General features: G+C 66.1%; 41 protein-coding genes. 19 read left to right on the plus strand and 22 right to left on the minus strand.

All coding sequences use genetic code 11. From position 1 onward, the window contains the following. From infB to B8446_RS14625, 4 genes are all read left to right on the plus strand, one after another. The coding region (gene infB / locus B8446_RS14610; protein WP_048850891.1) for a translation initiation factor IF-2 at window positions 1-2,318 on the plus strand (2,318 nt) is incomplete at its 5' end. Next, window positions 2,315-2,749, plus strand: a complete 435-nt coding sequence (gene rbfA / locus B8446_RS14615; RefSeq protein WP_048850893.1) for a 30S ribosome-binding factor RbfA — start codon at window positions 2,315-2,317, stop codon at window positions 2,747-2,749. The genes infB and rbfA, both read left to right, overlap by 4 nt. Window positions 2,750-2,964: 215 nt before the next feature. Next, window positions 2,965-3,885, plus strand: a complete 921-nt coding sequence (locus tag B8446_RS14620; RefSeq protein WP_048850895.1) for a sulfotransferase family 2 domain-containing protein — start codon at window positions 2,965-2,967, stop codon at window positions 3,883-3,885. A gap of 155 nt (window positions 3,886-4,040) precedes the next feature. Beyond that, entirely contained in the window at window positions 4,041-5,408 is a 1,368-nt protein-coding gene (locus B8446_RS14625; protein WP_241767811.1) for a carbohydrate porin, read from the plus strand. Here the strand turns inward: B8446_RS14625 and B8446_RS16155 are convergent. Further along, window positions 5,386-6,414, minus strand: a complete 1,029-nt coding sequence (locus B8446_RS16155; protein ID WP_158507604.1) for an AAA family ATPase — start codon at window positions 6,412-6,414, stop codon at window positions 5,386-5,388. The genes B8446_RS14625 and B8446_RS16155 overlap by 23 nt on opposite strands. Between B8446_RS16155 and truB the strand changes: the two genes are divergently transcribed. The 5 genes from truB to B8446_RS14665 all read left to right on the plus strand — a co-directional run bounded on the left by truB (window position 6,404) and on the right by B8446_RS14665 (window position 13,453). Then, complete coding sequence (gene truB / locus B8446_RS14640; RefSeq protein WP_048850900.1) at window positions 6,404-7,321, plus strand: tRNA pseudouridine(55) synthase TruB; 918 nt, start codon at window positions 6,404-6,406, stop codon at window positions 7,319-7,321. The genes B8446_RS16155 and truB overlap by 11 nt on opposite strands. A 25-nt stretch (window positions 7,322-7,346) precedes the next feature. Then, window positions 7,347-7,616 carry a 30S ribosomal protein S15 gene (gene rpsO / locus B8446_RS14645; protein WP_048850902.1) on the plus strand — a complete coding sequence of 90 codons (270 nt, stop codon included), beginning with the start codon at window positions 7,347-7,349 and terminating at the stop codon, window positions 7,614-7,616. Between the two features lie 302 nt (window positions 7,617-7,918). Further along, window positions 7,919-10,066, plus strand: a complete 2,148-nt coding sequence (pnp, locus tag B8446_RS14655; protein ID WP_048850960.1) for a polyribonucleotide nucleotidyltransferase — start codon at window positions 7,919-7,921, stop codon at window positions 10,064-10,066. A 97-nt stretch (window positions 10,067-10,163) separates the two neighbouring features. Next, entirely contained in the window at window positions 10,164-11,582 is a 1,419-nt protein-coding gene (locus tag B8446_RS14660) for an NAD(P)H-dependent flavin oxidoreductase (protein ID WP_048850906.1), read from the plus strand. Between the two features lie 23 nt (window positions 11,583-11,605). Next, window positions 11,606-13,453, plus strand: coding sequence for an FUSC family protein (locus B8446_RS14665; protein ID WP_048850908.1), 1,848 nt, complete (start codon window positions 11,606-11,608; stop codon window positions 13,451-13,453). 3 nt (window positions 13,454-13,456) lie between these two features. Here the strand turns inward: B8446_RS14665 and B8446_RS14670 are convergent, their stop codons facing one another. The 9 genes from B8446_RS14670 to B8446_RS14710 form a co-directional block, all read right to left on the minus strand. Continuing rightward, the gene (locus tag B8446_RS14670; protein ID WP_048850910.1) at window positions 13,457-13,876 is read right to left on the minus strand and encodes a DUF1489 family protein; all 420 of its coding nucleotides are present in this window, start codon (window positions 13,874-13,876) and stop codon (window positions 13,457-13,459) included. Between the two features lie 15 nt (window positions 13,877-13,891). Continuing rightward, complete coding sequence (locus B8446_RS14675) at window positions 13,892-14,998, minus strand: nucleoside hydrolase (RefSeq protein ID WP_048850911.1); 1,107 nt, start codon at window positions 14,996-14,998, stop codon at window positions 13,892-13,894. 84 nt (window positions 14,999-15,082) lie between these two features. Beyond that, window positions 15,083-16,696, minus strand: a complete 1,614-nt coding sequence (locus tag B8446_RS14680; protein WP_048850914.1) for a dihydroxyacetone kinase subunit DhaK — start codon at window positions 16,694-16,696, stop codon at window positions 15,083-15,085. A 100-nt stretch (window positions 16,697-16,796) separates the two neighbouring features. Further along, window positions 16,797-17,759 carry an alpha/beta hydrolase gene (locus B8446_RS14685; RefSeq protein ID WP_084712377.1) on the minus strand — a complete coding sequence of 321 codons (963 nt, stop codon included), beginning with the start codon at window positions 17,757-17,759 and terminating at the stop codon, window positions 16,797-16,799. Beyond that, window positions 17,756-18,202 (minus strand): SdpI family protein, encoded by a 447-nt coding sequence (locus B8446_RS14690; protein WP_158507605.1) that lies wholly within the window; start codon window positions 18,200-18,202, stop codon window positions 17,756-17,758. The genes B8446_RS14685 and B8446_RS14690 overlap by 4 nt, the downstream gene beginning before the upstream one ends. Window positions 18,203-18,417: 215 nt before the next feature. Beyond that, window positions 18,418-18,714 (minus strand): metalloregulator ArsR/SmtB family transcription factor, encoded by a 297-nt coding sequence (locus tag B8446_RS14695; RefSeq protein WP_048850919.1) that lies wholly within the window; start codon window positions 18,712-18,714, stop codon window positions 18,418-18,420. A 244-nt stretch (window positions 18,715-18,958) separates the two neighbouring features. Next, window positions 18,959-20,122, minus strand: a complete 1,164-nt coding sequence (gene hemW / locus B8446_RS14700) for a radical SAM family heme chaperone HemW (protein WP_048850922.1) — start codon at window positions 20,120-20,122, stop codon at window positions 18,959-18,961. Beyond that, window positions 20,119-22,131 (minus strand): potassium transporter Kup, encoded by a 2,013-nt coding sequence (locus B8446_RS14705; RefSeq protein WP_048850923.1) that lies wholly within the window; start codon window positions 22,129-22,131, stop codon window positions 20,119-20,121. Before B8446_RS14705 ends, hemW begins: the two co-directional genes overlap by 4 nt. Before the next feature lie 142 nt (window positions 22,132-22,273). Beyond that, window positions 22,274-22,978, minus strand: a complete 705-nt coding sequence (locus B8446_RS14710; RefSeq protein ID WP_048850969.1) for a YggS family pyridoxal phosphate-dependent enzyme — start codon at window positions 22,976-22,978, stop codon at window positions 22,274-22,276. Between the two features lie 132 nt (window positions 22,979-23,110). On the opposite strand from B8446_RS14710, the gene B8446_RS14715 reads away from it, so the two are divergent. The 4 genes from B8446_RS14715 to B8446_RS14730 all read left to right on the plus strand — a co-directional run bounded on the left by B8446_RS14715 (window position 23,111) and on the right by B8446_RS14730 (window position 28,299). Further along, a complete protein-coding gene (locus B8446_RS14715; protein WP_048850925.1) occupies window positions 23,111-24,415 on the plus strand; it encodes an RsmB/NOP family class I SAM-dependent RNA methyltransferase in 1,305 nt (434 codons plus the stop codon). Window positions 24,416-24,522: 107 nt separating this feature from the next. Continuing rightward, entirely contained in the window at window positions 24,523-25,203 is a 681-nt protein-coding gene (gene rpe, locus B8446_RS14720) for a ribulose-phosphate 3-epimerase (protein ID WP_048850927.1), read from the plus strand. Between the two features lie 72 nt (window positions 25,204-25,275). Beyond that, complete coding sequence (locus tag B8446_RS14725; protein WP_048850929.1) at window positions 25,276-27,168, plus strand: heparinase II/III domain-containing protein; 1,893 nt, start codon at window positions 25,276-25,278, stop codon at window positions 27,166-27,168. A 9-nt stretch (window positions 27,169-27,177) separates the two neighbouring features. Further along, window positions 27,178-28,299: a glycosyltransferase family 4 protein gene (locus tag B8446_RS14730; protein WP_048850931.1), complete on the plus strand. Its 1,122-nt coding sequence runs from the start codon at window positions 27,178-27,180 to the stop codon at window positions 28,297-28,299. Here the strand turns inward: B8446_RS14730 and B8446_RS14735 are convergent. From B8446_RS14735 to B8446_RS14775, 9 genes are all read right to left on the minus strand, one after another. Then, entirely contained in the window at window positions 28,294-28,911 is a 618-nt protein-coding gene (locus B8446_RS14735; RefSeq protein ID WP_048850933.1) for a response regulator transcription factor, read from the minus strand. The genes B8446_RS14730 and B8446_RS14735 overlap by 6 nt on opposite strands. Then, complete coding sequence (locus B8446_RS14740) at window positions 28,908-30,011, minus strand: sensor histidine kinase (protein WP_158507606.1); 1,104 nt, start codon at window positions 30,009-30,011, stop codon at window positions 28,908-28,910. The genes B8446_RS14735 and B8446_RS14740 overlap by 4 nt, the downstream gene beginning before the upstream one ends. After that, window positions 29,981-30,517 carry a hypothetical protein gene (locus B8446_RS14745; protein ID WP_048850937.1) on the minus strand — a complete coding sequence of 179 codons (537 nt, stop codon included), beginning with the start codon at window positions 30,515-30,517 and terminating at the stop codon, window positions 29,981-29,983. Before B8446_RS14745 ends, B8446_RS14740 begins: the two co-directional genes overlap by 31 nt. Further along, window positions 30,514-31,050 (minus strand): hypothetical protein, encoded by a 537-nt coding sequence (locus B8446_RS14750; RefSeq protein ID WP_048850939.1) that lies wholly within the window; start codon window positions 31,048-31,050, stop codon window positions 30,514-30,516. The genes B8446_RS14745 and B8446_RS14750 overlap by 4 nt, the downstream gene beginning before the upstream one ends. A gap of 280 nt (window positions 31,051-31,330) precedes the next feature. Next, complete coding sequence (tyrS, locus tag B8446_RS14755; RefSeq protein WP_048850941.1) at window positions 31,331-32,593, minus strand: tyrosine--tRNA ligase; 1,263 nt, start codon at window positions 32,591-32,593, stop codon at window positions 31,331-31,333. Window positions 32,594-32,712: 119 nt separating this feature from the next. After that, entirely contained in the window at window positions 32,713-34,068 is a 1,356-nt protein-coding gene (locus tag B8446_RS14760) for a hypothetical protein (protein ID WP_048850942.1), read from the minus strand. After that, window positions 34,068-34,952, minus strand: coding sequence for an ABC transporter ATP-binding protein (locus B8446_RS14765; protein ID WP_048850944.1), 885 nt, complete (start codon window positions 34,950-34,952; stop codon window positions 34,068-34,070). The genes B8446_RS14760 and B8446_RS14765 overlap by 1 nt, the downstream gene beginning before the upstream one ends. Then, the gene (locus B8446_RS14770) at window positions 34,939-35,568 is read right to left on the minus strand and encodes a Crp/Fnr family transcriptional regulator (protein ID WP_158507607.1); all 630 of its coding nucleotides are present in this window, start codon (window positions 35,566-35,568) and stop codon (window positions 34,939-34,941) included. Before B8446_RS14770 ends, B8446_RS14765 begins: the two co-directional genes overlap by 14 nt. A gap of 234 nt (window positions 35,569-35,802) precedes the next feature. Then, window positions 35,803-36,618 carry an alpha/beta hydrolase gene (locus B8446_RS14775; RefSeq protein WP_084712378.1) on the minus strand — a complete coding sequence of 272 codons (816 nt, stop codon included), beginning with the start codon at window positions 36,616-36,618 and terminating at the stop codon, window positions 35,803-35,805. A 411-nt stretch (window positions 36,619-37,029) separates the two neighbouring features. Between B8446_RS14775 and B8446_RS14780 the strand changes: the two genes are divergently transcribed. The 5 genes from B8446_RS14780 (at window position 37,030) to B8446_RS14800 (ending at window position 41,553) form a co-directional block, all read left to right on the plus strand. Next, entirely contained in the window at window positions 37,030-38,160 is a 1,131-nt protein-coding gene (locus tag B8446_RS14780; protein ID WP_048850947.1) for a cysteine desulfurase family protein, read from the plus strand. Further along, window positions 38,157-39,293, plus strand: a complete 1,137-nt coding sequence (locus B8446_RS14785) for a cysteine desulfurase family protein (protein ID WP_048850949.1) — start codon at window positions 38,157-38,159, stop codon at window positions 39,291-39,293. Before B8446_RS14780 ends, B8446_RS14785 begins: the two co-directional genes overlap by 4 nt. Before the next feature lie 43 nt (window positions 39,294-39,336). Beyond that, entirely contained in the window at window positions 39,337-39,651 is a 315-nt protein-coding gene (locus B8446_RS14790; RefSeq protein WP_048850951.1) for a ferredoxin family 2Fe-2S iron-sulfur cluster binding protein, read from the plus strand. A gap of 157 nt (window positions 39,652-39,808) precedes the next feature. After that, a complete protein-coding gene (mnmA, locus tag B8446_RS14795; protein ID WP_048850953.1) occupies window positions 39,809-40,897 on the plus strand; it encodes a tRNA 2-thiouridine(34) synthase MnmA in 1,089 nt (362 codons plus the stop codon). Further along, the gene (locus B8446_RS14800) at window positions 40,894-41,553 is read left to right on the plus strand and encodes a glutathione S-transferase family protein (protein ID WP_048850954.1); all 660 of its coding nucleotides are present in this window, start codon (window positions 40,894-40,896) and stop codon (window positions 41,551-41,553) included. Before mnmA ends, B8446_RS14800 begins: the two co-directional genes overlap by 4 nt. Window positions 41,554-41,729: 176 nt before the next feature. Here B8446_RS14800 and B8446_RS16350 read toward each other — a convergent pair whose 3' ends face one another. The 3 genes from B8446_RS16350 to B8446_RS14810 form a co-directional block, all read right to left on the minus strand. Then, window positions 41,730-41,906, minus strand: a complete 177-nt coding sequence (locus B8446_RS16350; RefSeq protein ID WP_158507608.1) for a hypothetical protein — start codon at window positions 41,904-41,906, stop codon at window positions 41,730-41,732. A gap of 76 nt (window positions 41,907-41,982) precedes the next feature. Next, window positions 41,983-42,699 carry a YfdX family protein gene (locus B8446_RS14805; protein WP_048850956.1) on the minus strand — a complete coding sequence of 239 codons (717 nt, stop codon included), beginning with the start codon at window positions 42,697-42,699 and terminating at the stop codon, window positions 41,983-41,985. Window positions 42,700-42,784: 85 nt separating this feature from the next. Next, complete coding sequence (locus B8446_RS14810; RefSeq protein WP_084712380.1) at window positions 42,785-43,462, minus strand: arylesterase; 678 nt, start codon at window positions 43,460-43,462, stop codon at window positions 42,785-42,787. Between B8446_RS14810 and B8446_RS14815 the strand changes: the two genes are divergently transcribed. After that, a complete protein-coding gene (locus B8446_RS14815) occupies window positions 43,461-44,210 on the plus strand; it encodes an ABC transporter ATP-binding protein (protein WP_084712381.1) in 750 nt (249 codons plus the stop codon). The two genes, B8446_RS14810 and B8446_RS14815, sit on opposite strands and share 2 nt — an antisense overlap. Window positions 44,211-44,317 lie beyond the last annotated feature (107 nt).

Genomic DNA, 44,317 nt, shown 5'->3' on the forward strand with positions numbered 1-44,317 from the left:
GGGCTGCCGAGCAGCAGGAAGCGCAGGCAGCCGCCGCCGCGCGCGCCGATGCAGAGGCCCAGGCCGAAGCAGAGCAGCGGTCCGTGACCGAAGCGCGCGAGGCAGAGCGTCGCGCCCGCATCGAGCAGGAAGAAGCAGCACGTCGTGCGCCGCTCGATTCCAAGGAAGTGCGCCCCGGTTCGGTGCAACTCGCGGCCCCGATGGAGCGGCTGCGTCCGCTTGCGGAACGCGCGATCATGCCGGCCAAGCCGATCACCCCGCGCCCGGCACCGTCTGCGCCGCGTGCCGCCGGCGAGACGCTTCACCTGCGTACTCCGGGTGCGGGTGAGGAGGATCGTCGCGGTCCGGCTCGTCGTCCGGCTGCCACACCGCCGCGTCGTGCGCCGGGTGCGGCGCCGAAGCGTAGCGGAGGTGACAACCGTCGGTCCGGTCGTATCGACGTGCGTGCCGCGATCGAGGGTGATGACGACAAGACGCGTAGCCTCGCGTCCGTCCGTCGCCAGCGTGAGCGTGATCGCCGTCAGGCGGAGCTGGAGCGTCTGCGCTCGGATCAGGTCCGCGTGGTCCGTGATGTCACGCTGCCGGAATCCATCACGGTTGCCGAACTGGCCAACCGTATGGCGGCGCGTCAGGGTGAAGTGATCAAGGCGCTCATGAAGATGGGCGTCATGGCGACCGCGACCCAGTCGATCGATGCCGACACCGCCGAACTGGTGGTCGAGGAATTCGGTCATCGCGTCCGTCGCGTGTCCGAAAGCGATGTCGAGATCGGCATCGAAGGGCACGAGGACACCGACACCGAACTGCTGCCGCGTCCGCCGGTGGTGACGGTGATGGGGCATGTCGATCACGGCAAGACGTCACTTCTGGACGCATTGCGCACCACGGACGTGGTGGCGGGCGAGGCCGGCGGGATCACCCAGCATATCGGCGCCTATCAGGTGACGCTGGAATCCGGTTCGAAGATCACCTTCATCGACACCCCGGGCCACGAGGCGTTCACCGCCATGCGTGCACGCGGTGCTTCGGTGACGGATGTCGTCGTACTGGTCGTTGCAGCCGATGATGGTGTGATGCCGCAGACGATCGAGGCGATCAAACACGCCAAGGCCGCCAATGCGCCGATCATCGTTGCCATCAACAAGATCGACAAGCCGGGCGCCAACCCCGATCGCGTGCGTCAGGAGCTGCTGAGCCACGAAATCGTGGTCGAGCAGATGGGCGGGGACGTTCAGGATATCGAGGTCTCTGCGCTCAAGCGCACCGGGCTCGAGAAGCTGGAGGAAGCGATCCTGCTGCAGGCCGAGATCCTCGACCTGCGTGCCAATCCGGATCGCGTGGCGGAAGGACCGGTGATCGAAAGCCGTCTCGACCGTGGCCGTGGTCCGGTTGCCACCGTCCTCATTCAGAAGGGCACACTGCGTCGCGGTGACATCATCGTGGCTGGCGCCGAATGGGGCCGTGTCCGCGCCATGAACGACGATCGTGGCCGTCAGGTGAAGGAGGCTGGGCCTTCGACACCGGTTGAGGTGCTCGGCATCACTGGAATTCCCGGTGCCGGCGAGCCGTTCGTCGTCGTCGAGAACGAGAATCGTGCACGCGAGATCTCGGAGTTCCGTCAGCGTAAGATCCGCGAACGCCAGATGGCGGGGCAGACGGCCGCGCGTGGCACGCTCGACCAGATGCTCGCCCGCATTCAGGCCGGCGAGCAGAAGGAAGTTGCGGTCCTCATCAAGGCCGACGTGCAGGGCTCGGCAGAGGCTTTGGCCGCGACGGTCGAGAAGCAGTCGCACGAGGAAGTTCGTGTCCGCGTGCTGAATGCGACGGTCGGCCAGATCACCGAATCCGACATCCAGCTTGCCAAGGCGTCGAATGCGGTCATCGTGGCATTCAACGTCCGTGCGACGAGCCAGGCACGGGAGATGGCCCAGCGTGACGGTGTGGACATCCGCTACTACTCGATCATCTACCAGGTGGCCGATGATGTGGAGCAACTCGTCCGTGGCAAGATCGCGCCGAAGCATCGCGAGAAGTTCCTCGGCTACGCCGAGATTCGCCAGGTCTTCAACATCACGAAGGTCGGTAAGGTCGCGGGTTGTTACGTCACCGAAGGTCACGTCAAGCGTGGTTGTGGCGTGCGTCTGCTGCGCGACAACGTCGTGATCCACGAGGGCGATCTCAGCCAGCTGAAGCGCTTCAAGGACGACGTCAAGGAAGTGGCGCGCGGGTATGAGTGCGGTCTGTCGTTTGCAGGCTACAACGACATCCGCGAAGGCGACGTGGTCGAGTGCTACGAGATGGAACTGGTGCCTGCATGAGCACGCGCCGTTCCAGTCGTACGGAGTTGAAAGGACCGGCGGGTCATCTCGCCGGTTCTTCTGCTTCTGGCCCGAGCCAGCGCCAGCTTCGCGTTGCGGAGGAAGTCCGCCGCGCACTGGCGGAGCAGTTCGCCCGGACGGAGTTCCGTGATCCGGAACTGCATGATGTGCGGATAACCGTGACGGAAGTCCGGATTTCACCTGATTTCAAACACGCGACCGCGTTTGTCTGCCGTCTCGGCCGCAGCGACGTGGAGCAAGTGTTGCCTGCGCTCAAACGCGTCGCTCCCTTCCTTCGTACGGGTCTCTCCAAGACGCTGCGCACGCGCGTCGTCCCGGAAATCCATTTCCAGCCCGATACCGCTCCGGACGCCGCCATGGAGATGGATAATCTGCTGCGCTCACCCGAAGTGAGCCGCGATCTCGATTGATCGCAAGGTGCTCGGGCGCCTGTCGTCAGCGACAAGAGAGTGACGACAGGTAACTGCGGTTTCCGGGCGTTTGTCGTGCCTGTACTGAGAATCTACATTTTCCAGCCGTTGTGCCGGGAATGCCGTAACGTGGCCTCGCGGCGTCATGGGTTTCGTTACGACCTGACACCGTAAGAGGATTGTGGGCAAGGAACGCCTGATGATCCGATGGCGCCATGTTCAACGACACATGGAATTACGCACTCGGCAAAAGCCGAGGCGTAGCGGTGCGGGTCCGGCGCGGCATGCGCGCGACGCGCAAACCGGTGCCGGATCCGATCTGGACCGAGCGGCAGCGGCGCGGGGACCCGATTACCTGGTGGATCGGGCCGCAGATCCAGTTTCTTCATCTCGAAAAGACGGGCGGCACGGCGCTCAGCGTCCATATGTCGCGCCGGTTTCATCCGGCGCAGATTGCGCCCGATCTTGCAGGGATGCAGGCGGCTGCAGGTTCTGTATCAACGAATGACCGGTTTCCGGATCTGACGACGGAGACGCGGTGGACAGCCCGGCAGACGCGTCTGCTGTGCGGCCATTACGATCTGCCGGCGCTGCGGGAGATATCGGGCGACCTGCCGAAGTATCGGGTGACGGTGCTGAGGGAGCCTCGTGCCCGTCTGCTGTCTCTTTACAACTACTGGCGGGCAATTACGAACAGCACGGTGCCCGAGATCCGGATCGCACAGACTCATGATCTGCGGGCGTTTTTGGCGCATCCCGATCCGATCATCCGCAATGCAATCGACAATCTCTACGTTCGGCGACTGACAGGGCTCTACGCGGACGCAGGCTCGGATCCGTTCCGGACGAATCCGGATGCGGCGCTGTCGCATGCGCTGAAAAGCCTCGGCCATTTCGATCGCGTCGGCGTGTCCGAAGACATGGACAGCCTGGGCCGCCACATCGCGCATGACCTGGACGTCAAAGGGCTGGGCAAGGTGCCGCGCCTCAACGCGCTGGCATCGATGATGGCAAAGGGACACCCGGGCATTCAGGCCGTCGAGCCGGCGCCGATCGCACCGGAGGCCGAGGCATTGCTGGCGTTCCACACCTGCTTCGACAGGATTGTCTATGATGCGGTGCGGCAGGCGTCCTGATCGACCTTGCCAACCGGCCATGACATCTCACGGGGTCGTGTGTTGATCGATCCGCGCGCCGACATCATTACGATGCCATTGTGTTTATCGTATTATGTCGGCGTTTTTCGCCCGGGTCCGCCGCCCGCCTGATCCTCCGGATATGTGCTCTGCTTGTGCTGGCGAGTATCTCGAGACCGGCCCTCGCGCAGTTTCAGGGGCCGATCTCACAGACCAGCCCGACCTTTGCGCTGGATACGCCCACTGCCTATGAGAACACGCCGTTTACGCCCAACGTCGAGCATGCGTTCGGGACGTGGGGCGGATCCTTGCCATGGCTCAAGGCGCATGGCGTCGGCGTGGTTCTGGACTACACGAGCGAAAGTACCATCATTCTGGATGGGAAGCATGGGTCGGACGCGTCCTACCTGCATCAGATCGGCCTGCAGATCGATCTCGACTGGGAGCGCCTGATCGGCCTGCGGGGCTTTCGCACGCACGCCGTGTTCGTCAATCGCGCAGGCCACAGCATGGCGTCGGACTATCGCGACTATTCGGTCTACGGCTTGCAGGAAATCTATGGCGGCGGCGGCAATGTCGGCGTGCACATGGTCTATTTCTATGCGACGCAGGATCTGTGGGGCGGACGTGTTCAGCTCGCGGCAGGCAAGCTGCCGGTTTCAATCGATTTTTCCGCGTCGCCGCTGTTCTGCACGTTCGTGGACAAGTCCATCTGCGGCAATCCGAAATCACTGACCCGTGGCGCGAACGGGTTCTCGACCTACCCCTATTCGTCCTATGGCGGTCGTGCGCGGATCTGGCCGGTCAAGGGCTTTTACGTTCAGACCGGGCTCTACGGCACCAATGCTGGCGTGAACACCAATCGCTGGGACCGGACGGGCTTCGAGTTCGGCCTGTGCCAGTATCAGGGGATCTACATCCCGACTGAAATCGGCATCATCCCCAGCTTCGGGCCCCACAAGCTCGTGGGCCATTACAAGATCGGCGTCGGGCACGACAGCGCGCCGTACGCCGACGAGCTGTACGATGCCACCGGCGGATATGCCGAGGTCGACGGGCGCTCGGCCCGCATGGACCACGGCAAGGTGCAGCTCTGGGTCGAAGCGGACCAGATGATCATGCGAAACGGTTGGGGTCCGCTGCACGGTCTCTATCTGATGACCGGGCTGGTCCATAATACGAACCGGGATTCCGTCTATAACAACGAATACTATGCGGGCCTGATCGAGCGCGGCCTGTTCCACTCCCGGCCCGAGGACACATTCGGCATCGCCATGAGCCATCTGGAGGCCAGCGGCGATCTCGTGCAGGCACAGAGGATCGCCCAGAGTCTCGGCCTGCCCCTGCCGGGCAGCGCGACCGCGCCGCAGGGCAGCGAGAGCATGGCGGAAGCGACCTACATCTTCCACGTCTATCGAGGCACGTCGATCCAGCCGGACTACCAGCACATCTTCCGTCCGAATCTCGAGCGGCGGAATCCGGACATCGACGCGCTGGGCATCAAGCTCCATTCGGTGTTCTGACCTGGGGCTTGCCGGGTGCGCAGACCTTCAGGGGCACAGCCGGCCTCGCACTCTGGCGCACAACATTGGCGCACGCGGCCAGCGCACCCCCGGAAATCGCGACGGTCTGGTCAACGCGGCAAATTGCCGCGCCACGGACGGGGCAGGGGCGCCTCAGCCGTCGAACAGCATCGCCATGAACGCGTCGGGATCGCGATAGAATTCCCGGATGACGATGAAATGGTCGGTCTGCCGAAACGCCCGCTCGGTGATCCCCTGCGGCGTCAGATGCAGGACCGTTGCTCCCGGCATAGGCCATCAGGAGCGGGGCGTGTGTTGCGATCACGAACTGTGCGTCACCGCGATCGGCGGCAGCCCGCATGATCCGAAGGAATTCCATCTGACGCGCGGGTGAGAGTGCCGCTTCTGGCTCGTCGAAGATGTAGATGCCTCGTCCCGAGATCCGATTGCGGAAGATCTCCAGATATCCCTCGCCGTGGGATCGCTCCGTGCCCGACCGCCCGTCGAACATGTCAAGACACCGCGGGTCGTAGCGGGCGAGCTCGTCGATCTGGGCGATGAAACCTGCAAACCCGTCGGCGCGCGTGAAGAGTCCCGTCGTGATCTTTGGAAGCCAGCTTGGACGCAGGGCGTCGGCCAACGGATTCGGCTCCTGGTCGCCGATTGCATGCTTTCTGTTCCCGCCGAGGAGTGCGAAGTCGCACAGGGCTGCGTTCGCCTCGATGATCGTGGATTTTCCGCTGCCGTTCGGACCGACGAGAATGGTCACCGGATGGGTGAAGTCGATCTGGAAATCCGACGTGTTCAGGGCCGGAACATTGAACGGATGGATCGCAGGGTCCCTGACCCGTTCCGGCAGCAGACGGATGCTCTTCAGGAACGGGGCCTTGAGACGGCTGGGGTCGCGCGCGCGGTGCCAGGGGTTACGTTGCCTCGGGAAGGCGGGGTAAGGGAGCGCAGCATAAGCGAGACTGCCGGGACTTGGGGAGCGGGAAATGGGGCGCAAACGGGGAGCCGAGATCGACGGCTGGCTGATCGTCGACAAGGCGCTCGGCATGGGTTCGACCGACGTCGTTGCGAAAAGCCGCCGTCTGTTCGATGCCCGCAAGGTCGGCCATGCCGGCACGCTCGATCCCCTGGCGACCGGTGTGCTCCCGATCGCGTTCGGGCGGGCGACCAAGGCCATTCCCTACATCATGGATGCGACCAAGGAATACCGCTTCACGCTGGCGTTCGGCGAACAGCGCGATACCGATGACGGCGAGGGTGTTGCGATCGCAACGTCCGATGTGCGCCCGACGGATGCGCAGATCACGGCCGCCCTGCCGGCTCTGACCGGCGATGTCCTTCAGGTGCCCCCGGTCTATTCCGCGCTGAAGGTCGGCGGCAAACGCGCCTATGATCTGGCGCGCGCGGGAACACCGCCGGACCTGCCGCCGCGCCCGGCCCGGATTGACGCGATCACGCTGGTCGAGCGGCCCGATGCCGATACGGCCGTGTTCACGGTCCGCTCCGGCAAGGGCGTCTACATGCGCGCGCTGGCCCGCGATATCGCGCTCGCATGCGGCAGCGTCGGATACATCGCGGTGCTGCGACGGACCAAATGCGGCCCCTTCGGGGAGGCCTGCGCGATTGCGCTGGACAAGATCAGCCAAAATGTGGACAACGCGCCTGCTTCTCCGGCGCTTCTGCAGCCGGTCGCGACCGCGCTGGCCGACATCCCGGCGCTGGCCCTGACCGATGACGAGGCAAGGGCGCTGTCCTATGGCCAGACACTCGATGTCCGTGCCGTTCTGGACCGCCTGCCGGCGCTGGACGATCCGGATGGAATCGTCCGCGCGATGATCGGGGAGCGCGCACTGGGCATATGCCGCGTCGAGAACGGGCGATTGCGATCGGTGCGTCTGTTCTGAATTTTCATGAGAGTGGAGAACCACGATGTCGATTACGGCTGAGCGCCGCACGGCGCTGATCGGTGAATATCAGACGGCGGCCGCCGATACCGGCTCGCCCGAGGTCCAGGTCGCGCTGCTGACCGAGCGGATCGTCAACCTGACCGACCACCTGAAGACCCATGCGAAGGACTACCATTCGCGTCGCGGTCTGCTGATGCTGGTCGGCCGTCGCCGGTCCATGCTCGACTATCTCAAGCGCAAGGACCAGGGTCGCTACCAGACCCTGATCGAGCGCCTCGGCCTGCGCCGCTGATCATGTCCTGCCCGGGCGTCGCCAAGGCGCTTCGGGCAGGGTATGAATGACCGGCGCCCGGATCGTCGGGCGCCGGACCACTTGGCCGCCACGATCGGCCGGGAGATCAGGGATGCGCCGCCGGCGTTTCAGGCCACATGGTGTCCGGTCGGGTTTGAACCCGGCCATCGCTCCATGCCGTCCGAAATGCCGCCTCATGCAGCATTCCCCCAGCTTCTGCGTCGCCTGATGCAGGAGAAGGGATATTTTCCCGGACTGTCGCACGTCGTTACGGATCGGCGGCCCGCACGGGAAATATCATGATGTTCAATTACTACCGCAAGGAAATCGAGTGGGCCGGTCGTCCGCTCGTGCTCGAGACCGGCAAGATCGCCCGCCAGGCCGATGGTGCCGTCGTCGCGACCTACGGCGACACGGTCGTGCTCTGCACGGCGGTTGGCGCGAAATCGGTCAAGCCGGGCCAGGATTTCTTCCCGCTGACCATCAACTACCAGGAAAAGGCGTTCGCCGCCGGCAAGATTCCGGGCGGGTTCTTCAAGCGTGAAGGCCGTCCGTCGGAAGCCGAGATCCTGAACGCGCGTCTGATCGATCGTCCGATCCGTCCGCTGTTCCCGGATAATTTCCGCAACGAGGTCCAGGTCGTCACGACCGTCCTGAGCCACGACATGGAAAACGATCCGGCGATCGTGGCCCTGATCGGCGCATCGGCGGCCCTGACGCTGTCGGGTATTCCGTTCTTCGGCCCGGTCGGCGCATGCCGCATCGGCCAGATCGGCGGCAAGCTGGTCGTCAACCCGACGATCGCCGAGATGAAGGACAGCGCGCTCGACCTCGTCGTCGCCGGTACCCATGAAGGCGTGCTGATGGTCGAATCCGAGGCGCAGGAGCTGACGGAAGAGACGATGCTGGAAGCCGTGACCCTGGGTCATGTGTCGTTCCAGCCGGTGATCGATGCGATCATCGACCTCGCCGAGCGCGCGGCCAAGGCGCCCTGGACGCTGCCGACGCCGAGCAAGGACGAGATCGCCCTGCGCAAGCGCGTGGACAAGCTCGGCACCAAGCTCATCGCCGACGCCTACAAGGAGAAGGTCAAGCAGGCCCGCTACGAGAAGGTCGCGGCAGCCAAGGCGCGCATCAACGAGGCGCTGGTCGAGGAAGGCCTCGACGTCGATGCCGCCAAGCCGATGCTCAAGGAGCTCGAGGCGCAGGTCGTGCGCGGCGCGATCCTCAAGACCGGCGTGCGGATCGACGGGCGCGACCTGAAGACCGTGCGTCCGATCGTCTCGGAAGTCGGCATCCTGCCGCGGGCCCATGGTTCGGCACTGTTCACCCGAGGCGAGACGCAGGCCCTCGTGGTCGCAACCCTCGGCACCGGCCAGGACGAGCAGGTGATCGACGCGCTCGAAGGCGAATACCGGTCCAACTTCATGCTGCACTACAACTTCCCTCCGTATTCGGTGGGTGAGTGCGGCCGCATGGGCAGCCCGGGCCGTCGCGAGATCGGTCACGGCAAGCTCGCATGGCGCGCAATCCATCCGCTGCTGCCGGGCAAGGACAAGTTCCCGTACACGCTGCGCGTCGTATCCGAGATCACCGAGAGCAACGGCTCCTCGTCGATGGCGACCGTCTGCGGCACGTCGCTGGCCCTGATGGATGCGGGCGTTCCGCTGCCGCGGCCGGTTGCGGGCATCGCGATGGGCCTGATCAAGGAGCCGCGCGGCTACGCCGTGCTGTCCGACATTCTGGGCGACGAGGATCACCTCGGCGACATGGACTTCAAGGTGGCCGGCACCGAGACGGGTGTCACGTCGCTGCAGATGGACATCAAGATCACGTCGATCACGCCCGAGATCATGCAGATCGCGCTCGAGCAGGCACGTGAAGGCCGCATTCACATCCTTGGCGAGATGGCCAAGGCCCTGACGGAAGGCCGCGAGGGCGTCTCCACCAACGCGCCGAAGATCACCACGATTTCGGTGCCCAAGGAGAAGATCCGCGACGTCATCGGATCCGGCGGCAAGGTCATTCGCGAGATCGTCGAATACTCGGGCGCCAAGGTCGATATCGGCGACGACGGCACGATCACCATCGCGGCCAGCAACGACGAGCAGGCCCAGAAGGCGATCTCCCGCATCGAGGGCATCGTAGCCGAGCCGGAAGTGGGCAAGATCTATCTCGGCAAGGTGGTCAAGACGGCCGATTTCGGCGCGTTCGTGAACTTCCTCGGCGCGAAGGACGGTCTCGTTCATATCTCCGAGCTGGCCGATGGCCGTGTCGGCCGCACGACCGACGTCGTCAAGCAGGGCGATGAAGTCCGCGTGAAGGTCCTGGGCTTCGACGATCGCGGCAAGGTCAAGCTGTCGATGCGGGTTGTCGATCAGGCCACAGGCGCCGATATCACCGACAAGGTTGGCGCCAAGCCGACTCGTCCGCGTCGCGAAGACGGCTGATTGGCGGACGCGGCGGCCCGTCTTCGGGCCGCCAGGACACAGGTGAGCAAGACGTGGGCGCGGCCAAGGGGGCGCGCTCGACGGACCGAAGGGTAAGATGAAGTCGATCGATACCATCCGCATGGGCGGAACAGACGTGCTGCCGATCATCGAGGGCGGCAAGGGCGTCTCGGTTTCGACCGGCGTTTCGGCCGGGCACTGGGCCGCCGCAGGCGGCGTGGGGACGGTGTCGGCGGTCAACGCCGACAGCTACGACGCCGAAGGGCGTCGTATTCCACAGATCTATCGGGGCCGGACGCGGCGCGACCGGCGCGAGGAACTCGTCAACTACGCGATCAGCGGCGGCATAACCCAGGTCCGTGTCGCGCATGAGATCGCGGGCGGGAAGGGGCGGATCAACGCCAATATCCTGTGGGAGATGGGCGCGGCCGAGCGGGTAATCACCGGCATTCTCGACGGTGCGCCTGGCATGATCGATGGCCTGACCTGCGGCGCGGGCATGCCGTATCGCCTCTCGGAAATCGCGGCAGCCTACAACATTCACTATTATCCCATCGTCTCGTCCGCGCGCGCGTTCAATGCGCTGTGGAAGCGGTCCTACAGCAAGACGCCCGAACTTCTCGGCGCGGTCGTGTATGAGGATCCATGGCGGGCCGGCGGCCACAACGGCCTGTCCAACACCGAAAATCCCCTGTTGCCGGAAGATCCGTTCCCGCGCGTTCTGGCGCTGCGCAAGACAATGCGCGCGTTCGGACTGGACGAGGTTCCGATCATCATGGCGGGCGGTGTCTGGTGGCTGGAGGAATGGGAGGACTGGATCGGCAACCCGGATCTCGGCCCGATCGCCTTCCAGTTCGGCACGCGTCCGCTGCTGACGAAGGAAAGCCCGATTCCCGATGCCTGGAAGCGTCGGCTGTTCACGCTGCACGAGGGCGATGTCTACCTGAACCGGTTCTCGCCGACCGGGTTCTATTCCTCGGCCGTCAACAACAGCTTCCTGCGCGATCTGCGCGCGCGCAGTGACCGGCAGGTCGCCTATACGATGGAGCCGGTCGGCGAGCATGCCGCGACCTATGGCTTCGGCGCGCGCAAGCGCGAGGTCTTCGTGACGCAGCCCGATCTGGAACATATTCTGGGCTGGGAGCGTGAAGGCTTTACCGAGGCGATGCGTACGCCGGATTCGACGCTCGTGTTCGTGACACCCGAAGAAGCGAAGCAGATCGTCGCCGACCAGATCGCCTGCATGGGCTGTCTTTCGGAGTGCCGGTTCTCGAACTGGAGCCAGCGCGGGCCGGACTACAGCAACGGCAACAAGGCCGATCCGCGGTCGTTCTGCATCCAGAAGACGCTGCAGAACATCGCCCATGCCGATGAGGCGAACGGCGATGCGGTCGTGGACCACAATCTCATGTTCGGCGGCACCAATGCGTGGCGCTTCGGCACCGACCCGTTCTATGCGAACAACCATGTGCCGCATGTGTCCGAGCTGGTCGATCGCATCCTGACCGGTCGCTGAACACCTCCCGCTGACGCAACACGATGCGGGCACCTTCGCTCTCCCGCCTGTCCCACTGGCTCGCGCGCCGTGCCGTCGTGCTGGCGCCCGAACAGTTCGGGCTGGCCGAAGGCCTCCGGGCCGCGGCCATCACGGCCGTGGCATTGCTGCCATCCCTGCTGCAACGCGATCCATCCATGGCATGGATCGCGTTTGCTGCGTTCTGGGCCTGCCTTCTCGATCCCGGCGGCCACATGCGCGATCGCGCGCGGCTGTTTGCAGGCTTCCTGGCAGGGGGTGTCTGTGCGGCATGGCTGGGATCGGTTCTGGGCTGGCTCGGTTTCTGGCCGGCAGCCATCCTGATCGGCCTGGTCGGGTTCGGTTGCGGGCTGTCCCGCAGCTTTTCGCCGGGCACCGCCCTTCAATGCCTCCTGATCGGGTCCGTCGCACTGGCGGCGACCGGTTTTCCCGCCGCGCCACGAGGCGCGCTGCGGGTCGCCATCTATTTCGGATGCGGATGCGGGTTCGCCAGCATCATCTGCCTGTGGATATGGCGCATCCGGCCCTTTACGCCGGCGCGCCGCGCGGTGGCGGCCGCCTTCCGGCTGCTGGGCCGCATGGCAGCCGACCTGTCATCAGGCATCATGCGCGAAGCCGCCCACCGGCAGGCCGTGCGTGCGGCCATCGAACAGGCACGGGGGCTTGCGACCCAACTCGATGCCGCGCACGGCACGGGCGCGGTCCGGCGCGAGATCGGGAGCGCGCTGGCCTGTGCGGAGCGCCTGTTCACGGCGTTCCTGGCCATCGAGCATGGGCTCGAGCGCGCGGCCTATGGTGCCGCCACGCCCGTCCAGTTGCGTGCGCTGTCAGGCCTGTGCGCATCCATTGCGTCGGGACTCGCAAGTCGTCGTCTGGTTCAGCCGCGCTGGCCCGACGCTCTTGAGGCTCCTTCTGGTGCGGCCGCAGCGCCGCTGGCCGCGTGCCGTGCAGCCGTCACGTTGTTGGCCGAAGGCGGCGATGAACAGGGCCGGGAACTGGCGCGCCCGAGAGGGCGGGTAACGCCTGCGATCGTCCGGCATGCGGCACGGACGGCGATCGCGCTGCTGGCCACGGATGCAGCCTGCATCATGCTGCATCTCGGCATGAGTTACTGGGCCCTGATCGCAGCCCTGCTCGTGGTCCAGCCAAGCGGTGGCCACACCATGATCCGCAGTCTAGAGCGCACGCTGGGGAGCATCGCCGGGGCCGGGCTTGCAGCAGCCATGGCAGCCCATCTTGCGGATCGGACGCCGCTGGTGCTGGCGAGCACCGTGCTGGCCGTGCTTGCGATCGCATTGCGGGCCGTGAACTACACCCTGTTCGTATGGTTCCTGACGGCCCTGTTCGTGCTGGTGGCCGATCTTGTCATGCCGGGGCCGGGAATTGCATGGCTTCGCGTGGAGGACAATGCGCTGGGCAGCGCGATCGCCCTTGCCTGTGTGTTCGCAGTGCTGCCCGAACGCGGAGCGCCGGACAGCGAACGCCTGCTGCGGGCAGCCGCCGTCTCGACACTGACCTATTGCGCATTGGTGCTGCGCGGCATCACCCAAGGGACCGCGCTCGATGCGGCCCAGCGGGCAGCGGGTGTCGCCTCGATCCGGGCGGAATACGCCGGTGCCGGCTTTCCGCTTCTGCTGGGCGGCGGCAGCACGACAGGCTATCGCGAGGCCCTGCGGCTGATCCGGCAGGTCGGCGGCGAGATGACCGTCCGTCGTTTCGATATCGAGCAGGGCATGCGCGCTCCCGATCCGGCAGCGGCCGAGCGCGTGGCAGAGCTCGCGCATCGTCTGGAGCAATCGGACAGCAAGATCGAGCCCTTGGTGCGCGAGATCCTGCCGGCGCTGGGCGAGTAGACTCTAAAGCAGGCCGAGCTCCGCCAGCTCCCGTCGCATCTCGGGCGGCATTGCGCCGACACCGTCGGCAGCGCCTCCGGCATCGATGTCGGCCGGTGCATCTTCCGGCTTCAGATAGCGCCATCCCTGGAACGGGCGCAGCGGACGCGGCTGGACCGGAATGATGTCTTTGCTGACGACGATCAGCGTGCCCTGCGTGCCATCGGGTCTCATTGACGGTTCAAGACCCACGATCGGCTGCCGGCACAGCACGAGCCCGTCGACAACGCGGAACAGCGACCCGCCCGCCAGCACTTCATCCGCGCGCTTGGGCATGGTCCGCGTATGCACGACCCAGCGATCGCCCAGCCGCTGCTGGTTCATGCGCGCAGCAAGCGTTCCGAGCGAGTCGCAGCCGACGGCGAGCTTGATGATGTGCAGCAAGAGACCGGGTTCCGTTCAGTGACCGTCCATCACCGTCTGGGCCTGATGCACGAGATTGTCCATGAAGCGTTTCGCATCGACGCTCTGCACGACCTGCACTTTCCGCACACCCATCTTCGCAGGCACCGTCGACTGCGGCCAGACATAGGCATGCCCATAGTTGATGCCGCGCGCAATCTCGACGTCCTCGTAGGTCGTCACTGATTTCTCGATCAGCGTGGGGTCGACTGCGATGGCCGCCGTCAGCTCGTCCCAGAGCGGCAGGGGCTTGTAGAACCGCTTGAGATACTGCGTCACCGGCGTGGATTTCGCCGCGATCCGATCCATGTAGGCGTGGCTCATCTCGACGTCGTTCGCGATGTTGCCGACCGAGACGATCTCGGGGAAATCAGCAGTCAGCGCGATATGGATGGCCTCGGGGTCGAAGATCAGATTGAAGTCCGAGTTCCAGTCCGGGTTGCCCGTCACGGTCTTGAGGTTCGCGTCCAGCAGGCCGCCCATGAAGACAAGCTTCTTCGCCGTGCTGGCAAACGTCGGATCCAGGCGGATGGCGAGCGCCACATTGGTCAGCGGACCGGCCGCGAAGATCGTCACCTGATGCGGGTGCGCATGCACCTGCTGGATCATGAACATCGCAGCAGCGCCCGGCGTCGCCTTCAGGGACGGATTGCCCTCGGGCAGGGTGCCGACCGCAGGCTGGCTGTCGGGCACGTTATCCATCGGGCCGGGGCCGCCCCAGGCGCCCTTCCATGGAATCGCACCATACTGCGCCTGACGCAGGCGCATCAGTTCGACCGTGTTGACAAGCGGCTGCGTTGCGCCATCGACGACCGGGATGTCGCCGCGATGCGCGATTTCGAGGAAACGCCGCAGATGCGCGGATTCCTCATTCTCCCAGGCATCGCCGACGACGACCGTGAAGCCCAGCACGCGCACATGCGGATTGGCGAGCAACGGCAGGGTCGACTGGATGTCGGAGCCGCCCGGCCCGAGGAAGTCGTTGTCCTCGATAACGTATTGCGGCGCGTCCGTGCCCTGCGCCAGAGCGGCCGGCGCTGCCCCGAACAGCAGGGCAGCCGCTGCGGCGGCAAGGGCGAAACGGGACGACAGGCGGCTGACCATGAAAGCGGAATCCTTGCGCGACAGAATCGAATGGGTGGTTCTGGAACCACGTATTCTGCGGGCAGACTCCGGTCGCCGCAACCATCACGCGGCGACGAGACCCTCCAGCAGGCGCGCAATGGCCTCGGCACCCGGATCCGGCGTGTCCCGCAGTTCCGACTGCGGGACATAGGCTGCCCGGCCGGCCCGGGCCGGCATGGCCCTGGTCGCGTCCGCGCCGGTCCTCGCGGCCTTTGCCGCTTCCGCCAGGCCGCCTTCATGCAATGCTGCGATCGCCGGAATCAGGGCATCGAGCATGGTCCGGTCGCCTTCGGACGCGCCGCCATAGGTCTGCATGCCCTTTACGCCGTCAGCGAGGCCCGCGCGCCAGTCGGCATTGCGCGCAGCGGTCGCGAACAGGATCGACAGCAGCACACCGCTCGATCCGCCGGAATGGCGGGCCAGAATGCGACCAAGCGTTCCAAACAGCTTCTGCGGATCAGCAAGCGGCAGGCGGTCGAGCGCGTCGCGGATCTGGCGCGCGGAATCCGCAAACGTCGAGCCCGCATCGCCATCGCCGATCCGGGCATCGAGCGCGTTCAGCGCCTTTTCGTTGTCGATCAGGATCTTGGCGCCCCGTTCGAACAGCTGCCGCAGGGTAGCATTGTTCGATGGCGCGTCCGTGAAGGTCTCGGGCAGGTCCGGCATGGGCTGCACGGCCACGGGCGCGAATGGGGCCACGTCTGGCCAGGCTGGCATCGGCACGGCCGCGCGCAGGGCGGCTTCGACCTGCGGTGTCAGCGGTAGCGTCGTCAGCGAAAAGCCGACCATGTCGAGCGATGTCATGACAGGGGCCGGTCCGATGATCCAGTCCACGGCATCAGCAAGCTCCGTGCGTGAGAATGCATCCGCGAGCAGGCTCGCCTCGATCGGCGGCACGGCACCAAGCGTATTGATCAGGATGGCATGCCGGTCCGATCCCAGGCCTTGCTCAAGGCGCGCAGCCGCGGTCTGCATGAGGGAATCCAGCGAGGCCATCGGGATTTTCTCGGCGCCCGGCTCGCCATGGATGCCAAGTCCGATCTCGGCCTCGCCGTCCTCAAGGCGTTCGTCATGGTCGGGATCGAACACGTTGACGCCCGTCAGTGCGAGCCCGATCGAGCGCACGCTCTGTGCCGTTTCGCGCGCGGCGTCGGTGACGGTCTGGAGCGCCGCTCCCGTGTCGGCAAGATGACCCGCGACCTTCTGGACCAGCGTCGTGCCGGCAAGGCCGCGTGCGGACGTGCCGTTATCCAGTGCGACGTCATCGGCCACGATGACGATCTCGACCTTGTGGCCGAGGGCGCGGGCCTGCTCGGCGGCCAGACCGAAGTTCAGCCGGTCGCCGGTATAGTTCTTCACGATCAGGAGCGCGCCGTGCGACCCCGTTACCGCAAGGATCGCGGCCAGGATGGCGTCGACGCTGGGGGAAGCGAACAGCGCGCCACAGACGGCCGCCGTCAGCATCCCGGGACCGACGAAGCCGGCATGGGCGGGCTCATGGCCAGATCCGCCGCCCGAGATGATGGCGACACGGGAGCGGTCCCAGTCGCGGCGCAGCACGACCTGCACGTCCGGGTCGCCGTCGAGCCGGCAGAGGCCCGCGCCCGCCGAGGATCGCAGCAGCCCGTCGATAGCCTGCGCCACCACGGTCTCCCGCGAGTTATAGAACCGCTTCATTGCCGATGCCTCTGGAACTGTCAGGGATCATCGCAATAGCCTCATCGCGCGCCGGAGTTCGTGCACGAAGCCGGGAGCAATGGTCACACCCCGGCGAGCATCAGGGGTGCGCGGTCACAAAATTCGCAATCGTCGGAATCACGCGAGGATCGAGCGCGCCCGCCGTTCCGTAGGTGGCGATGTTGGCTGCCCGCCCGTCTGCCGAATCTGCGGCAGGCGCATCGCGCATGATGTGGTTGACGCCGGGAAGCATCACCAGCGTGGCCTGCGGATCGGCGGCCTCCAGTGCCAGCGCGTCCCGGTGACGGGTCTGGAAATCCGTCTGCCCATGCACGATCAGGACCGGCAAATGCGTGCCCGCCAGCATGGCGGTCGGATCGAGCGCCAGCATCGAGATCAGATAGGGCTGAACAGCGGGTGGCATGATGGCCCGAAGGCCCGGCGACAGCGAGGACACATCAACTGGATGCCCGTCCCTGAGCCGGTCCAGGGCCGTGACGAGGCGGGGCGCATTTTCGGGCGTCGCGCCGAGCTGGTCGATCAATACGTCATGAAACGACCGGCCCGGCGGTGATATCAGCAGCAGGCCGCAGATATCGCGGCTTTCGTGCGCGGTATCCATCGCAACGAGACTGCCTTCGCTGTGACCCAGCAGCCAGACGCAGCGCGCGCCAGTCCGCGCCCGGATCGCGGCAATCCACGCCCGTGTATCGTCGACATAATCGCCGAACACGACGTGATTGCCGTCGACGGCCGCATGGGCGCTGGTGAACATGCCGCGCTTGTCCACGCGCACGCTGGCGATGCCGCGGGACGCAAGCCCTTCAGCCAGCAGACGCAACGTTGCGGGCCGGACGCCCGGTATGGCCGAATTGCCGTCCCGGTCGGTCGGGCCGGATCCCGGGATCATCAGCACCACCGGGTCGCCGGACCGACCTGCCGGGGCGAGGATGGTGCCGCCAAGAACACCGGGATCGCCCTGTCCCGCGCGGATGGGGGCGGAGACGAACGGAGCCGCCGCGATCTGCGACAGGGCCAGCAGGCCGACAAAAAGGTGCTTCATCGTTCCTCCATGTCCCGCGCGTAGCGCCATGACACCACGCCACTCGCGATACAGGCCGCTATCGAAAACACGACCAGACTGGCAGCGCCGGATGGGGCCCTCCAGGCCGGACGCATACCGATGGCAAGCAGGCTGACCGCCACCTGACACATCCCGGCCAAGATGAAGATCCGACCGCCGGTCCGGTGCGTGCGGTCCCAGACATCGCGGTTTCGCATCGTCCAGGGCAGGCGAATTCCGATGATTGGATTGGGCGAGAGCGTGCCGAACAGGTTGCCGATCAGGATCAGCAGACCGCCGAGCAACACGTTCAGCACGACGCCAATATCGACCGGATGTCCGAAAGCGACGGCGAAGGCGGCCGCGTTCAGCACAATCTGCAACGTGCTGAGAGCAAGCCAAACGGTATCAAATGTCGTGACAGTGCGCGGCGCGGAAGCCATGCGCGGTGATCGCAGCAGGGCCGTACGCGCCAGCATCATGAGAAGCCAAAAACCAGACAGGGCCGTAGCCCAGATCAGGACACCGTGCATCGGCGATACGGATCAGTCAGGCGTCATGGACGCGCCGAAATGGACAGGAACCTGCGTGCCGGGAGGAAGGATGCCGGCTGCCATAGCGTCGCCGGCAATGGCTAGGATCGTCAGTCCGAAAGCCGTCAGCGGACCGGTCTGGCTTTGCCCCACGCCTTTTCCTCCCCTAGGCGCAGGGAGGACGCGAGGCCGAGCCATGCTTCCTCCAGCACCGATAACCTCAAGCGGTAGACGATCGTGCTGCCGTGCCGTTCCCGTTCCACAAGCCCAGTTGCATGCAGCACGGCGAAATGTCCGGACAGCGTTGCGCGCGACTGGGAAAACGCCTCCGCAATCTCTCCCGCATTCATTGCCCGATCGCGCAGAAGCGACAGGATCGCGCGGCGAGTTGGATCGGAGAGGGCTTTGAAGACGTCGGACATGATTTCGGTATTTAGGAAAATGCCGAAATGAGAAGCAAGAAAAATTTGCGCCGGGGAACGACATCCCGTTCCCCGCCTGATCCGGCCGCTGTCGGCGCAGGTATTTTTGCGGATGCTTAAAACTGAGCAGGAATGGTCGTGCGGGAATAATGGGCATAGGAGTAGCGCGCCGGACAGCGGTTCCGCTCCGGAGCGAAGCTATTTCGCAGGAGACGCCCGGTGCCACGACGCCCGGAGCGCCTGCCTAAAGCACCAGCGCGCCGAGCAGGGCGTCCAGCCGGAGGCGGCCTTCGTCGGTCGCGGCAATCCCCGCCCGGTTGCCGTGCGTCCAGTGCACGAGATACCCGGCCTCGATCGCCGCCTCGACCGTGTCGGCATCAAGGCTTTCCGACAGCGTGCGATCCGTCATGTCGCGGAAGCGGTCGGCATCGATGCCTTCGCGCAGGCGCAGTCCCATCAGCAGCGCCTCGCGGGCACGCTCTTCGGACGTGAGCACGGTCGCCTCGGTCTCGCCCGTGCCGAAGCGCTCGACACGCTCGGCCCAGGGTTCGGGCGCGCGATGGCGACGCGTGGCATGGAGCAAACCCTCTCGGCGCACCCGGCCGTGCGCGCCGGGGCCGATGCCCACATATTCGCCATACCGCCAGTAGGTCAGGTTGTGCCGGCTTTCTGCGCCGGGCCGTGCATAGTTCGAAACCTCGTAACCGATGAGGCCGTGGCGTGCCGCGATGTCGCCCGTGGCGTCATAGAGAGCCGCGCCGAGATCCGGCTCGGGCAGGGCGATCAGGCCCTGTCGGTGCAGCCTCTCGAAGCGTGTGCCGGGCTCGATCGTGAGCTGATAGAGCGAAAGATGATCGGCCACGAGATCGAGCGCCCGGTTCAGCTCCGCCTGCCATGCGGCCATCGTCTGATGCGGCCGTGCATAGATCAGGTCGAAGGAAATCCGTTCAAAGATGCCGCGCGCCGTCTCGAGTGCCGAGATCGCCTGCGTGGACGAGTGCTGCCGACCGAGCAGGCGAAGCGCGTCGTCCTCCAGCGCCTGAATGCCGAGTGAGACGCGGTTCACGCCCGCCTGCCGGAACGCCGCGAGCTTGTCGGCTTCCACGCTGGTCGGATTCGCTTCGAGCGTGATTTCCAGATCGGGGAGGGGATCGAACAGCGCGCGCGCGTCCGCGATCAGGTCGGCAACCGTCTGCGGGTCCATGAGGGAAGGCGTGCCGCCTCCGAAGAAGATCGAGCCGAGCGGACGGCGCCCGAGACGTGCGGCCTCATGGGCGAGTTCGCGTCTGAGGGCGGCTGCAAACCGTGCCTGTGGGAGCGTCTCGCGCACATGGGAATTGAAGTCGCAATAGGGACACTTGGCCAGACAGAACGGCCAGTGGATGTAGAGCGCGATCGGCTCGCTCAAATCGCGATCCGCACGCCGAGTTCGACCACGCGATCTGGCGGGATGCGCAGGAATTCGGTGGATGAGGTGGCGTTGCGCATCAGCAGCAGGAACAGCCACATGCGCCACAGCGACATCTTCGGCACCGTCGAGCGCACCACGATTTCACGCGATGTGAAATAGGAGGCCTGGATCGGATCGAACTCGATGCCGTTGCTCTTCAGTTCGCCCAGCGCGCGCGGCAGGTTCGGCATTTCCATGAAGCCGTAGCGCACGATCACGCGGTAGATGTTGTGCGCCAGTTCCTGCACCACGACCCGGTGGCCATGCTCGGCCTCCGGCTGGTCGAGGTTCTCGACCGTCACGAACAGGACGTGATCGTGCAGCACCTTGTTGTGCTTCAGGTTGTGCAGCAGGCAGGTCGGGATCGTGTCGGGGTTGCCGGTCAGGAACACGGCCGTTCCCGGAACGCGCAAGGTGCGCGACTGCGGCAGGCGCGCCAGGAACGACGCAACGGGCAGGCTGTCGGACTGCTGGCGGGCCGCGATCAGGCTGCGGCCGCGCTTCCATGTCGTCATGACGAGGGTCGCGGTCACGCCGATGGCGAGCGGTACCCATCCCCCTTGCGGAATCTTCAGCAGATTGGCCGAGAAGAAAACACCATCGATGATCCCGAACGTGCCGAACACGATGCCGACCATCGTAGCACTCCAGCGGAACACGCGACGGAAGACCACGACGGCCAGGATGCAGGTGCACAGGAACGTGCCTGTCACGGCGATGCCGTAGGCCGCCGCCAGGGCCGAGGACGACCGGAAGGAGACGACCAGGAGGATCGAGCCGATCGCCAGTAGCCAGTTGAACGTCGGCAGGTAGATCTGGGCTTCCTCGTCGGCATTGGTATGCATGATGCGCATCCGCGGCAGGTAGCCGATCTGGATGAGCTGCCGGCAGATCGAGAAGCTGCCGGAAATGCCGGCCTGGCTCGCAATGACGGTGGCCAGTGTCGAGAGCAGGAGGAGAGGGAACTGCGCCCAGTGCGGGCCCAGATGATAGAACGGGTTGGCGATCGCCTCGGGGCGCACGATCAGGAGGGCGGCCTGGCCGAGATAGTTCAGGGTCAGCGCCGGCAGGACCAGGAACACCCACGCATACCGGATCGGGCTGCGGCCGAAATGCCCCATGTCGGCATACAGCGCTTCGGCACCGGTCACGGACAGGACGACAGAGCCGAGGGCGATGAACGACAGCCAGCCATGGGTCAGGATGAAGGCAATGGCATAGGTCGGCAGAAGGGCTTCGAGAACGCGCGGCGCATGCATGATGCCGCCGATTCCCATGATCGCGATCGTCAGGAACCAGACCAGCATGATCGGCCCGAAGGCGCTGCCGATCCGTCCGGTGCCCAGCGCCTGTGCGGTGAACAGGGCGCACAGGATGACGATGGCGACCGGAATGACGAGATGGGAGGCGGCGGGAAATCCGACCTCGACGCCTTCGATCGCCGACAGCACCGAGACGGCGGGCGTGATCACGCTGTCGCCGAAGAACAGGCAGGCGCCGGCGATGCCGATCAGGCCGAAGATCGTGCGAAATCGCGGTGCCTTGCTGACGCGCTGGGCCAGTGCCGAGATGGCGATGATGCCACCTTCGCCGTCATGATCGGCCCGCATGACGAGCGTCACGTATTTGATCGTGACGATCAGGATCAGCGACCAGAAGATGAGGCTCGCGATCCCCATGATCTCGAAGGGAAACGCGGGGTGCCGCGCCGTGCCCACGATCTCGACCGAAGACTGAAGCGCATAGAGCGGGCTCGTTCCGATGTCACCATAGACGACGCCAAGCACCCCGAGGAGCGCTGCCGCTCCGGCCGGATTGTGACCGCCGTGGCGCTGCTCGTCCGCGCCGAACTCCGTCACCGGCCCCTGGTCGGTGCCCGGGCTGGCGCCCGACAGCGACACAGGATTGCCAACCCGTCCGGTCGTGGCCTCCGACGCGGCATCGGCCATGGCCGGTGTGCGCGTCATGCCGGCGAGGTCCCGCTTCGGGGAATGGGGCCGGACTGGAACGGGAGGCGGAGCGATCGCGTGATCATGCCGTTCGATACGATTTCTTTGACCCATGCCGCAAGCGCGTCGCTCACAGACCTGTCATCACGTGGTTCCACCATCACAGGGCGGGCGCCGCCTGCGGCCGTGCCCCGAATATGGCGCTTCCCACCCGAACAGACGTCGCACCGCAGGCGATCGCGGCCTCGAAATCGGCGGACATGCCCATTGACAGTTCGGGCAGGCCATGGACGCGGGCCCGTTCGGCCAGCCAGGTGAAATGCGGCTCGGGCGGCTCGTCTTCCGGAGGAATACACATGAGCCCCCGTACGCGGTCGCCAAAACGGGCGCGGGCTGTCTCGATGAAGGCGTCGGCCTCGGCGCGTGGCACACCGTATTTCTGCGGCTCGTCGCCGGTATTCACCTGAACCAGCAGTTCCGGCACGTGACCGAGCCGGTCCGAGGCCCTGGCGATCGCATCCAGAAGGCCGACCCGATCGAGACTTTCGATCCGGTCCGCGATGCGACAGGCGTCGAGGGCCTTGTTGGTCTGCAGGCCGCCGATGATATGCAGCCGGAGACCGGGATTGGCCTCCTTTAGGGCCGGAAATTTCTCGCGTGCCTCCTGCACCCGGTTTTCGCCGAAGATGCGCTGGCCCGCGGCAATAGCGTCCGCGATGCTCGACGCCGGATGGAATTTCGACACCGCGACCAGCTCTACACTGTCGGGCGCGCGACCTGCCGCGCTGCGTGCCGCATCGATGCGTCGCAGGATCGCTTCAAGCCTGCGGGCGAGGGCGGGATGAGAAGAGGAAAGATCGTCCATGATGCGAGGGAAAATGGCGCGCTGCCCGATACCCTGCAAGGTTCCGATCACCATGCCGGGGCTGGCGCGCGGCGGCGCGGCATGCCATGGGCTCCGATCCGAACGGCGTACGTCCGAGTGACGGCTGCCTGAATGACGACCGCGAAGAACCTTGCCCGCATCATGACCCAGTCCCGTCCCCGACGCCCCGCCCGCCCATCGCCCGCCGATCCGACGCGCGATATCGCGTTCGATATCGTGTGCGGTGTCGTCGAGCATCGGCGGATGCTCGAGACCACGCTCGAGCGCGCGCCGGATACCGATCCCCGCGATCGCGCCAGCGCGCACAGGCTCGCCGCCACGACGCTGCGCCACATGGGCACATCCGGCGAAGTACTGGCGCCGCTGCTGCGCCGCGAGCCGCCGGCGCCGGTCCGGGTGGCGCTGCTGATGGGTGTCACGCAGCTCCTGTTTCTGGACGTGCCACCCCATGCGGCAGTGGGCACGATCGTGGACATGCTGCGCAGGCGCGGGCTTGCCCCGTTCGCAGGCCTCGCCAACGCCGTCCTGAGGCGCGTCGCCAAGGATGGGCAGGCCCTGCTCGATGGCCTCGACCAGTCCCGCCTCGATGTGCCGGCATGGCTTTGGAGCGCCTGGGGAGCGCGTGCCCGCGCGATCGCGAAAGGGCTGCATCGCGAAGCGCCGCTCGACCTGACGCTGCGTCCCGGGGCGACGGCGCCGGAAGGCGGCATCGTCATGCCGGGCGGCAGCGTTCGCTATCCGGCGGGAACACGCGTCACGACGCTCGAAGGCTTCGAGGCCGGCACGTTCTGGGTGCAGGACATGGCGGCGGCCGTTCCCGCGCGCCTGCTCGGGGATGTCGCGGGCCAGCGCGTCGTGGATCTGTGCGCGGCGCCGGGCGGCAAGACGGCGCAGCTCGCAGCAGCCGGTGCGTCCGTCATCGCCGTGGAGCGCGAGGCGGGACGGATGGCGCGCCTGCGTGAAAATCTCGCCCGGATCGGCGTATCCGCGGAGACCGTGGTGGCCGATGCGGAAAGCTGGCGTCCGGAGACACCGGTCGATGCGGTCCTGCTGGATGCCCCCTGTTCCGCGACCGGCACGCTGCGGCGTCATCCGGACGTGCTGTGGGTGAAGCGGCCGCGCGACGTCACCGCGCTTGCGGCAGGGCAGGACCGGCTGATCGATGCGGCCCGTGACATGCTGCGGCCGGGCGGCGTGCTGGTTTATGCGGTGTGCTCGCTGCAGGACGAGGAAGGCCCGGACCGTGTGCGTGCCGCGCTGACCCGGGGCTGGCGGTGCGAGCCGATCGGCGCGGACATGCTGGCGGATCTGCCCGAAGCACTGACGCCCGAGGGGTGGTATCGAACGCATCCGGGGATGCGGCCGGACGAGGGCGGCATGGACGGATTTTTTGCGGCACGGCTGATCAGGATCTGATCCACGATTTTTTGCTGTGTCTTGACTGATTCTTTACCGATGTCGGGCAGGATGGAATGTGGGTCGCGGGTTGCGCCACGCTCCCAACTTGCCGATATGTTGAAGCCATGACAGCCCTGCACCCGCCCCTGATCGCCCCCAGTGTCCTGTCCGCCAATTTCGCCCGCATGGCGGAAGAGGTCGCGGCCGTGGAAAAGGGAGGTGCGGACTGGCTGCATCTCGACGTCATGGACGGGCATTTCGTCCCGAACCTCACGTTCGGCGCGCCTCTGATCAAGGCTCTGCGCGGGGACTCGAAACTGCCGTTCGATGTCCATCTCATGATCGAGCCGGTGGATCCTTTCCTGGAAATGTTCGCGAAGGCCGGCGCGGATCACATCCATGTCCATATCGAGGCGGGGCCGCATGTGCACCGCAGCCTCCAGACCATCCGGGCCCTCGGCAAGAAGGCCGGGATCGCGATCTGCCCTGCGACACCCGCATCGGCGATCGCGCATGTGCTTGATCTGGTCGACATCATTCTGGTCATGACGGTGAACCCGGGCTTCGGCGGGCAGCGGTTCATCGAGAGCCAGTTGTCCAAGATCCGCGAATTGCGGGCGATGGCCGAAGCAAGCGGGCGTGATATACGTATCGGTGTTGACGGTGGGATCGACGTCGAGACAACCCCGCGTGCGACCGCTGCCGGTGCGGACATGCTGGTGGCTGGAACCGCGATCTATGGCCAGTCCGACTATGCGCGGGCAATGAATGCACTGCGGGAGGCAAGCCGCCCTTATGCCCCCTGACGGGCCTGTTGCCGGGCACTTGCCCGGCCGATGTGACACAATGCGCTTCAGCGCCGGACAGTTGTTGAATTGATGGGTTTTGGGAATTTCCTTCGCAGCACCCGTCTTTCACTCGCCCGGGTTCCGGCGTTGCCGGGCCTTGGCCGGGCTCCCTCCGAGCCCGGGCTGGTCACGCGCGACCTCTGGAACGGCGACGCCGCCCGTGGGGCGCGCATGCTGCGTGGCAGCCTGCCGTTCGATGGGCATCGGTTTCCATTTCCGGAAGACGGGCGCGAAACCTGGGAACGTGCAGCGCTTCCGCCGGAAGCCCGTGCATACCTGCTCGGCTTCTCGTGGCTCCGCGACCTGCGCACCCTGGGCACGGACGAGGCACGCCTTCGCGCCCGGGCGCTGGTCGGAAGCTGGCTGGACCATCCGCCGACCGATCCCCTGATTGCCGATGCCTGCGTGACCGGCTCGCGGCTCGCGGCATGGCTCGGCAACTACGATTTCTTCGCGGCATCGGCCGATGACGGCTTCCGGCAGAGACTGATGGACCGCATCCTCGTCGAGGCCCGGACGATTGCGGCTCTCCTGCCGCTGTCGAACCAGGGCTGGCGCGGTCTGTCCGCCCTGCGCGGACTGCTTGCAGCAGCGCTCGCCCTGCCGGGCCATCGCGGACTTCTGCTGCGGTTCCAGCGCTATCTCGGGCCGGAGCTGGAACGCCTTGTCCTGACGGATGGCGGCTTTGCCGAACGCAGCCCCGAGGCGCAGTTTCAGGGCGCGCGCGAACTGGCCGAGATCGCTGCGATGCTGCGCACCGCGCAGATCTCGCCCCCGATCAGTCTCGGCACGACGTCCGAGAAAGTGTGCGCAGCGCTGCGGGCCATGCGTCATGGCGATGGTGGTCTCGCGCTGTTCAACGGGGCCTTTGAGCACAAATCCAGCGACATTGAGCAGGTCATGCACTACGGCGCGCGTCAGCGCCTGCTGGCGCCCGGCCTGCCGGACACCGGTTTCATCCGGATCGCGCTGGGTCGTGCGCTGCTGCTCGTCGATGCAGGCAAACCGCCCCCGCCCGGGTTCGATCGCGGCACGCATGCCGGAACGCTGTCATTCGAATTCAGTGTCCAGCGCCAGCGGCTTATCGTGAACTGCGGCGCCGCCTTTGACGGCGCATGGGCAAAGGCCCTGCGTGAGACAGCGGCGCATACCGCCCTCGTCCCGGATGGGCGATCGAGCTCCGATTTCGCACCGAACGGCGGCCTGTCGCGCCGCCCGGTCAACGTGCGCGCCGAACATCAGGCGCAGAACGGGGCGCACTGGCTCGACCTGTCGCATGACGGCTTTCGCGCGTCGCTCGGGGCGACATGGCAGCGCCGGCTGTATCTTGGCCAGGACGGCGAGGATCTGCGCGGCGAGGAAGTGTTCGAAGGAGAGCGCGAGACGCCGTTGGCCCTGCGGTTTCATCTCCATCCACAGGTCGAGGCGCATCTGGCTCCGGATGCTGACGAGGTGCTGCTGCACGCGAGCGGCATGATCTGGCGCTTTCGTCAGGAAGGAGGCGTGCTGTCTCTGGAAGACAGCATCTATCGCGGCAGCGGATTGCCCGAGCCCACGCTCCAGATCGTCGTGCGTGCACCGATCCCCACACCTCCGCCGGAAGAGCCCTCATCGCCCGAGCCCGCCGGCGAAACAGAGTCTGCTGCGGACACCGCCGCGCCAGTTGAACAGGCCGAGGCGACGGCGGGCAGTGCATCGAAGACCGCCGAGTTGCTGCCTGACGGGAAGGTCCCTGATCAGCCGGCTGGAGACGCGCAGACCGATCCGGTTGCGGCTGACACTGAACCGGCGCCTGTGCCTTCCGCCGAGCCGGTTCCGGCGCAGCCTCGTCCAGTCGCGATGCCGAATGCGGTTCCGCGTCGCGCACCGACCAAACGCGTCAAGCAGGTCGTGCGGTGGGCATTCGAGCGGGTTCCGGACTGACGGTTCCGCGTGAAGATTCTCGAGGTCACCAACGTCGATTTTTCGCTGAGGCAGTTCGTGCTGCCGCTGATGCGTGGTCTGCGCGACGCGGGCCATGAGGTGATCGGCGTCTGTGCCGACGGACAGCATCTGGAAGCCGTGCGTGCGGAAGGATTTGCGGTCCGTCCGGTGCCGATGGCGCGTAGCCTGTCGCCCTTGGCCCAGTGGCGCGCCCTGCGAAGCCTGATCCGCCTGATCCGCCGGGAAAAACCGGATATCGTCCACGCACACATGCCGATCAGCGGGCTGCTGGCGCGTCTTGCGGCGAGGGTCTGCGGCGTGCCCACGATCGCCTATACGGGTCACGGCTTCCTCTTCAACCAGCCGGGCTCGCGGCGCCGCCGCATCGCGGCGCGCGTGCTCGAATGGCTCGCGGGGCGGGTGACGGACCTCTACATGACCGTCTCGACGGAGGAGGCCGCCGACGCACGGCGGCTGCGGCTTCATCGTCGTCCGATCGGAATCGGCAACGGACGCGATCCGGCACGCTTCGCGCCCGACCCGGCGGCCCGTGTCCGTGTCCGTGCGGAACTCGGTGCGGCACCTGACGCCATCGTGGTCCTCGCGGTCTCGCGCCTCGTTCGTCACAAGGGGTATCCCGAACTTCTGCGGGCCATGGAGCTTGTCCCGGATGCCACGCTCTGGATCGCGGGCGCGCGTCTGGCGTCGGATCACGGGCAGGACATGGCCGCTGTCTTTGCGGACGCCGCCGCGCGGCTGGGTCCACGCCTGAAGCTGCTCGGCTATCGTGAAGACACGGAAGCGCTGCTGGCAGCGGCCGACATCTTCGTCCTGCCGAGCCATTTCGAGGGCCTGCCGATGTCGATCATCGAGGCGATGCAGACGGGACTTGCTGTCGTTGCGACCGACATCCGGGGGCCGCGCGAGCAGATTGTGAACGAGGAGAGCGGACTGCTTGTCCCCCCCGGTCTGAGCGCGCCGCTGGGTCAGGCCATCGCGCGACTGGCTCGTGACCCGGCCTTGCGCGCGCGTCTGGGGCAGGCCGCGCGGGCACGAGCCTGCGCGCTTTATGACGAGAATGTCGTGGTCAGGCGAACAGTCGCCCTGCTGGAGCGGGCCGCCCGGTCATAGCCACCCGTTGGCGCGCGCGATCCGGCCGGCCTCGATCCGGTTCCGGGCGCCGAGTTTCTGGACCGCTTCCGAGAAGTAGTTGCGGACCGTCCCGGGCGAGAGATGAAGGGCCTCCGAAATTTCCTTGTTGGACCGACCTGCTTCGGCCAGGCGCAGCATGGCGCGCTCGCGATCGTTCAGCGGGTCCGGCAGGGCGTCCCATACGGTCTCGGCCAGTTCAGGCGCAATCGCCCGTCCGCCTGCGACGATCTTGCGGATGGCGTCCGCGAGTGTCGCAATCGGCGCGTCTTTCAAGAGGTAACCGCGCACGCCCGCATCCAGCGCCCGCCGCAGGTAGCCCGCACGCCCGAACGTCGTCACCACCATGACACGGGTTTTCGATCCATCCGCGCGCAGACGCTCCGCGACATCGATCCCCGTCAGCCCCGGCATCTCGATATCGGTGACAAGGACATCGGGCGCATGCTCACGCACGAGGGCCAGTGCCTCATCCCCGGTGCGGGCACGTCCCACGACGTGGATATCGCTCTCGAGCGCCATCAGCGCGACCAGCGCATCCAGCAGCATCGCCTGGTCCTCGGCCAGCACGATGCGGATTCCGGCTCCGGTCATGACGGCGCAAGCCGCGCCGTGATGCGCAGGCCGGGCCGGAGGGCGTGCACTTCCAGCGAGCCGCCGGCTGCGGCAAGCCTTGCACGCATCCCGAGCAGGCCATTGCCCTCACGCGGGGCGGCGCGTGTCGTGCCGTTGTCCTGGACGATCATTTCCGCGATCTCGCCGTTCTCATGGGTCAGGATGATGGTGCAGGCGGTGGCCTGCGCATGGCGGATCACGTTCGTCACGGCTTCGCGCAGCGCCATGGCCAGAACGCCGTCGCGGGCCGGGGCGATCGGCGCGGTCTCACCGACGACATGCAGCGCGACACCCGCACTGGTGAGGGCTGCGCGTGCCCGGTCCAGCTCGTAGGCAAGCGACGCTCCCTTCATGCCGGTGACGGCGGCCCGCACTTCGCGCAGGGCCGTACGGGCCGCGGTGCCGATCTCCTCGATCTCGGCGGCGGTGCGCGCGGGATCGCGCGCCATCATGCGCCCCGCGAGATCCGCCTTGATGGCGATCATGGTCAGCGAATGGCCCAGCAGGTCATGCAGGTCCCGTGCGATCCGCTCACGCTCCGCCGTGGCGGCGAGACCGCGCACTTCGGTCTGGGCGGCAAGGAGCTGCTTGTTGCGCTCCAGAAGACTGATACGCGAGAACATGGCCATGGCGATCAGCACGCCCAGCAGCACCCCGAAGCCAGCATCGATCGGCGGGCGGTGGGTCAGGGCCGTGAAGGCCGGAATGGATGCCAGCAGCAGGGCAATGACCACGAGGGCCTTGCGTCTTGGCACGATACGGGCGGCAGCGCTGACGGCATAGGTGGCGAAGACCGTCCATGCGCCGTGATAGGGCGCCAGCACATATCCGATCGCGGCAAAGACCACGGCCGGATAGAGGGGCATCGGCTTGTCTTCCGGAACGCGCAGATAGATCGGCAGGAAGACCGCCACACCCGCCGCACTCATCCAGATGTCATGCGGGCTCGGGTGATCCTCGAGCCAGGGCAGGGGATAGATGAGAAGATAGGTCAGCCAGATCAGGCGCGGCAGGCCGTATCGGCGCGTCCGTCCGGTATCGGCAGCCGTCATGCCAGGGCCCTGACGAGGGCCGGCCACGCGATCTCCATCGAACCCATCCAAAGTGCTGCCCCCGCGACCAGTGCCGCGACCGCCTCGCGCATGTCGCCGGTCCATCCTATCAGCGCCACGGTCCCTCCGGCCACCATGACCAGCGCCGTTCGATACAGTCCCGGCCGATGGAAAACACGTGCCAGCGGAATGAAATGAAGGCCCACCGCGATGGCGACCAGTGGCGGTATGACATCGGCACGGCCCAGCGCATTGCCGAGGCCGACCGCGCCGACGGCGCCGATCGTCTCGAAGGCGACGGCTGCTCCGAATATCCGACTGTCCCGGGGTGTCCGGGGCGGGCGAGCCGTCCTGAGGCGCGTTGCCCGCAAGCCGAACCCGAACAGGACGAGGGAGACGATCAGGATGGCCGCAATCGGCAGACTCTGTGCACGACCGAGCGCCGCCAGCCCTCCCACGAGCCATATCGCGCCCATGAAGGCCGGGACCGCCACGCCAAAAACGGCACCTTTCTGCGCCTCGGGCGCACTCACGCCGGCAACACCGTGCGGGCAGCGCCCATCTGTTCCGTCCGCCACAGGCGAACCACGCATCCGCCCCAGACCACGATCGCCGTGCCGAACCCTGCGACCGCCACATGATACGGCAGCGCCAGCGCGCCCAGGGTGATTCCGATCACGAGCGCACCGACCCACAGATGCACAGGCTCCCGCAATGCGCGGGCGAGGGCGAGATAGGACACGCCGATCATGAGGCCGATCAGCGGCAGCAGCAGGTCGGGCCGATGCAGATCGCGCACCAGCGTCACGACGATGACGATGGCAACGATACGGCCTATGCGCGTCATGCGGGACAGGCTGGCATCATGCACCGTCTCGGGCCGTTTCAGCACGAGGTCACGCCTCAGGAACCAGGCCATCAACGCGATGTCGATCGCGGCGATCACACCGATGGCGGGAATTTCCGGAGCATGTGCTGCAACCACCCCGCGCCATGCCCAGATGCCGGCATAGAGCAGGCCGAATCCATCCCGGAACAATCCCCGCCACTGCACGCCGTCTGTCATGATCGTCCGCCCCTGCTTCCTGCTCGTGTAGATGATCCGAACACCGGGCGCGAGAAAGCGGACCTGTCGGCGATCAGATGGAGCGCATGACGGATGTCATGTTGCGGGGATTTCCATTCGACGCGGCGTCAGTCATCCGCGCCTGGCAGCAGCGGTCAGGTATGGATGCTTTCCGCCGAGCCGGGACATGGCGTTGCATCGCCATGCGAAACTAGCCGCCGCCGGTGACGAACCGGCAGGACAAGGCAACGCCCAGGCCGTCGACGCGTGAAATTTCGTCTTATGCGCCGGGACGCAGCAGCACATGGTGCTTCTTGCCGGACGACAGCTTGAGCGCGCCGTCCACCAGATCGGCTTCCGTCACGACGCGGTTCTCGTCCGAGACGACGACGTCGTTCAGCCGCGCGCCGCCACCACGTACCAGGCGGCGGGCTTCCCCATTGCTCCCGGCAAGGCCTGCTGCCACCAGAAGGCGGAACATCGGCGCGCCCTCGGCCAGTTCTGTGGCCGGAAAATCCCGGCTCGGCAGGGCGGCCGCGATCGTCGCGCCCTGTTCGAACGTACGGCGTGCCGTCTCGGCAGCTTCCTCGGCCGCCTCGCGCCCGTGGCACAGCGCTGTTGCCTCGGTTGCGAGCACTTTCTTGGCCTCGTTGATGGAGGCGCCTTCAAGGGCCGCGAGACGATCGCATTCCTCGACCGGAAGATCGGTGAACAGCTTGAGGAAGCGCCCGACATCCGCGTCTTCGGTGTTGCGCCAGAACTGCCAGTATTCGAATACCGGCAGCTTGCCGGCCGACAGCCAGACCGCGCCCTTGGCGCTCTTGCCCATCTTCGCACCCGACGAGGTGGTCAGCAGCGGCGCGGTCAGACCGAAGACCTGCGTCTGGTCCGTGCGCCGGACGAGATCGATGCCCGAGACGATGTTGCCCCACTGGTCGGAGCCGCCCATCTGCAGGCGGGCGCCATAGCGGCGGTTCAGTTCCCGGAAATCGAAAGACTGCAGGATGCAGTAATTGAATTCGAGGAACGTCAGGCCCTGCTCGCGATCCAGACGCTGACGCACGCTGTCGAAGGACAGCATGCGGCTGACCGAGAAATGCACGCCGACCTCGCGCAGGAGGTCGATATAGGAGAGCTTGTCGAGCCAGTCGCCATTGTTCGCCAGAACCGCATCCGAGGGACCATCGCCGAAGGTGATGAACTGACGCAGGCTGGCCTCGATCCCGCGGAGATTGTGCGCGATCATCTCGTCCGTCATCAGGCTGCGGGCATCATCGCGGAAGGACGGGTCGCCGATCTTCGCCGTCCCGCCGCCCATCAGCGCGATCGGGCGATGGCCGTGCTTCTGCATCAGGCGCAGCAGCATGATCTGCAGGGCGGATCCGACATGCAGCGAGTCCGCCGTCGGATCGAACCCGATATACCCCGTCACCGGCCCCGCCTGCATCGCGGCATCCAGGGCCGCGAGGTCGGTGCACTGGAAGACGAAACCGCGCGCGGTCGCTTCGATCAGGAATGGGCTCTGGAGCGGGCTCTCGGTCATCGGATAGTCGGGGCTCTTGCTGCGGATTGGCGGTGAGGATCAGGGGCCTGGGCCTCGCGTCCTATCACGGCGCATCGCCAAAGCCCAAGCCATGCGCATCATCGCGAAACATGTGGTCCTCAGCCCGTCTCCAGCGGCCAGTCCGTTCGCGCCAGACGCCGTGGCGTGGCGGTCAGCAGGAGGACGCCGACAAGCAGGAGCGCAACACTGCCCAAAAGTGCCGGCAGGCGCGGCTCCGCGCCGAGGCAGACGCCTTCGCAGGCAGCGGCCGCCAGAATCATGCCCAGGATCGCCCCTGCGAACACCAGCCCCTGAGATCCGAAGCGCCCTGTCAGGACGATTGCGCAGGGCAGGCAGCTCGCCCCGAACAGCGCACTCGCCACCGCCAGGCCGACCGAGCTGGCCATGGCGATGGATATGCTTCCCATGGCAGCCAGAATACCGGTCATGATGACGGCATTGACGATGCTCATGATCACGGCACGGCGAATGAAGGCCGCCGTCAGGGCCCGGGCGAAGTTCAGGCGCGAGCCGTGAAAGCCGGTTGCAAACAGGATCGGCCAGTCGTCCCGGTGACGCAGCCAGTCGCCGGATGTCATGATCGACAGCGCGGCCGCCAGGGGAACCTGCACGCGCACGACCGGTGCGACGGCATGCCATGTGCTGCCATGCCCATGTGCACTGACGAGCGCGCTTGGTATGGCGAAAAGGAGGAAGGCCAGGAAGCGGCCAGCCGGGGCTGCGATCTCGCCGGCCAGTCCTGCGGATGACGACAGCGTCGCCGGCAGACAGTTGGTGCTCTGGCCCCGGTCGCGGCCGGCTCTGCGGGCCGGGGCGCTGCCCGATCGTTCGAGCATCGTCTCCATGCGCGCCATGGCGTCGGTTGTCCGGACACGATCGAACGTGAGTGCGTTTGCGATGCCTGCCGCCGCGCAGACCGCGACCGGCCAGCCAATCCACGCGGGCAGTGTCAGCATGGCCGTCTGGATGCTCGGGACGAAAGACAGCACCATGATCGGCAGCATGATGAGCATGCGCAGGGCCATCTGCACATGCGTGCCGTTGCGTTGCGTGGGGACGAAACTGCCGAACGCGAGTGCGGTCGCGACATAGGCCGCGGCTCCGCCGGACGTGGCGCCGCTGCGAAACAGAAGGGTTGCGAGCACGGCGCCGACCAGTGCCGCAAACGCCAGGGCGGCTCGATATTCGCTGCGTTGCAGACCGGGGACGGTAGGTGCGATCGGATTGTCCACCTGTCGCCAGTAATGGGCTGCGATGGCGCTCATGGCGAACGAAATGCCCATGGCGCTTGTGTTGGCACCGTGATGCTCGCGCGAGATCCCGTCGGATGCGATCTGTACCAAGCTGCTCACGAGCAGGAAGAGTGCCGTCAGCGCAAAGGGATTGCCCCGGATGAAGATGGGCGACGCATACTGCCGCAACGCCCGCCAGTCCGTCGTGGACCAGAGCGCCATCAGCGCGTGATCTCCAGATAGGCGGCTTCGAGGTCGGGGCGTTCGATACGGATCGGCCAGGGGAGATTGTCGAGAGCGAATGCCGGATCGTGATCCGGCCAGTTGCCGACCAGCGCCGCGTTCGTGCCCGGATCGCGGCCGACCACATGCAGTGCCTGCGGCAGGAGGCGCGTCCAGTCTGCAGGTGCTCCGGGCGCGGGCGTCAGGCGGCGGGTCGCGGCATGAAACGTCGTCGTCGGCACGTCGAGGACGAGCACGCCGCGCCGCATGAAGAGCAGCCGCGAGCAGACCTTTTCCAGATCGGACAGGATGTGGGACGAAATGACGACGCTTGCCCCGGTAGCCGTGCAGTAGTCCGACAGGAGATGCATGAAGTCGTGGCGCGCCTGTGGATCGAGGCTTGCCACCGGCTCGTCGAGGATCAGGGCTTCCGGGCGGTGCTGCAAGGCCAGCAGGATTGCGAGACGCTGTTTCTGTCCGCCCGAAAGTGTCGATACGCGGGCCTTGGGATCAAGGGCGGCCCAGCTCAGCCAGGCAGAATCGGGCGTCGGAGCACCGGGGTAGAAGGCGGCGAGATACCTCAGGAGCTGTCCGACACGATAGCTGCCGAAGCCGCCCATCGTCTGCGGCACGTAGCCCGTCCGGGCGCGGGCCTCGCGCGGCATTTCGCGCACGTCGTGGCCCAGCATGTGCGACGATCCCGAGTCCGGCAGGAGAAACCCGAGCAGGCAGCCGATCAGTGTCGATTTGCCCGCGCCGTTGGGGCCGAGCAGCGCCACGATCTCGCCCGGCGAGATCGAGAACGAGACGGCATCGAGAACGGTGCGGGTGCCGAAACGCTTGGTCAGGCTGCGGGCATCGAATGCGGCTTCAGTGTTCGACATAGATGCGCAGAGCGTCGGGTTCGATGGCGATCTCGCGTGCCGAGTTGCGTCGGATCAGGCCGATCTGCTCGAGCTGTCCCAGGGCCCGTGAGACGGTTTCGCCGGAAAGGCCGAGATAATCCGCAATGTCGCGACGATCCGCGAACAACGTGACGACGTGCGTCGCCGGATCATAGTGATCGGCGTGATGCGTGCATTCCAGCAGGAACGATGCCATGCGATGGGCCGCGTCCGTGCCCGAGACGGTGACGAGCATGCGCTGTGTATTGCGCAGTTCTGCCGCGGCCTTGACCAGGAACTCGTTCTGCAGGAGCGGCTGGGTCAGCAACAGGCCGTGCAGCCTGTCGCGGGGCATCGCAAGAACCTCCGTCTCGCACAGGGCGGCCGCCGAATTGACGTAGCGTCCCTCGTCCATGAGACCGCAGAGATCGCCTTGCCAGTGAAACGCCAGGATGTGGCGGCGGCCTTCGACCGTCAGATGGGAGATACGCACGATGCCGGAGCGGATCAGGAACAGGCACGTGGCGTCCTCGTCCTGCGCGTAGAGCATCTGGCCGGGCGCCAGTGTCCGCACGGTGCTGATATCCGCGAGTTGCACCAGATCGGTCGAGGGCACGGTGGCCTGATCTGCGGGTGACGAGGGAAATGGAGGAAACCAGCCATTTACGCCTCGGATGCGCAATGTCGGCCCTTCCGGGGACATCGTGGTCTGTGGTGTCGGTTCCACAATGCGATCCTTGCGAGAGAATGTCCGCAGTGATCGCTACCAGAAACCGCAGCGCTTGCAATGCAGGGGCATGGCGCGTGCCCCGTCCGCGACAGGGACGGGGCACACGGGGTCAGGCCGGGATCAGTCGGCCGCCAGCGCCATCGAACGACGGGCGAGCATCGTCGTCACGTGATCCTCGAGTGCTTCCGATACGCGATCAGCGTGGCTTGCGAAGATGTGGTCGGCACCGGGGAAGATCCGGTAGTCGACCTGCACGCCCTTCTGGGTGTTCAGCTTGTCCACAAGCTTGCGAATGCCGGGCTCCGGCGCCAGTTCGTCGCGCTCGCCCGCAATCATCAGGCCGCCGCATGGACAGGGCGCAAGGAAGCCGAAATCGTAATCGTTGGCGGGCGGCGCCACGCTGATCCACCCCGAGATTTCCGGGCGGCGCATCAGCAGCTGCATGCCGACGAACGCACCGAAGGAATAGCCCGAGATCCACAGCGTGGACGAGTTCGGGTTGACCATCTGCATCCAGTCGAGTGCCGCCGCCGCGTCGGAAATTTCTCCGATGCCGCCGTCATAACGGCCCTGGCTGCGGCCGACGCCGCGCGAATTGTAGCGCATCACCGAGAAACCCATCTTCTCGAAGCTGCGATACATCGCATAGGTGATGCGATTGTTCATCGTGCCGCCATGGAGCGGATGCGGGTGCAGGACGAGCGCGAGCGGGGCGTTGGGCTCGTTGGAGTGATGGTAACGTCCCTCCAGGCGCCCGTCGGGGCCGGCGAACATGACTTCAGGCATCAGGGTGGATCCCGCAATATCCGGGCCGGCGCGGTTCGGCATGGCGCCGGCAAGTGTGAGAGAACGGGACGCGGACCGGAACCGGCGATGCCGCGCCGGCCGGGCGTCCAGGACGAAAGGTAAGGGTGCGGGCCGCGAAACAGGGCGCAGGACCCGGACAACCCGTCCGTCGTATCAACGGAGGTGGCGTGGCGCTCCACTGGCGAACGGCAGGACGTATCGGATCAGGGCGCAGTTCCGATGAGCGGAAAGCAGAACGCGATGCCGGTCTGTGACCATCATGTGGCGCAATCCTAAAACCCCGTCAGGATGCGGTCCGGCTGTCGAAGCCGATGCATCCGATCATATCGCGCGGCCCTCGGAGCCGCGCCATCTCCGCGCCGTGATCGGCGCCGATGCGGCGTGTATACCGGCATGGGCTCGTGAAATGCCACAGGAATCGTCAGAAAACCTGCCCTTTGCTACCGTATGGGGCCCGATCCACGGTTGAGGGTGATGCATCTTGCACGCGGATGACGTGCGGCCGATCTATGAGACCATCATGTCCCGTCCGGCTTTACCATGACCGAGTCGCGTCTCTACTGCGACGCCAATGCAAGCGACGTGCTTCGGCCCGAAGCAAGGGGTGCGGCGCTCGAGGCTCTGGCCTGTGTCGGCAATCCGTCCTCCGTCCACGCCGAGGGCCGCCTTGCGCGCAGACAGCTCGAGGGCGCGCGCGAAATCGTGGCATCCCTTCTGGGCGTGACGACTGAAGGCTGCGTGTTTACCGGTGGCGGCACGGAAGCCAATGCGCTTGCGATCCATGCTCTGGGGCAGGATCGGCGGGTGCTGGTCGGGACGACGGAGCACGACGCGGTGCGGCTGGCCCGGCAGGATGCCACACCCGTGCCCGTTCTGTGTGATGGCACGCTCGATCTGGACGCGCTTGAGCAGGCGTTGTCCAACGGGCCGCCGGCACTTGTCTGTGTCATGGCGGCGAACAACGAGACCGGGGTCCTGCATCCGCTGAAAGCCATCTCGGCGCTCTGTCGTCGTCATGGTGCCCGGCTGCACGTCGATGCCGTGCAGGCCGCAGGCCGGATGCCGTTCGATCTCGCGCAGGTCGACTGCGATTCCGCGGCAATCTCGGGACACAAGATGGGCGGGCTGAAAGGCGCGGGGGCCGCATTGTTCCGCGGTCCCTTCGCCGTGCCCGGCACCTTTGCCGCCCATGTCACGGGCGGCGGACAGGAACGCGGCCGCCGTGGCGGAACGCAGGCCCTGCCTGCCATCGCGAGCATGGCCGCAGCGCTCGCGGCCGCCAGGGCACAGGACTGGTCGTCGATCGGACAGATGCGCGATGGGATCGACGACGCTGCCCGAAAGGCAGGCGCGGTTGTAGCCGGCAGCGGAGCACCCCGCCTTGCCAATACGACGAGCCTTGTCCTTCCGGGTGTTGCCGCGCAGGTGCAACTGATGATGCTCGATCTGGCCGGCATTGCGGTCTCGGCCGGGTCGGCCTGTTCTTCAGGCAAGGTCTCGACGTCCCATGTGCTGGAGGCGATGGGCTTCGGCGCAGCGGCAGGACAGGCGATCCGTGTGTCCCTGCCGTGGAATGCAAAACCGGAGACGGCGTCGCGCCTTGCCGAGGCTTATGGTGCAATGGCGGCACGGCTTGGGAAGTCTCCTGCCGGCCACAGCGGGGTTTCATGATCTATCTCGATTATCAGGCCACGACGCCGTGCGATCCGACCGTATTCGAGACGATGGCGCCATGGTTCACGGAGCAGTTCGGCAACCCTCACAGCACGGGACACCTGCCTGGCGCGCTGGCGGCGGAGGCAGTGGAGCGCGCCCGGGCCGGCATTGCATCCCTCATTGGCGCGGAAGCGCGCGAGATCGTGCTGACATCGGGTGCTACCGAAGCCAACAACCTCGCGATCAAGGGCGCCGCGCGGCATCTGCGCGCCATGGGCGATCCAAGGCGCCGGGTGATCACTGTCGCAACCGAGCACAAATGCGTGCTGGAATCGGTGCGCGATCTTGGCGCCGAGGGCTTCGAGCCCGTCGTGTTGCCGGTGCGCGCCGACGGCGGCTTGGATCCGGATCGATTGCGTGACGCCCTGCGCGTGCCGACGCTCCTCGTGAGCATCATGGCGGCGAACAACGAGACCGGAGTCCTGCACGATCTGGACACGCTGGGCCCGATCGTGCGCGAGGCGGGTGCGTTGCTGCACAGCGATCTGGCGCAGCTTGCCGGCAAGCTGCCGACATCCGTCGCGGGCCTCGATCTCGCGTCGCTGTCGGCGCACAAGCTCTACGGCCCCAAGGGGATCGGCGCGCTTTATGTCCGCCACAAGCCGCGCGTGCGTCTGGCGCCGCTGTTTTCCGGAGGCGGGCAGGAGCGCGGTCTTCGCTCCGGAACGATCCCGGCCATGCTGGCGGTGGGCTTCGGCGCGGCCTGCGCTCTGGCGCGCGACACGCTGGACGGGGAGGGCGCGCGGATCGCCGCCCTGCGGGATCAATTCTGGCAAGGACTGCAGGACGCCTTGCCCGGCATTGCCCTGACCGGTGGCGATGCGCCGCGCGTGCCCGGCGCACTGCCGATCTGCCTGCCGGACGGCTGCGAGGCCATGACAACCATGGCGCGCGCACCGGATCTGGCGATGTCGACAGGCTCGGCCTGCTCATCCGCGGAAATCGCGCCATCCTACGTGCTGACGGCGATGGGGCTCGATCGAACACAGGCTGCGCGATGCTTGCGCCTGTCCGTCGGACGCTATACGTCGGGCGCCGATATCGCGCGTGCCACGGCCCTTTTGCAGAAAGCCGCTCTGGGGTGGTGACGCGCCATCGCCCATCATCAGAAAGTCGAGGACCAGGACCACGATGCCCCACATGATCTTCATCGAGCGCGACGGCACGCGGCGCGAGGTGGATGCGCCGCTGGGCCTTTCCGTGCTGGAAATCGCGCACAAGCACGACATCGATCTCGAAGGCGCGTGCGAGGGATCGCTCGCCTGCGCCACCTGCCATGTCGTGGTCGACCCCGCCTGGGCCGCGAAGCTCGCCAATCCGACCGATGACGAGGAAGACATGCTCGACCTCGCCTTCGGTCTGGAAAAGACGTCCCGTCTCGGCTGCCAGATCGTCATGACGGACGCGCTGGACGGTCTCGTCGTGCGCCTGCCGCGCACGGCCTGAGGGCAGTCTCGTTTTTCTGTAGATATCGAAGCGCAGAGACTTCTATGCGTTAAAGGCCCGTTCGCCTGCCGGCTCGCAGGGCGACGGGCCAGCAGAGGCTCTCGCCCCCTTCGATCAGAGAACTCCGGCGTCTCCTTCCGGGAAAGGACACATTCGATTGCGCATTCTTGCAGCGATGTCCGGCGGTGTGGACAGCTCGGTGGTCGCCTGCCTGCTGAAGGAGCAGGGCCACGAGGTGATCGGCGCCACTCTTCAGCTTTATGACAACGGCGCCTCCGCCAAGGCCGGCGCGTGTTGTGCCGGGCGGGACATCATGGATGCCCGCGCGGTCGCCGATCGCATCGACATCCCGCATTACGTGGTCGATTCCGAGGCGCGCTTCCGTGACAGCGTGATCGGCACGTTTGCCGACGCCTATGCGCGCGGCGAAACGCCCGTGCCGTGCGTCGCCTGCAATCAGGGTGTGAAATTCACCGACCTGCTCGGCATGGCGCGCGATCTCGGCTGCGACGCGATGGCGACGGGCCACTATGTGCGTCGCCTCGAAGGGGCTGCCGGCCCGGAACTGCATCGCCCGGTCGATGCCGCGCGGGACCAGTCGTGGTTCCTGTTTGCCACGACCCGCGCCCAGCTCGATTTCCTGCGCTTTCCCCTGGGCGAGATGCCGGACAAGGCCGCCGTTCGCGAACTGGCGGGCAAATACGGGCTCGCGGTCGCAGCCAAGCCGGACAGTCAGGACATCTGCTTCGTGACCGACGGTTCGTATGCCGGGATCGTCGAGAAACTGCGGCCGGAGATCGTCGGTGCAGGCGAGATCGTCGACCATGACGGTCGGGTCGTGGGCCATCACGAAGGTGTTGCACGTTATACGGTTGGGCAGAGCAAGCGCCTGGGCGATCTGCACACACAGATCGGCGAGCGGCAGATGGTCACCGCAATCGACCCGAGCCGCCGCCGGATCGTGGTCGGTCCGCGCGCGGGCGCGGGTGTTACGACGCTCGCCCTGCGCGACATGAACTGGCTGGCCGACCCTGCGGCCGTTGCGCGCTGCACCGTGCAGATCCGCGCGCGCGAAGGGGTGCGATCGGCTTCGGTGCGCGCGGATGGAACGGGCGCGATCGTCACGCTCGACGAGCCCGCGACGGCAGCGCCCGGTCAGGCCTGTGTACTGTATGATGGCACGCGCGTGCTGGGAGGCGGATTCATCCGGCGCGCGGATAGCGATGAGGAGCGCCTGCGCGCATGAGCAACCGGCTGGTCATCGGCACCAAACGATATTCGTCATGGTCGCTGCGCGGCTGGCTTGCGGTCCGGCTTGCGGGGCTCGACGTGGCCGAAGAGGTCGTGCGTCTCGCCGGCGGCGGACAGACCACGGCGTTGCGTGCGATCTCGCCGAACGGACTTGTGCCCTATCTGGAGCATGACGGCGCGCGGGTCTGGGAAAGCCTCGCCATCTGCGACTACTGCGCGGAAATTGCGCCTGGCCTGTGGCCCGAGGATCGCATCGCCCGCGCGATGGCACGCAGTGTCGCCGCCCAGATGCACGCGGGCTTTGCGGCCCTGCGCCGCGCGCTTCCGATGAACGAAGGCCGGATCGGTCGCGCGCGGGCAACGCCGCTGGACGATGCCGCCGTTTCGGATATCGCAGCGGTCGTGGCGCTGTGGGACGATTGCCTGAGCCGGTCGTCAGGCCCGTTCCTGTTCGGCGCGCAGTTCACGGTGCCGGACATCATGTTCGCCCCCGTGGTCTTCCGGTTCCGCAGCTATGACGTGGCACTGTCCGGCAAGGCCGCCGTCTATCGCGACGCCGTGCTGGCGCACCCGCTGATGCGGCAATGGCACGCGGAGGCTTTGGCCGAGCCGGCAGAGTGGCATCTGGAGCATTACGAAACTCTCGACTGACGCGGCGTTCGCCATACCTGATGCGTTGTTCGACCAGGTGACGATGCTGGTATGCCTTGATTGATCGCGACACTTTGTCAGGTACGGCTTCGGCACCTGTCAGAATTGCCGAGTGCGACGGAATCGAAGGCAAAGCCACAGGCTTCGGTTCGGACTGTTCCTGACTCCGGGTAACGTCAAGCACCGGTGGCATGCGCCCAGTAACGCATGTTGCCTTCGTCAGTCCGGATCGCGAGCCCGTCGTCCGCTTTCATGCCGCGGCCCTTGCGACAGGCGGGGCCGATCACAACGGCCTGTGCCCGGCTTGTGACGATGGCGACTACGCCGCTTTCATCCGTGATCCGAATGGTCACAACATCGAAGCTGTCTGCCAGCGCGCATGCTCATGGTGACAGGGCCGCATCGGACCGCTGTCACCGAGGACTTTATTTACGAACCGTGATGATGCCCGTGATGGCCAGGCTTGCCTGACGGCGTCGTGGGCTGCGCGGTTGCGACGATGTTGTCGGAGACGAACCGCACCGTTCCGATCGCATCTGTCAGCGCCTCGTTGGCATCCTTGACATCATTGCCCTGCAGGAAGACCGACGCTCGATAGACGTCCGCTGTCGCCTGCTGAAGCGGGGCCACGCCAAGGATGAAGTCCACGTCGATGCCGGATACCTGAAGGTCCTGCGCGGCCTGCTTCGGATTGCCCTGATGCAGGTGCTGGTTCGCGGTGGTCAGTGCCTGCTGCTTCTCGGGCGTCAGCGTCTCGGTGACGATGTACTGGCCGTCGACCGGAATCCAGGTGGTCGGGTTCGGGCCGGCGCTGCGAGTCGGCTGCGGCTGTCCGGGTGCGACCGGCAGATCGTGTTCAGCCTTCACGAACAGGCGGTGATCGTTCGCAGCCTTGGCAAGCCGGGTCTGCGCATCCTTGATCAGCGTCGTCGCCTGATCGGGCTGGTTGCTGCCCAGCGCCTGCTGGGCGGCTGCGATGTCGGCAAAGGCCTTCTGGCCGTCGATGGAGAGATGCGCGAAATCCTGGTTCACGGTGCTGGGCGTGGGGCTCTTCGCCATCGCTGTAGAGGTCATGGCGACCGGGGCCGCGATCAGGGCAACGCCGAGGGCAAGTGTGTGTGCCGCGGGGGTTTTCAGGTGAGGCATGGTCGGTATCAGTCCTTGTGTGATCTCTAAGACAAACTTTGTCATGAACCGATCGCGGCGCAAGGTCCACGCAGATGTGCGCGGGCTAGCTATGCGTTTCGCGTGCCTGTTGAAGCAGCCGCAGTACCGGCGGCAGGATCCGCCGGACGATGACATCGACGCCGGCCGCGTTCGGATGGATGCGATCGGTCTGCTGCAGCTCCGGATGCCCTGCGACGCCGTCAAGAAAGAACGGCTCGTAGAGAATGCCCGGGAGGGTCGAGATCCGTTCGAACACCGCCTTGAATTGCGCGCCGTATTGCGGCCCCATGTTGGGCGGGGCCAGCATCCCGCTTACCAGGACCGGAAGATGTGCCATCTGCAGGCGTCCGATGATGGCCCTCAGGTTTCGCTCCATCGTAGCCGGATCGAGACCGCGCAGGCCGTCATTGCCGCCAAGTTCGACCAGGGCCGCATCCGGTTTGTCGCCCAGAACCCAGTCGAGCCGGGCGAGGGCGTCCGTGCTGGTGTCGCCCGACACGCCGCCGTCGAGCACCTGCGTCTGCGCATGGACCGCATCCAGCGCCGATTGCAGTCGGGCGACGAACCCTTCCTGATGGGCGAGCCCATAGCCGGCCGTCAGCGAATCGCCCAATGCCAGGAGCTTCAGCGGACGGGACGCGTTGGGCGTTGCAGCCCGGATGCCGCCTGCAAAGGTCGCGGATGATGCAAGCCCGGCGAGAACGGCCCGACGGGCAGGGAACGATAAGATGGGACGAGACATGGACAGTGTCATTTCCTCCAGGGAAATCGGGGGGCGCGCGGAGGAAGGCGCTGGGCGGGATACGCCTGTCATTCAGGCGGATGACGTCTGGCTGAGCGTGCCCAAGCGAGGCGGATCCGGCAATGCGACGCTGGATATCCTCTCCGGCGTCTCGCTCGATGTCGGCCGGGGCGAGGCGATCGGGATCGTCGGCCCGTCCGGTTCGGGCAAGACATCGCTGATGATGCTGCTGGGCGGGCTGGAACGCCCGACGCGCGGGCGCATCATGGTCGCAGGGCGCGACATCGGGGCCCTGTCGGAGAACGACCGCGCGCTGTTCCGGCGCGACGCGTGCGGGATCGTGTTCCAGTCCTTCCATCTTATTGCGAGCATGAGCGCGCTCGACAACGTGCTGGTTCCGCTCGAGCTTGCGGGAGCCACGGATGCGACGGACCGTGCGATGGCAGCGCTCGACGCGGTGGGACTGGCGGCGCGCGCGTCGCATCGCCCGGCGGAGCTGTCGGGCGGGGAACAGCAGCGCGTGGCACTGGCACGCGCCATGGTCGGCGAACCGTCCGTGCTCCTGGCCGACGAGCCGACCGGCAATCTCGATCCTGAGACCGGCGCGCAGATCATGGACCTCATGTTCGCGCTGCGCGCTCGCGCGGGAACGACGCTGGTGCTTGTGACGCACGATCCGGCGCTGGCGGCCCGGTGCGATCGTTCGGTGCGCATGCAGGCCGGCCGGATAGTGGATACAGCAGCGTGAGGCCGTCCGGCGATTGGCGGCTGGCGCTAAGGCTGGCGTGGCGCGATCTGCGCGGCGTCGATCTAGAGCACGTCCACGTTATTCTGGTTCATACCCTGCGGCGGTGA

This window comes from Tanticharoenia sakaeratensis NBRC 103193 (assembly GCF_000963885.1).
Classification (GTDB): domain Bacteria; phylum Pseudomonadota; class Alphaproteobacteria; order Acetobacterales; family Acetobacteraceae; genus Tanticharoenia; species Tanticharoenia sakaeratensis.

Coding starts and splice junctions, on each gene's coding strand:
- rbfA (WP_048850893.1), top strand. CDS start 2,315: ATGAGCACGCGCCGTTCCAGTCGTACGGAGTTGAAAGGACCGGCGGGT.
- B8446_RS14620 (WP_048850895.1), top strand. CDS start 2,965: ATGTTCAACGACACATGGAATTACGCACTCGGCAAAAGCCGAGGCGTA.
- truB (WP_048850900.1), top strand. CDS start 6,404: ATGGGGCGCAAACGGGGAGCCGAGATCGACGGCTGGCTGATCGTCGAC.
- rpsO (WP_048850902.1), top strand. CDS start 7,347: ATGTCGATTACGGCTGAGCGCCGCACGGCGCTGATCGGTGAATATCAG.
- pnp (WP_048850960.1), top strand. CDS start 7,919: ATGTTCAATTACTACCGCAAGGAAATCGAGTGGGCCGGTCGTCCGCTC.
- B8446_RS14660 (WP_048850906.1), top strand. CDS start 10,164: ATGAAGTCGATCGATACCATCCGCATGGGCGGAACAGACGTGCTGCCG.
- B8446_RS14665 (WP_048850908.1), top strand. CDS start 11,606: ATGCGGGCACCTTCGCTCTCCCGCCTGTCCCACTGGCTCGCGCGCCGT.
- B8446_RS14675 (WP_048850911.1), bottom strand. CDS start 14,998: ATGGTCAGCCGCCTGTCGTCCCGTTTCGCCCTTGCCGCCGCAGCGGCT.
- B8446_RS14680 (WP_048850914.1), bottom strand. CDS start 16,696: ATGAAGCGGTTCTATAACTCGCGGGAGACCGTGGTGGCGCAGGCTATC.
- B8446_RS14685 (WP_084712377.1), bottom strand. CDS start 17,759: ATGAAGCACCTTTTTGTCGGCCTGCTGGCCCTGTCGCAGATCGCGGCG.
- B8446_RS14690 (WP_158507605.1), bottom strand. CDS start 18,202: ATGGCTTCCGCGCCGCGCACTGTCACGACATTTGATACCGTTTGGCTT.
- B8446_RS14695 (WP_048850919.1), bottom strand. CDS start 18,714: ATGTCCGACGTCTTCAAAGCCCTCTCCGATCCAACTCGCCGCGCGATC.
- B8446_RS14705 (WP_048850923.1), bottom strand. CDS start 22,131: ATGACGCGCACACCGGCCATGGCCGATGCCGCGTCGGAGGCCACGACC.
- B8446_RS14710 (WP_048850969.1), bottom strand. CDS start 22,978: ATGGACGATCTTTCCTCTTCTCATCCCGCCCTCGCCCGCAGGCTTGAA.
- B8446_RS14715 (WP_048850925.1), top strand. CDS start 23,111: ATGACGACCGCGAAGAACCTTGCCCGCATCATGACCCAGTCCCGTCCC.
- rpe (WP_048850927.1), top strand. CDS start 24,523: ATGACAGCCCTGCACCCGCCCCTGATCGCCCCCAGTGTCCTGTCCGCC.
- B8446_RS14725 (WP_048850929.1), top strand. CDS start 25,276: ATGGGTTTTGGGAATTTCCTTCGCAGCACCCGTCTTTCACTCGCCCGG.
- B8446_RS14735 (WP_048850933.1), bottom strand. CDS start 28,911: ATGACCGGAGCCGGAATCCGCATCGTGCTGGCCGAGGACCAGGCGATG.
- B8446_RS14750 (WP_048850939.1), bottom strand. CDS start 31,050: ATGACAGACGGCGTGCAGTGGCGGGGATTGTTCCGGGATGGATTCGGC.
- tyrS (WP_048850941.1), bottom strand. CDS start 32,593: ATGACCGAGAGCCCGCTCCAGAGCCCATTCCTGATCGAAGCGACCGCG.
- B8446_RS14760 (WP_048850942.1), bottom strand. CDS start 34,068: ATGGCGCTCTGGTCCACGACGGACTGGCGGGCGTTGCGGCAGTATGCG.
- B8446_RS14765 (WP_048850944.1), bottom strand. CDS start 34,952: ATGTCGAACACTGAAGCCGCATTCGATGCCCGCAGCCTGACCAAGCGT.
- B8446_RS14780 (WP_048850947.1), top strand. CDS start 37,030: ATGACCGAGTCGCGTCTCTACTGCGACGCCAATGCAAGCGACGTGCTT.
- B8446_RS14785 (WP_048850949.1), top strand. CDS start 38,157: ATGATCTATCTCGATTATCAGGCCACGACGCCGTGCGATCCGACCGTA.
- B8446_RS14790 (WP_048850951.1), top strand. CDS start 39,337: ATGCCCCACATGATCTTCATCGAGCGCGACGGCACGCGGCGCGAGGTG.
- B8446_RS14800 (WP_048850954.1), top strand. CDS start 40,894: ATGAGCAACCGGCTGGTCATCGGCACCAAACGATATTCGTCATGGTCG.
- B8446_RS14805 (WP_048850956.1), bottom strand. CDS start 42,699: ATGCCTCACCTGAAAACCCCCGCGGCACACACACTTGCCCTCGGCGTT.
- B8446_RS14815 (WP_084712381.1), top strand. CDS start 43,461: ATGGACAGTGTCATTTCCTCCAGGGAAATCGGGGGGCGCGCGGAGGAA.
- B8446_RS14810 (WP_084712380.1), bottom strand. CDS start 43,462: ATGTCTCGTCCCATCTTATCGTTCCCTGCCCGTCGGGCCGTTCTCGCC.